Here is a 56,034-nt window from a genome sequence, read left to right as displayed (position 1 = left end):
GTGCCAGCGGTCAGGCCAGCAGCGAACTGCGCCACGGGCTGGTGACCTTAACGCCCGGCGATCGGGTCGCGACGCTGGCGGGTGAGCCACTCATACTCAAGCCAAAAGAGTTCGCGCTGCTGGAGTTGCTGATGCGCAATGCCGGGCGCGTGTTGCCGCGCAAGCTCATCGAAGAGAAGCTGTATAACTGGGACGAAGAGGTCACCAGCAATGCCGTTGAAGTGCATGTTCACCATCTGCGGCGCAAACTGGGCAGCAATTTTATTCGGACCGTTCACGGTATTGGCTATACGCTTGGTGAGGCATCATCGTGACCCGGCAACTCAGCCTGCGCGTCAGGCTTACCCTCATCTTTCTGATTCTGGCAGCCATTACCTGGGCGGCATCGAGTTTTGTCGCCTGGAAGAAGACGACCGATAACGTCGATGAACTGTTTGATACTCAGTTGATGCTCTTCGCCAAGCGCCTGATTACGCTTGATATCAATGAACTGCACGCCACCGAACGGATGGCGCATACGCCGAAGAAATTCAAGCACGGCCACGTTGATGATGACGTGCTGACCTTTGCCGTCTATACCACGGACGGCAAGATGGTGCTGCACGATGGCGACAATGGTCAGAACATCCCCTATAGCTACCGTCGGGAAGGGTTTGATGACGGCCAACTCAACGGCGATGACGACAAATGGCGTTTTATCTGGCTGACCTCCGCCGATGGTAAGTACCGCATCGTGGTGGGCCAGGAGTGGGAATATCGTGAAGATATGGCGCTGGAGATTGTGACGGCGCAACTGGTCCCCTGGCTTATCGCCCTGCCGCTGATGCTGTTGATGCTGATTATGTTGTTGCATCGGGAGCTCATGCCGCTGAAAAAGCTGGCACAGGCGTTGCGACTGCGCGATCCGCAATCCAGCGAACCGCTCAGTTCACATGGCGTTCCGAGTGAGGTGCGCCCGCTGGTCGAATCGCTCAACCAGCTTTTTACCCGCACCCATAATATGATGGTGCGCGAGCGACGCTTTACGTCAGATGCCGCTCACGAACTGCGCAGTCCGTTAACGGCGCTGAAAGTCCAGACGGAGGTGGCGCAACTTTCTGATGACGATCCGCTGGCGCGGCAGAAAGCCCTGATGCAACTCCATACGGGTATCGATCGCGCCACGCGTCTGGTCGACCAACTCCTGACGCTTTCTCGTCTCGACTCGCTGGATAACCTACAGGATGTCGCCACGCTTTCTCTTGAAGAGCTCCTTCAGTCCGCGGTGATGGACATCTGGCAACCCGCGCAGCAGGCGCATATTGATGTGCGTTTGCAGATCAATGCTCACAATGTGACGCGCACTGGACAACCGCTGCTGCTCAGTCTGCTGGTGCGAAATCTGCTGGATAACGCCATCCGCTACAGCCCGAAAGGCAGCGTGGTTGATGTTACGCTTGACGCCAGACAGTTTACCGTCAGAGATAACGGCCCCGGCGTCACAGCGGAAGTCCTGCCCCATATTGGCGAGCGCTTTTATCGCCCGCCGGGCCAACACGCTACCGGCAGCGGCCTGGGCCTGTCGATTGTCCGCCGCATTGCCGCCCTGCACGCAATGACGGTGTCGTTTGGCAATGCGCCAGACGGTGGTTTTACCGCGACAGTACGGTGGTGATCGTCAATTATTGCGCCGAACGCAAAAGACTTTGCACATTTTGCTAATTTCACCGAATCGCCTGTTGACGTAAAATTAGCGTCAAACGCATTCCCGAGAGGCTAAAAAATGAGCAACATCCTGATTATCAATGGCGCAAAAAAATTCGCGCACTCTAACGGTCAACTGAATGACACGTTGACGGAAGTCGCTGACGGCACCCTGCGTGACCTCGGGCATAGCGTCAAAATCGTCCGTGCTGACAGCAATTACGACGTGAAAGAAGAAGTGCAGAACTTCGTCTGGGCTGACGTGGTTATCTGGCAGATGCCGGGTTGGTGGATGGGTGCGCCGTGGACTGTGAAAAAATACATTGATGACGTGTTCACCGAAGGTCACGGCACACTGTATGCCAGCGATGGTCGTACTCGCTCAGATGACTCAAAAAAATACGGTTCCGGCGGTCTGATTCAGGGGAAAAAATACATGCTCTCCCTGACCTGGAACGCGCCGATGGAAGCCTTCACCGATAAAGATCAGTTCTTCCACGGCGTGGGCGTCGATGGCGTTTATCTGCCATTCCATAAGGCGAATCAATTCCTTGGAATGGAAGCGCTGCCGACCTTTATTACCAATGACGTCATTAAAATGCCGGATGTACCACGTTATGTTGCAGAATATCGCGAGCATCTGCAGGCGATTTTTGGTTAACTAGTAACCTGGAATTAGAAGGAGTTAACCATGCTTACAGTTATTGCTGAAATCCGTACCCGTCCGGGACAACATCACCGTCAGGCCGTCCTGGATCAGTTTGCGAAAATCGTTCCTGTCGTACTGAAGGAAGAGGGCTGCCACGGCTACGCGCCGATGGTTGATCATGCGGCAAACGTGAGTTTCCAGACCACGGCGCCTGACTCAATCATCATGATTGAGCAGTGGGAAAGCATCGCGCATCTTGAAGCGCACCTGCAAACCCCGCACATGAAAGCCTACAGCGAAGCCGTTAAGGGCGACGTGCTGGATATGAATATTCGTATTCTGGAATCCGGTATTTAAACATACCGCGTTGTGCCGGGTCCGCCATCAATGTCAGACCCGGCAAAAGCGGCCTCAGGGCAGCGCTTTTTTCAGTCTCCGCACCGCTTCTTCCAGTTCATCCGCCGTTGGCGTAGCAAAAGACATACGTAACGTACGTTTATCCGGATTATTGCAGAAGAAAAACTCTCCCGGCACGAACACCACTTTTTCCTGCAAAGTGCGGGAAAGCCACGCCGTGGTATCGAAATCGTAACGGAACGTCCCCCACAGGAACATCCCCCCCTGCGGCATATGGAATGAGATATGCTCACCCAGTTCGCTGCGAATCGCATCCGCCAGCACATTGCACTTCTCACGATACGCCTGACGAATGATCTGGATTTGATCTTCCAGACGGCCTAACGTCAAATAGCTGGCCGCCATCGCCTGCGAATGCGCACTGGTATGCAGATCGGTTGCCTGTTTAACAATGGTCGCTTTTTGTCTGATCCATTCCGGCAGCACCACCCAACCCACGCGCAGGCCAGGGGCCAGAATCTTGGAAAAGGTCGAGGTATAAATCACCTGCTCAGAGCACCCGCTCTCCTGGGCATGCTGGAACAACGTTTTATAGATCTCATTGGTGAAATTGATTTCGCCGTAGGGATCATCCTCGATGATGGCAAAGTCATGCTGTTTCGCCAGTTGAACCAACTTCTGGCGACGGGAATCACTCAGAACCACGCCGCCGGGGTTACCGAACGTCGGCACGATATACACGAACTTGATCGTGTTGCTCTGTAGCAACACTTCCAGTTCGTCCACGATCATGCCGTCTTTATCGGTGCCAACAGACAGCATATCCGCCTGTGACAGTTGCAGAACCTGCAATGCGGCAAGATACGTCGGGCGTTCGAGCACCACTTTATCGCCCGGATTGATCAGCGTTCTCGCCAGAATATCCAGCGACTGTTGTGAACCATTGGTCACCAGAATCGCGTCAGGCGTCGCCTGAATACCGCGCTTCTGGCACAACTGAGCGATCGCTTCCCGCAGCGGCGGATAGCCTTCGCTCAGGCCGTACTGGAACGCATTCAGAAACTGGCTTTCCATCATGTTGCGTGTGGCCATTTCCAGCCCCGTTTTATCAAACAGTTCCGGGCTGGGAATGCCGCCGCCTAGCGAGATCAGGCCTGGCATTTTGCTATGTTTGAGTAATTCCCTGATAGCGGAGGGTTTAAGGGCGTCGACGCTCTTAGACAGATGTGTGTTGTTCATCCTGTTTCCTTATTATGTATTTTTGGCGTCCATCCCCGGTTGTTGCCTTATCCTAAATCCGCGTTCTCGCCTCGATTGAGCCTAATAGACCTCTCTGGCAAGATCAATCAGATATCATAATGACAAAAGGGTAAGCTCCCGTGGCTTACCCTTTTGATCGACAGTGAAATTCACGCTTACCAGTACAGCTTCCAGCACTGGGTAAATCGCACCAGCGCCTCCACGTAGAAGTAATCTCCCCAACTGGCACACTCATCCACCCCTTTATTGCTTGAGAGGTGATACACCGAGTGTTTCAGCAAACCGTTACCCTTTTCCTCTTTCGCCATCAAATAGTGTTTCGTCAGCGACGACATGATCGCCATCGCCCACTGCTGGTAACATTCGCGATCCGGGTCGGTAACGGGTAGATGTTTAATCAATTCCAACAGACCGCAGACCGCAATGGCCGCCGAGGAGGAATCACGCAGCGCATCGGTTCCGACCAGCGCCAGATCCCAATGGCAGACGGCGTCTTCCGGCAGGCGATTGAGGAAGTAGTTGGCCAGTTTTTTCGACAGCGCCACCTTCTGCGGGTCGCCGGTGTAGATATAGCTCAACAGGAAACCATAAATACCCCACGCCTGACCGCGCGACCAGCACGAGTCGTCGGCATAGCCTTGCTGTGTGTTTCCGTAGCGCGGCGCACCGCTGTGCACATCCATGTAGTAGGTATGGAAGGTGGACGCGTCTTCACGAATTAAATACGTCTGCGCCTGGGCGACGTGCGCCTTCGCCGCGTCCGCAAACCGCGGATCGCCAGTCTGCTCGCTCGCCCAGTACAACAGGGGCAAATTCATGTTGCAGTCAATGATCATCCGCCCGGCCTGTTCCGGGTCGCTCAGATCGCCCCACGCCTGAATGATCTGCGCTTTCTCGTGAAAACGTTCCAGCAGCGCTTCTGCTGCCAGCAGCGAAAACCCGCGCGCCTCGCGATTTCCCGTCAGGCGCCAGGCCGCCACGCAGGAAAGGGTGTACAGGAAGCCCAGGTCGTGGGTGTTGGTGTCGTGACGTCCGGCAATTCGCAGACCAAAAGAGCGGACGTGCTTTTCCGCCATGTCCCGGAACACCGCTTCGCCACTCATCTCCCAGGCCAGCCATAGCTGCCCGGTCCAGAAACTGGTCGTCCACTCGACATTATCCGTTAATGGGTAATATCCCTTCACACAGGTTTCGGCAGGAAAGTGGTCACCGAATTCCGTTAAATGACGACGAATCAGTTCGAGGACATGTTCACGCGCGCTGCGCATTTCATCCTGAAATGCCCCGGCATCGATCGGCCGGCCAGGAAAAGCGCACAGGCGTTCCTCAACGATGTGATTTAACATATTTCGGTTCCTTATGACGTAAATTATCTTGTCGCGTTATTTTCAGCGATATCAAGGGCAGTATTATTTTTTCGTTTACTCTGGCATGCCGATAAGGTAAATGCCGAAATAAGCGTAAAGGCCAGGGCGATAATCCCCATGATGATGTAGGTTTTCTCAAAACCAATACGGTCATACATTAATCCGGCAGGTGAAGAGACCACCACATTGCCGACATACAGCATCGCCTGATATCCCAGTAAATACATGGTTGCATTGACGCGTTTATCAAAATGCTCTGCGATATATTTAAAGACCGAGACCAGTAATAAACAGATCTCCAGGCCATATAACGGTTTGAGCACAGAAATTAACAGGTGAGAATCGCAGAGACCGGAAATCACCAGTCGCGCGCCTACCAGTGCGCCGACAATCAGCAGTCCGCGTTTGGCACCGATAGCATTAACAAATAAAGGGATCACCATGTACATGACGAATTCCATACCCGACTGCACGGTGCCCAGATAGCCAAAGACCGCATTGCCTTCGTGGATGTCAGAGAAGAAAGTCACAAAGTAGCGGGAGAACTGCTGCTCGGCGATAAACATCATCCACGCAACGCCCGCCACATACAGGCAGAATGCCCAGAACTTACGGTTTCGCAGCAGAGCGTAGACATCTGCCGGGACGATTTTCTCTTTGGTCAGCACATCAGCGGCATTGGCGGCATTGACGTTCACCTTCAGACTCAGCAGAACCATCAGCATCACCACCGACGTCACGCTGCCCATAATGAAGTTATAAGCCGGAGAAAGGTTAAACAGCAGTCCCGAGAACGATGATGCCACCGCCCAACCGAGTGAACCCCACATCCGAATCTGCCCAAATTCCATACCGTTAAGGCGGCTGTAGCGATCGGAATACGATTCACAGGCCGCCACGCCGGCATACCAGGCAAAACTCAGGTAAATCGCGCCAACAATAATCCCCAACAAAGTTTGAGAAAGTAATAATGGCTGGTAAACATAAATAAAGAAGGGTGCCATTAATGCCGACATGCCCACGACAAAATAGAGCAGATATTTACTCATCCCAATTTTATCGAGAATATAGCCGTAAATAGGTTTCAGGATAACCGAGAAAATACCATTCACGGCAAAGACAGTGCCTATTACCGTACCGCTAAGCTGTGCTTTCTGCCCCAGCCAGATCGCTAACAAACCGATACTTGCCGACCAGGTAAAGAAATAGAGAAAGATAAAACTACTGATTTTATAGTATTCCGTTCTGTAACCCGGTGAACGTATATTCATACCACCCTCGCTATAAAGAGAACGACAACTGGCGTGCAGATTCAGGTTCGCGAATCACGACCCGGTGAGTATTAATGTGCAATTGCGGAATGGCGGCGTATTCTTTGTGTTGCCCGGATGCACTGACCGCACAGCAGAGCCAGCTTTCTCCGGGCGCAATCTCTGTTGAGAGCACCGGGATCGCGGCACATTCGGCAAACATAATGCTGCTGTTTGGCGGCGTGATGATGCTGTCCGGTCGACGCGACATCACCGGTGACAGATCCACAATCGTGCTGCTGCCGTTGCTGGCGGCAATCACACATCCACGCCCGTTCAACTGGTGCTCCGCTTTCATCACCGCAAAGCCCCCTTCCACCGTTTGCAGTACCCGCGCGCTGTTGATGCGGTGCAAACGGATGTGCCATTCACCGAACGGCACCAGCCAGGTCTCTATCGTCACGTCATGCCAGGGCGACCAGCGCGAGAAAATGAAGCGCTCATCGACGCGGACTTCGTCGCAGTCGCGGCGACCCCGGAAGTAGTTATCGCCGTCGGCCAACAGCAGCATGGAATCGCACGCCGCATGCTTGATACCAAAACGCCCGCGCTCAATGGTAAAACCAAAACGGCTGGAATAGGCAAACTTCGTGTATTTCGCCTCGGTATTAACGTAGTTATTCAACTCCAGCTGGCCGGATGTCAGCATGGTGACAAGCCCGGAATGCTCACTGTGCTGAAGAATTTGTCCAGCGTGCGGGATCGCGCGCGTTTGCGCCAGTGGTGGCAGGGGTTGCTCCTCTGCCAGCCAGAACGGGTGACTTTCCGGCAGCGCGAGGATCAGAAAGACCTTCAGCGCCCAGTAAGGAGAACCGGGCGAATTGTAGTCCTCGCACATCGCCAGATTCGGGTAAGCGAAGCCTAACGTCAGGATCCCGTCACGATCAAAAATAGGCCGTTGCTGCCACCAGCGTAAATGTCGCAGGATCACCCCTTTAATGACGCCCGGCGAGAGGACATCCAGCTCAGCAAACGCCACCGCACTCCAGAACACGACCATCGCAAATCGATAGGTCAGGCTGCGGCCGAAAGGCACCGAAGCCCCGTCGGCCGCCGACATATAGATAAAGTCTTCGGCAAACCGCCGGGCACGTTCGCGCAACGTGGCGGCGCGAGCGGTATCTTCCGGATTCAGCGTGGCATACAGCAAGCCATAAAAATGGAAGGCCATCGAGATGTAGTAATCCTGGGGTCGTCCGGGACCATCGGAATACCAGCCGTCACCCAGATAGTAGGTCTCCATCAGCGCAAAGCGACGATCGATAGCCGTCTGATCGAACGGCAGTCCGGCACGTTTAAAACCGAGCTGAACGATGATGGCAAAGTAGTTCCAGTTGCTGTCCGGCATCTGGGCATCGGTTATCTGATTCAGCCAGCGATGCAGGTTTTCTTGTTCCGAGGGGCTGAACGCCGCCGTTAACCGGGTCTGTAGTAGCGCCAGACCCAGCCCATACGCTGCCATCTCCACCAGACGCTGATCGTAAGGCCCGGTGTCGCCCCAGTAGTGTGGACTCTGCGGATCGGTCCCCAGCCTGATCGCCTGAATGTACTTGTCGGCAAACGGGGCCTCAGCACCTCCTGCCATCAGCGGGAAGAGCCCCCACAGCGCTCTCGAAAGCCCTTCCATACAGGCAATATCCGCACTGTAATGCGCACAGGTATCGCCCAGCGAAAACTGGGCCTGCCCTGCGGGAAACTGCTTATCCAGCGCCCCCAAAATGACGTTAACCGCACGCGTAACCTCTTCACGGGATGACAATGGATTTGATTTTTCTTCAGTTGCCGACCACATACTCTGCCCCTCTGAATAAAGTGGCTAAAGCATAGTGAATCGCGCATTGGCAGAAATGTTACCTCAATCACACCCGACACATTCTTTTGAAACGGCGATTGAGAAAATTTAAAAATAGAGTTTATAAAGGTAATCAGCCGGGTAAAAATTTAATTCTGTTGCACTATGAGCATGAACGCACCGCTGTATTCAGAACGTCTGGAGCTTATCACCCTAAACGATGCTATCGCGTCGTTTAGTCGCCTGTTTGCCAACACGGTCCGCTACCACCACTGGCATCAATGTCTGGAAATGCTGTACGTGGAAGAAGGTTTCGGCGTGGTCACGGTCGATCATAAGCAGTACACCATGCGGCCAGGGCGGATGTTCTTTTTCCCACCGTTTACCCTGCACAAAATCATGGTTGATGAGCAGGCGCAGAATAGCTACCGACGCACCATTATTCATCTCGACCCGCATGCGGTATTGAAGGTGCTGCGTGATTTCCCGCTCAATCAGCAACGCCTGCAAAACCTGACGATTCGCGGCGGTGAAGCCTGGGTGATCGACGCTAGTGAGATCCATGCGCACATCGATTTCCTCTTTAGTCGTTACGAGAAAATAGCGGCGTTGAAGCCGCTCAACACCGAGCACGTTGCCTGCCTGTTATTAAGCTTATTCAGCCTGTTACCTGAAGATAAGTGCAGTATGCAGGAAATCGCCACCGGCATCGCCAGCCAGGTGATGTTCTGGCTCGATGAAAATTACACGCACAAATTCAGCCTGAGCGTGCTGGCAGATGAACTGGGAAAATCGAAAAGCTACGTGTCGCGGCGCTTCCATGTTGAGACCGGGGAAAGCATTCTCGACTATCTCAATACATTACGTTTGAGAAAAGCCTGCGAAGCGCTACTTCACAGTGAAGCGAGCGTGCGGGAGATTGCGAACAAGGTAGGATTTTCAGAGGTGACGTACTTTATCAGCGCGTTTGGTAAGGGAATCGGTGAAACGCCGTTGCAGTACCGTAAACGGCATAAATGACAGTGCCGGAGGGCGCGCGAATGACGCCACCCGGCACAACAACACCATTAGCCGTCAAGATCCGCAAGGTCGCCTTTTTCCTGCAACCAGTTACGGCGGTCTTCGGAGCGTTTCTTCGCCAGCAGCATATCCATCATGGCGTTGGTGCGCTGATCGTCCTCATCATCAATGATGAGCTGGACCAGACGCCGGGTGTTGGGATCCAGCGTGGTTTCGCGCAACTGCATCGGGTTCATTTCACCCAGCCCTTTAAAGCGCTGTACGTTCGGCTTGCCTTTCTTGCGCTTCAACTGCTCCAGTACGCCCGCTTTTTCTTCTTCCGTCAGCGCGTAATAGACCTCTTTGCCGAGGTCGATACGGTACAACGGCGGCAGCGCGACATAGACATGTCCGTGTTTCACCAGCGTACGGAAATGCCGCACAAACAGCGCGCAGAGCAGCGTGGCGATGTGCAGCCCATCGGAGTCCGCATCTGCCAGGATACAGATCTTGCCGTAACGTAATTGGCTCAGATCGTCGCTGTCCGGATCGATACCGATCGCGACAGAAATATCGTGTACTTCCTGCGAGGCCAGCACTTCATCAGAAGAGACTTCCCAGGTGTTCAGGATCTTACCCTTAAGCGGCATGATCGCCTGATATTCACGATCGCGCGCCTGCTTGGCGGAACCGCCCGCCGAGTCCCCTTCCACCAGGAACAGCTCAGTACGATTCAGATCCTGCGCGGTGCAGTCCGCCAGTTTCCCCGGCAGTGCCGGACCGCTGGTCAGTTTTTTACGCACCACTTTCTTCGCCGCGCGCAGTCGACGCTGGGCGCTGGAAATAACCATCTCCGCCAGCAGTTCGGCTGACTGGACGTTCTGGTTCAGCCACAGGCTGAAGGCATCTTTCACCACGCCGGAAACAAATGCCGCGCACTGACGCGACGACAGACGCTCTTTGGTCTGTCCGGCAAACTGCGGATCCTGCATTTTCACCGACAGCACGTAGGCGCAGCGATCCCAGATATCTTCTGCCGAAAGCTTCACGCCGCGCGGCAGAATGTTGCGGTATTCGCAGAACTCACGCATCGCATCGAGCAACCCCTGGCGCAGACCGTTCACGTGCGTCCCGCCCTGCATGGTCGGGATCAGGTTCACGTAGCTTTCGGTCAACAGTTCGCCGCCTTCCGGTAGCCACAGCAGCGCCCAGTCGACCGTTTCCGTGTCACCGGAAAAATTGCCGATGAACGGTTTTTCCGGCAGCGTAGGCAGGCCGTTTACCGCTTCGCCCAGATAGTCGTTCAGACCATCCTGATAGCACCAGCGCTGTTCGCTGTTATTGACTTCATCTTTAAAGGTGATTTCAACGCCAGGGCACAGCACGGCTTTGGCTTTCAGTACGTGCGTTAAGCGAGAGACGGAAAAGCGCGGACTGTCGAAAAAGGTTTCGTCAGGCCAAAAGTGGACGCTGGTGCCGGTATTGCGCTTACCGCAAGTGCCAACGACCTGCAAATCCTGAACCTTATCACCGTTCTCAAACGCAATGTTATACACCTGGCCATCACGACGCACGTTCACTTCCACGCGCTTCGACAGGGCGTTAACCACGGAGATCCCTACGCCGTGCAGGCCGCCGGAGAACTGGTAGTTCTTGTTCGAGAACTTCCCACCTGCGTGTAGCCGACAGAGGATCAGTTCAACGGCCGGAACGCCCTCTTCCGGATGAATGTCCACGGGCATGCCGCGACCGTCATCGATAACTTCCAGAGATTGATCGGCATGTAAAATCACATCCACGCGTTTCGCGTGGCCCGCCAGTGCTTCATCCACACTGTTATCAATCACTTCCTGCCCAAGATGGTTGGGGCGGGTCGTATCGGTATACATCCCTGGGCGACGGCGTACCGGCTCAAGCCCAGTGAGTACCTCAATGGCATCAGCGTTATAAGTTTGCGTCATGGTTTTAATAGCAATTCGAAATGATTGTCAGCAACTGTGCAGTCCAAGGAAATCGACAATCGGGTTGAAATAATCTTCGAAGCCCGTGAATGCATGGTTTCCACCTTCAATAACAGTCTGGCGGCAAGAGGCGTAATACGCCACTGCCTGGCGGTAGTCCAGCACTTCATCTCCCGTCTGTTGCAGCAGCCAGATTAAGTCCGACGCTTCCAGCGGGTCGATCTGCATGACTTTAAGATCGTAAATATGGCGTGACTCTAGCACATATTGCTGCCCCGTGTAGGGGTTCTCGTTCTGACCGAGGTAGTCGATCAACAGTTCAAATGGCCGGACCGCCGGGTTGACGACAACCGCGGGCAACATAAAACACTGCGATAGCCAGGTGGCGTAATAACCGCCTAACGACGATCCCACCACGCCCAATGCCTCACCGCCGTGTTCCAGCACGATAGATTCCAGCATCTCTGCGGCATCAGCCGGATACGGCGGCAACTGAGGCACAATCATCTCAACATGGGGATACTGTTCACGCAGCCAGTTTTTCAGCAGGCAGGCCTTCGCGGAACGGGGCGAGCTATTGAAGCCGTGCAGATAAAGAAGCGTAGACATCAGTAGCCTTCAGAAGCGGTATCAGGTCGGAACTCAGCACCCTGCAAACGACAGACGTCCGTTTTCAACGTACCGTCGGCAAAGAGCTCCAGCGTACGCCAGCCCGGAGCGATGTTATCAAGGGTAAAGTTCGCGCAATGAGGTTTAAACTGGACGCAGGTAGAAGGCGTCGCCAGCAGACGGCGGCCATTCCAGTCGAGATCCAGTTCCTGATGAATATGCCCACACAGCAGATACTTCACGCGCGGGTAATTCACCAGCACGTTGTCCAGTTCTGCCGCGTTACGCAGGCTGTGTTGATCCAGCCAACTGCATCCCGCAGGCAATGGATGATGATGCAGAAGCAGCAGAGTGTGGCGCTCAGGAGCCTCAGCCAGTTTGCGCTCCAGCCACTCGAGCTGAAATTCACTCAGTTCGCCGTGAGGCACGCCAAAAACCTGACTGTCCAGCAGCAGGATTTGCCACTGGTCGCCAATCATGACGCACTTTGCCGGGGAGATCCCCGCCTCTTGTAACGCGCTGTACATCGCGGGCTGAAAGTCATGGTTACCGGGCAACCAAACGCAAGGCGCGCGAAAGCTTGCGATGCCTTCAGCAAAATGCTGATAGGCCGCAGCGGTTTGATCCTGAGCTAAATCACCTGTTGCCACAATCAGATCGTATTCCTGCCTGTCGGCATGGATGGCATCCAACACGGCCTGGTAGCTTTCCCAGGTGTTTACGCCCAACAGCGTTTCGTGCTTTTCGGCAAACAGGTGAGTATCAGTAATTTGTAAGATCCTGACCCTGGCCTCACCAGCCAGAGAAAGGTTTAACAGGCTTTCCAAATGGTGTCCTTAGGTTTCACGACGCTAGTAAACCGGAATCGCCATCGCTCCATGTGCTAAACAGTATCGCAGCCAGTCGGCCAGAAACTGATTAATTTGATGCTTTTCGTCGCGTTGATGCAACTTTTTATTTGGATAATCATACCGTGCTTTGAAGCGAAAGATCTGCTGACTTGAACACACTTCGGCGACCATGGCGTCATGGTAAAGCCGCACTGTCAGTGACGGCAGGCTCCAGTAAGTGATGGTCGGCGCCGTCTGCTCGATGGTCACCAGCGTGGTGTATCGGGTCGATTCAACAATCGTTAACCGATATTGTGCGTTGCCCACCTGGTAACTTACCGTTTCGCCAGGCGCATCATTGCGCGGCAGCAGGCGTCGCAGCTGCGAAAAGTTCGTTTCGCAAAGACGCATCATTTCAGGGAAGTCAGGTGTATAGCGCTTCATTTTTTCCACTCGTTTATTAACTCTTTATAGTGCAGTTGCAGCCATTGCAGGGCGATGACCGCAGACGCGTTATCAATTTTCCCCTCTTCAACCCAACGGTAGGCCTGTTCCCGGCTTACCACATGAACCCGAATGTCTTCGTTTTCATCAGCCAGACCGTGAATCCCGTTTGCGGTCGTGGCGTCCACTTCACCCACTATAATTGACGAGCGCTCACTGGTGCCACCAGGGCTTGCCAGAAAACTGAGTACCGGTTTCGTCCGTTTCACCTCGATGCCAGCCTCTTCCATCGCTTCACGGCGGGCCACATCGTCAACGCTTTCACCCTCTTCGATCATCCCTGCCACCATTTCCAGTAGCCACGGCGTTTCACTGGTGTCATACGCCGCGATGCGCACCTGTTCGACCAGCACTACTTCGTCCCGCTCAGGGTCAAAGGGTAGCAAGACCGCCGCATGACCGCGCTCAAAAATTTCTCTACGCACTTCCTGGCTCATTTCACCGTTGAACAAGCGGTGGCGGAAGCGATAAAGATCCAGCGAAAAAAAACCGCGATATAGCGTTTCTCGTGCAATAATTTCTACATCGTTTTTGGAGAAAGTTACTGGCGAGTTGCCTGATTTACGCATTGTGCCGTCCTGTACCAATAATGATTTAAATGTGAATATCATAGGCGTTTGACTGCCGTTTCATCGACCTTGTGGTAAATTGGTGCAAATTAACGCCTGATGGCACATAACGCCAACTTTTTGCAGTGGCGGATTCTGCTAGAATCAGCAATTATTTTTTAAAATTTGATCAGCGCTAAATACTGCTTCACAACAAGGAATGCAAATGAAGAAATTGCTCCCCATCCTTATCGGCCTGAGCCTGTCGGGGTTCAGCACACTGAGCCAGGCAGAGAACCTGATGCAAGTTTATCAGCAAGCACGCCTGAGCAACCCGGAATTGCGTAAGTCCGCCGCCGATCGCGATGCTGCATTCGAAAAAATTAACGAAGCACGTAGTCCCTTACTGCCTCAACTGGGCTTAGGTGCCGATTACACCTACAGCAACGGCTACCGCGATGCTAATGGCGTGAACTCGAACGCCACCAGCGCGTCCCTGCAATTAACGCAGACCCTTTTCGATATGTCGAAATGGCGTGCGCTGACCCAGCAAGAAAAATCAGCGGGTATTCAGGACGTGACCTTCCAGACGGACCAGCAAACGCTGATCCTCAACACCGCGAGCGCCTATTTTAAAGTGCTGAACGCCATTGACGTTCTCTCTTACACCCAGGCGCAGAAAGAGGCGATTTATCGTCAGTTGGATCAAACCACCCAGCGTTTCAACGTGGGTCTGGTGGCAATCACCGACGTGCAAAACGCCCGTTCGCAATACGATACCGTGCTGGCGAACGAAGTGACTGCCCGTAACGATCTCGACAATGCGGTAGAAGAACTGCGTCAGGTCACCGGCAACTACTACCCGGAACTGGCATCGCTGAACGTTGACAGCTTCAAGACCGACAAACCGCAGGCGGTGAACGCCCTGCTGAAAGAAGCAGAAAACCGCAACCTGACGCTGTTGCAGGCCCGTCTGAGCCAGGATCTGGCGCGTGAGCAGATTCGCCAGGCGCAGGATGGCCACCTGCCAACGCTGGATTTAACCGCCTCTACCGGCGTGTCTGACACCTCGTACAGCGGCTCTAAAACGCGTGGCGCGACAGGCTCCCAGTATGACGACAGCAACATGGGCCAGAACAAAATCGGCCTGAGCTTCTCGCTGCCGATTTATCAGGGTGGAATGGTTAACTCGCAGGTGAAACAGGCGCAATACAACTTCGTTGGTGCCAGCGAGCAACTGGAAAGCGCCCACCGCAGCGTGGTGCAGACCGTACGTTCATCCTTCAATAACATCAATGCGTCAATCAGCAGTATTAACGCGTACAAACAAGCGGTTGTTTCCGCCCAGAGCTCATTGGATGCGATGGAAGCGGGCTACTCCGTGGGTACACGTACCATCGTTGATGTGCTGGATGCGACCACCACGCTGTACAACGCTAAGCAACAACTGGCGAATGCGCGTTATAACTACCTGATCAACCAGCTGAATATTAAGTCAGCGCTGGGTACGTTGAACGAGCAGGATCTGGTGGCGCTGAACAACACGCTGGGCAAACCGATTTCCACCTCGCCGGAACACGTCGCGCCCGAAACCCCGCAGATGGACGCTAACGCCGACGGCTATGCCGCTAACGCAGCAGCGCCCGCCGCGCAACCGGCGTCAGCACGTTCTTCCAGCAGCAACGGTAGCAATCCGTTCCGTAATTAAACGCGATGACGGGGCTTCGGCCCCGTCTGAACGTAAGGCAACGTAAAGATCTCACCATTGAGCCGCATTCCAGCCTCTTCTCGCTTCATTTTCAACCACTCATCCTCTATCCTGAGCAGTATTAACCACTGGGTCCAGGAAAGACGAAAATGAAACGGACAAAATCCATCCATCACGCCTCGTTCCGCAAAAGCTGGAGCGCGCGCCATCTGACGCCTGTCGCGTTAGCCGTTACCGCTGTGTTTATGCTGGCGGGTTGTGAGAAAAGCGATGAAACCGTGTCGCTGTATCAGAATGCGGATGACTGCTCGGCAGCCAATCCGGGCAAAAGCGCGGAATGTACCACGGCGTTCAATAACGCACTGAAAGAAGCGGAACGTACCGCACCGAAATATGCCACTCGCGAAGATTGTGTCGCCGAGTTCGGTGAGGGCCAGTGCCAGCAAGCCCCTGCTCAGGCAGGCATGGCGCCAGAAGCGCAGGCCCAGCAGTCCAGCGGTAGTTTCTGGATGCCGCTGATGGCGGGCTATATGATGGGCCGCATGATGGGCGGCGGCGCGGGCTTTGCGCAGCAGCCGCTGTTCAGCTCGAAAAACCCGGCCAGCCCGGCTTACGGTAAATACACCGATGCAGGCGGTAAAAACTACGGCGCAGCGCAGCCTGGCCGTACGATGACGGTGCCTAAAACCGCCATGGCACCGAAACCTGCGACCACCTCTACCGTGACGCGCGGCGGCTTTGGCGAATCGGTTGCCAAACAGAGCACCATGCAACGTAGCGCAAGCGGCACCTCCACGCGTTCAATGGGTGGCTGATACGCATGGAAAGAGTGAGTATTACCGAGCGTCCGGACTGGCGCGATAAAGCCACTGAATACGGTTTCAATTTTCACACCATGTACGGCGAACCGTACTGGTGTGAGGACGCCTATTACAAGCTAACGCTGGCCCAGGTTGAAAAGCTGGAAGATGTGACCGCCGAGTTGCACCAGATGTGTCTCAAGGTGGTCGAGAAAGTGATTGCCAGCGACGAGCTGATGACCAAATTCCGTATTCCTAAGCACACCTGGGGCTTTGTTCGTCAGTCCTGGCAAACGCATCAGCCGTCACTCTACTCGCGTCTCGATCTGGCGTGGGATGGCACTGGTGAACCGAAGCTGCTGGAGAACAACGCCGATACCCCGACCTCGCTGTATGAAGCGGCGTTTTTCCAGTGGATCTGGCTTGAAGATCAGATCAATGCGGGCAATCTGGCGGAAGGTAGCGACCAGTTTAACAGCCTGCAGGAAAAGCTCATCGAGCGCTTCGCCGAATTGCGTGAGCAGTACGGCTTCCAGCTTCTGCATCTAACCTGCTGTCGCGATACCGTTGAGGATCGCGGTACCATTCAGTATCTGCAGGATTGCGCAGCAGAGGCGGAGATAGCCACTGAATTCCTCTATATCGAAGATATTGGACTCGGTGAAAAAGGTCAGTTCACGGATCTACAGGATCAGGTGATTGCCAACCTGTTCAAGCTCTATCCGTGGGAGTTTATGCTGCGCGAGATGTTCTCCACCAAGCTCGAAGACGCTGGCGTGCGCTGGCTGGAGCCGGCCTGGAAGAGCCTTATCTCCAATAAGGCGCTGTTGCCGCTGCTGTGGGAAATGTTTCCAAACCATCCGAACCTGCTTCCCGCGTATTTCGCCGAAGACGACTATCCGCAGATGGAAAAATTCGTCGTGAAACCGATCTTCTCGCGTGAAGGCGCAAACGTCTCCATCATCGAGAACGGTAAAACGATCGAAGCGGTGGAAGGGCCGTATGGTGAAGAAGGCATGATCGTGCAGCAGTTCCATCAGCTGCCGAAGTTTGGCGACAGCTATGTGCTGATCGGCAGTTGGTTAGTCAACGATCAGCCTGCCGGGATCGGCATCCGCGAAGACAGAGCGCTGATCACCCAGGATCTGTCCCGCTTCTACCCGCATATTTTTGTTGAGTGATCGCTGAGGCCCGGTTGTGACCGGGCCTGCATTGCTATCCTATCTGTACCGACAGCATACTCAGGCTGCCCATCTCTATACCATCAACGGGGATCGTCACCGGCTCTTTGCCATCCCACGCGCCAAGCGTATACAGTAGCGGCAGATAGTGATCCGGCATCGGGTTCGACAGTGAACCGCCTTCGTGATCGAGGTAATTCACCAGTGGATGCTGCTCAACCGGTCCTTGCCAGCTCAGGTTCGCTTTGACAAAATCATTGAACGAGGTTGCCCACGGATACGGAGTATTATCGCCGTGCCAGCGCGCCGTACGAAGGTTATGCACTACGTTACCACTGGCCACCAGCATGATGCCTTCATCACGCAGCGTCGCCAGTTTGCGTCCAATCTCAAAATGCCAGGCCGCCGGTTTGGTACTGTCGATGCTCAACTGCACCATCGGAATATCAGCATCCGGGTACATCTTGATCAACACGCCCCAGGAACCGTGGTCAAACCCCCAGGCCTCTTTGTCGAGCGCGACCGGCACCGGGGAAAGCAAATCAACCAGCTGCTGTGCCAGCTCAGGGGAGCCAGGCGCCGGGTAATGCGTGTCGTACAAGGCCTGCGGGAAACCGCCAAAATCATGAATGGTCTTTGGTGCTTCCATTGCAGTGACGCCCGTACCACGGGTGTACCAGTGAGCAGACACCACCACAATCGCTTTTGGACGCGGCAATGTCTCCCCAAGCCGCTGCCAGGCACGGGTATACAGGTTATCTTCCAGAACGTTCATCGGGCTGCCGTGTCCCAAAAACAATGCTGGCATACGAATTGAAGACATGATGATATCCTTACTCAGGGAGTCATTTTGATGGTCTTACCATACCCTCTTTCGGTGAATGAAGAACTCTGATAACCATGATGATCATCATCAGTTATTTTGAAGGTCAGTGAGATGTATAAGGAGTCATTGATGTCGGTACCTTTAATTCTGACCTTACTGGCGGGGGCCGCCACGTTTATTGGCGCGTTTCTTGGCGTACTGGGGCAAAAGCCCTCCAATCGCCTGCTGGCGTTTTCACTCGGGTTTGCCGCCGGAATCATGTTGCTGATCTCCTTAATGGAGATGCTGCCCGCCGCGCTGGGTACAAAGGGAATGCCACCGGTTCTGGGCTACGGCATGTTTATCATCGGCTTGCTGGGTTACTTTGGGCTGGATCGTCTTCTTCCGCACGCTCACCCGCAGGATCTGGTGCAAAAAAGGACGCAGCCAATTCCGGGATCGATCAAACGCACGGCCATTCTGCTCACGCTCGGGATCAGTTTGCACAACTTCCCGGAAGGGATTGCCACCTACGTGACCGCAAGCAGCAACCTGGAGTTGGGATTCGGCATCGCGCTGGCGGTTGCCCTGCATAATATCCCGGAAGGTCTGGCCGTCGCCGGGCCAGTCTATGCAGCCACCGGTTCTAAACGCACCGCTATTTTCTGGGCGGGCATTTCCGGGATGGCGGAAATACTGGGCGGCGTGCTGGCATGGCTGATTCTTGGCAACCTGGTATCGCCCGTCGTCATGGCCGCCATAATGGCCGCCGTCGCGGGCATCATGGTTGCGTTGTCGGTGGATGAACTGATGCCGCTGGCAAAAGAGATCGACCCCAATAACAACCCCAGCTATGGCGTTCTGTGTGGAATGTCAGTCATGGGGCTGAGTCTGGTCGTACTTCAGGCGATGGGGATCGGGTAACGGAGAAGGCAGGAAGCGATTATTCCTGCTCTTTCGTCATAACGCGTTTTTCATCATCATGACGCAGTAATTTATTGCGGATTTCCAGTAGCGCATCGCGATCCTGCCGAAACGCTTTACAGTAGCGCTTCATGTGGCAAAAATACCCCACGACCACCAGAACAATTAAGACAATCCAGTACCAGGCGATAAACATCCTTTTACCCTTTAAATTTAACATTAACAAATATTTAGCGTTAAAATTTAACATACCTATTAGTAGGTAGGATTATATACTGGCACAGTATGAAATCGAAAAGATGATTTCGATCATAGAGAAAAAGATTGGATGTTTATTAACCGGCAGGATGTTTGAAAAAGCGAAATTTGCCGGATAAGGTGCTTGCACCGCTATCCGGCAAGGCTGAATTAACTGGCTTTGCGTTCGTGCGCCTGACGGTAAGCCACCAGGTCTTCGATCGTCACTACAGCCATATTGTGTTTGCCCGCAAATTCGATGCATTCCGGCGCACGCGCCATGCTGCCATCATCATTGGTCAGTTCACACAGTACACCTGCAGGTTTGTAGCCAGCCAGCGTCACCAGATCGATGGTCGCTTCGGTGTGGCCACCGCGAGTCAATACGCCGCCCGGCTGAGCGCGCAGCGGGAAGACGTGTCCCGGACGGTTCAGATCGGAAGGTTTTGCGCCATCGGCAATTGCCGCGCGAACGGTGGTCACGCGATCGGCCGCCGAAACGCCGGTCGTGACACCGGTCGCTGCTTCAATGGTCACGGTAAAACCGGTGCCATAAGCGCTGGTGTTATTTTCCACCATCATCGGCAGATCGAGTTGTTTACGACGATCTTCGGTGATGCACAGGCACACAATACCGCTACCGTGACGGATGGTCAGCGCCATCTGCTCAACGGTCATGGTCTCTGCCGGGAAAATCATATCGCCTTCGTTTTCACGATCTTCGTCGTCCAGCACCATCACACCGCGGCCTTCGCGCAGCGCAGACAGAGCGTGTTCGACACGTTCAAAAGGCGTACCAAAAGAGGAAAGTAGCGTCTGATTCATGGTAAAAAAACCTCACTAAAATTATGGTTACCAGAATCAGGGCAGTCTTAGGAGTACCGACAAGCGGCAAAAAAATAACGTGAGCGGGTCCATGCCCGACTGGATCGTTACTCTCTCCCATCCGGACTCTAACCGTCGGCCCCGGAATTACACCGGATCTGCTGACCTTTTCACCGTGGTGAAAAGCGCTCGCGGGCTTTCAACCTGTCCTTCATCTTTCACGCTGCTGCTGCGTTGGCTGTCTTCGCTCATCCCAGTCACATAGTTATCTATGTTCGTGGGAATTCGCTCAGTTGCCGCCTTGCCGCAACGCGAAATCTTTTGGATACTGTTGATTTACCGCCGGTGGGGAATTTCGCCCCGCCCTGAGAATAAGCGGGTTAACTATAACGCTATTGATTACCTTCATCAACGCCTTTACCCGCATTAACATCACACAATTCTGGTTTATGCCTCACGCAGATCGCACTACAATGGGCGGTAACACTTACCAGTTCAGGGAAACCACTATGATTGACCCGAAAAAAATTGAGCAGATTGCTCGCCAGGTTCACGAATCGATGCCAAAAGGGATCCGGGAGTTCGGGGACGATGTCGAGAAGAAGATCCGTCAAGCACTGCAATCTCAGCTGACGCGTCTCGATCTGGTGAGCCGAGAAGAGTTTGATGTTCAGACTCAGGTGCTGTTGCGCACCCGTGAAAAGCTGGCGCTGCTGGAGCAACGTTTGAGTGAGCTGGAAGCGCGTCAGACCACTGAAGAAGTCAAACCTGCGCCCGCCATCCCGCCGGTAGAACCGCAAGCGTAAAAACAGCAACGGGCCGCAAGGCCCGTTGACATATCAATGTTCCACTTCTAACTTTCTGGCGTTCATGGCCTGCTGACAGTAGTGCGCGTAGCGTTTGCAAAACCAGCTGCGGTGCTCCTCATCCATATTGCCGGTAACGGCCTGGATATCAACAGGGCGACCTTCAGCCTGCATTCTGGCAAAACTCCGCGCCAGGAAATCGAAATTGTTCATCGAATAAACACTGTTGTTCATTAGCATATCCTCCAGTCGGTGAATCTCTGTTAAGGTCATATGCTTTTTTCTGATACCAGTATTTACCGGGAAGCGTAGCAGGTTTGTACATATTGTGCGCAAATCAGTTGCCTGAGTTCACACTTTAGGAACACAGGTGATGCCGAATTTCCAGGCATCACCTTCAGCCATTATTTATCGCTGTCTTTCTGGATTTTCTTGATGATATTGGTGGTTGAGCAACCGTCTTCAAAGTTGAGCACCAGCACTTCACCGCCGTTGGCCCACACCTCTTTACTGCCCGCAATGTCTTCCGGCTTATAGTCACCGCCTTTGACCAGCAGATCCGGCAATACGCCCGCGATCAGGCGCTGCGGCGTGTCTTCTTCAAAAGAGACCACCCAGTCAACGGCTTCCAGCGCGCCCAGCACGATCATCCGCTGCTCAAGCGGATTCACCGGACGCGTTTCCCCTTTCAGGCGTTTCGTCGAGGCATCGCTATTGACCGCGACGATTAACCGATCGCCCAGCTTACGCGCGTTTGCGAGATAGGAGACGTGGCCTGCGTGCAGAATGTCAAACACCCCGTTAGTCATCACCACTTTCTCACCGCGCTTACGCGCGCTGGCAACGGCCTGTTTCAGTTCTTCTTCGGTCATCACGCCAAAGCCGGTTTCCGCACGGCCGCGTACCGCGTTTTCCAGTTCGATAGGCGAAACGGTGGACGTTCCCAGTTTGCCAACCACCACCCCCGCCGCCGCATTGGCAAAGAAGCAGGCTTCTTCCAGCGAATTGCCCGCCGCCAGCGTCGCCGCCAGCACGCCAATGACGGTGTCGCCCGCACCGGTCACGTCATACACTTCCTGCGCCTGCGTCGGCATATGCAGCGGGGCTTTCCCCGGTTGCAGCAGCGTCATTCCCTGCTCAGAACGGGTGACCAGCAAAGCGGAAAGCTCGAAATCGGCAATCAGCTTCATGCCGCGTTCAACAATCTCTTCTTCGCTTTTGCATTTTCCCGCTACCGCCTCGAATTCAGACAAGTTAGGCGTCAGCAGCGTCGCACCGCGATAACGCGCAAAATCGGTCCCTTTCGGGTCGATCAGCACCGGCACACCGGCTTTACGCGCCAGGGCAATCATCTGCTGTACGCTGGCCAGTGCGCCTTTCGCGTAGTCAGACAGCACCAGCGCCCCAATTGAGCTGAGTGCCTGATTGATGCGCTCATGCAGCGGCTGCGGATCCACGCCTTCGAAGCCTTCTTCGAAATCCAGGCGAATCAGCTGCTGGTTACGCGAAAGCACACGCAGTTTGGTGATGGTCGGATGGGTCGGCACAGAAACGAAGTCGCATTTCACGTTCACGTCCGCCAGCGTTTTGCTGAGCGCACGCGCGGCATCGTCGATACCGGTCAGTCCGACCAGACGCGAATTCGCTCCCAGAGAGGCAATGTTCATCGCCACGTTCGCCGCACCGCCCGGACGTTCTTCGATGGTATCCACTTTCACCACCGGTACCGGCGCTTCGGGTGAAATACGGCTGGTGGGACCGTACCAGTAGCGATCCAGCATCACATCACCGACAACCAAGACTCCTGCACGTTCAAACTCTGGCAGCGTTACTTTCATTCCTGTCTCCTGAGAGATTCAAAATTTTGCGCGCGATAATAGCACACTTCGTCAGGCAACCAGCCACTTCTGCCAGCTTGCCCGTACCAGTGAACGTTCCGCCTCAAAACACGTTTGCGCCACATGGCCCGGCTGTTCCTGTAAAGCCAGATGATGCAGTTCATCGCGCAGCGTGGTATAGGCGTGGGTCAATGCCATCGCCTCCTGCTCGTCCATGATGTCGTTTTGCGCTAACAGCTCCAGAATGCGCACATTATCCGACCAGCGGGTGAGTTTGGGTTTGTCATGGGCATAACGTAGCACCAGATATTGCGTGATAAATTCGATATCCGTAATACCGCCTTCATCGGCTTTAATATCAAAGCGATCGCGATGCTTATTGCCCAGATGTGCGCGCATTTTTTCGCGCATCTCACGCACCTCGGTCTGCAACGTTTTACCGTCGCGAGGCAGCGTCATGATATCGCGGCGCACCGTGTCAAACTGCGAGGTCAGTTGCGGGTCGCCATAAACAACACGTGCGCGCACCAGCGCCTGATGCTCCCACGTCCAGGCCTCATTCTTCTGATAATCCGCAAAGGATTCGGCGGAGGTCACCAGCATCCCCGCCGCCCCTGACGGCCGTAGTCGGGCATCGACTTCATACAGGATGCCTGAAGAGGTGCGGGTACTGAAGAGGTGCATAATGCGCTGCGCCAGCCGCAGGTAGAACTGCCGTCCGTCAATTTCGCGCTCGCCGTCGGTCATCACGTCAATGGGGCAGTCATGCAGGAAGATCAAATCGAGATCGGAGCTGTAGCCCAGCTCCCAGCCGCCCAGTTTGCCGTAGCCCACCACCGCAAAGCCGCGCCCTTCCCGCTCGGCAAGATGCGTCGGTTGCCCGTAGCGCGACACCATTTGCAGCCACGCCTGCTGCACAACGGCATCAATCATCGCTTCCGCCAGCCAGGTCAAGTGATCGCTGACTTTCATCACCGGCAGCGTACCGGCGATATCCGCGGCGGCAATACGCAACAATTGCGTTTGCTTGAACTGACGCAACGCTTCCAGCTGTTGCTCTTCGTCATCCTCCGGGACGCGCAGTAAATACTGGCGCAGCTCGTCGCGATAAGCGTCGGTTGCCGTTGGCTGATAGAGCGTATTCGGGTCGAGTAGTTCATCGAGCAGCAGCGGATAACGCGCAAGTTGGCTGGCGACCATCGGCGACGCCGCGCAGAGCGAAATCAGATGCTTCAGTGCGCCGGGGAATTCACTCAGCAACTCGAGATAGGTGGTGCGGGTAACAATCCCCACCAGCAGCGGCGTAATGCGCGACAGCGGGAGGGAAGCATCCTGGCGCGTGCAGACATCGCTAAGCAGGTGCGGCATCAGGTGGTCGAGCACCTGACGCCCACGTGGGCCAATGGTGCGTTTATCCAGCTCTTTACGAAAATCGGCAATCAACGCCAGCACGCGCATACGATCGTCATCCGTGAGATGCGACAGCACCGGTGGCGTATCATCCTCCTGCAAGGCGTCCTGCCACAGCTCGCGCCACTGTTCCGAGAGCGCGTCTTCCTGCGTTTCGGTTTCGTCATCGCCGATCAGCTCGTTAAACACGCGGCGGACGTTCGCCATATGCCCCTCAAGCGTTTCGGTCAGTTGCTGCCAGTCATCAGCATTCATTCCCCAGGCCAGTCGCGCCCGGTTAAGTTCATCGCCCGGCAGCGTCTGGGTTTGTTCATCGTTAATGCTTTGCAGCAGGTTTTCCAGACGACGCAGGAAGAGATAGGCCTGTCGCAGTTGCTCAGCATCGTTCTCCGACAGCAGATGCAGTGCGGCGATCGCGCTTAAAGTCGGCAGCAGTGAACGGGATTGCAGCGACGGCTCGCGCCCGCCGCGAATCAACTGGAACACCTGCACGATAAACTCGATTTCGCGAATGCCGCCCGCGCCGAGCTTGATGTTATCTTTCAACCCCCGGCGACGGACTTCACGTGCAATCATCCCCTTCATATTGCGCAGCGACTGAATCACGCTGAAGTCGATGTAGCGACGGAAGACGAACGGGCGCAGCATAGCGCGCAGTTCCTCGACATAGCGCCCATCGGTATCGCCCATAATCCGCGCCTTGACCATTGCGTAGCGCTCCCAGTCGCGCCCCTGCTCCTGGTAGTAATCTTCCAGCGCCGCAAAGCTCAACACCAGCGGGCCGCTGTCGCCAAACGGACGCAGCCGCATATCTACCCGATAGACAAAGCCATCCTGGGTGGGCTGATCCAGCACCTTGATCAGCCGCTGCCCCATACGGGTAAAAAACTGCGCGTTATCCAGTTCACGGCGTCCGCCCTGGGTGGAGCCGTGCTCTGGCCAGGCAAAGATCAGATCGATATCCGAAGAAAAATTCAGCTCGCCACCGCCCAGTTTGCCCATGCCTAATATCAGCAGCGGTTGCGGGATGCCTTCCTGACTGCATGGCGTTCCCCATTCGCGACAGCAAGCGTCGTACAGCCAGTCGCGCGCACTGACAATCAGCGTTTCGGCAAGATGGCTTAGCTGTTGCAGAATGTCGGTATCATCCACCAGCGACAGCGCCTGTACCCAGGCAATGCGCACCATCACACGGCGGCGAAACAGACGCAGCTCATGCATCAACGCCGCTTCATCGTTCACCGTTGCCAGCGCCGCCTGTAACCATTCGCCGTACCGTTGCCATTCATCGGACTGCGGCGGGGCGCTTTCCAGCTCCGCCAGCCAGTGTGGATGCGCAATCACGCTGTCCTGCACAAAATCACTCAATGTAAGTACTGACTTCGCCTGAGCGCTAAGCTCAGTCTCAGGTAAGGACGCTGGCAGCCGCTCGACAACGGTCGGCCAGTACTGCTGTAACGGGGAAGAAAGCGGCTTCATTTAAGGGGTATCCTTTGAATGATGCCGGATAGCGGCATTTTGCCTTATCCGGCCTACAAAACATGTCGATCCGTAGGCCTGATAAGCGCAGCGCCATCAGGCACTCCAGTTATCGTTTTCCGCTGTGCAGCCAGAACGGTTCCTGGTTGTTCGCCTCATTGCGGAAATGTTCAATTTCAATATGTTGACCGGTGGCAATCGCGTGAAGCAATCCTTGCCAGTTCTCCAGCCAGGCCTGAACCACCGCCGCGTCGTAATACCCCGCCAGCAGCAAAACGGTATCAATATCGCGGCGTAAACGCGGCAACTGATCGCGATACTGGTCGCCCAGCGGTTGCCCAAATACGCTTTTCAGCTCAGCGGCGGTACGCGAAAGATGGATATCCGCGAAGCGCTTGAAAGAGTCCGCCATTTTAGCCTGCGCCTTTGCGTCCAGAAACGGCTGCCAGGCTTTGGTCACCAGCCACTCGGTTAGCGCCAGTTTCGCCATTGCCGTTTCGGTGGTGTAAACCGCCGTCACAGCAGAAACGGCCGACGCGATAGTAGCTTCCGACTGGGTTAACAGATCACGTAAGTGAGCGCTCGCTTTACGCGGAACCATACCGCCAAATAGCATCAGGGTGTGACGAACCAGGCCCATCGCGGCCAACACGTCCGCCTTCGCCGCCTTATTGCCGCGAACCCAGAGTTCTTCATGGTACTGCCATTGTGCCAGCGCCAGCTCCAGAGAGGCTTCCAGCCCGTGTTCCACGCTGGCTTTCGCGGGCACTTTCAGCACCGCTGTCGGTTTACTCTCGCGTGGGGGATTCCCCTGCGCCAGATGATAACCGCGCGCCGCTTTACTCAGGCTACCCTGGCGCAGGCCCGTCTGGCTCACCAGCTGATTTGCCAGCTTCAGCACCGCTCGGGTGTCGCCGCTCAGTAGTTCAAGCTCCAGCTCGCAAATCGGCTCAGCCAGTTCACCCGCTTTCACTTCGCCTAAATCGAGGGCAATTTCAATCTGGCTGCCATCCACCGTCAGCAGCCATTTTTCACGTTCAAAATCGGTGCTGAACAGCGGCTGCACGCGGGAGACGAGATCGACAGGTAGCTCACCGTTTGGCCACACTTGCGGCGGAAATTGCGTTAAATCCAGCGCAGGTTCGTTCAGGGGGACATTGTATTCCGGTCGCTGGTGTAAACCGCCGGTCACTCGCCCGGCAATTTTCATGGTCATCTCGTAGCGCCCCTTCTCCCCACGAATACGCAGCCCCATGTCGTGACCGCGCAGCCACTTATCCTCGGTCTCATAGTAAATATTCAACAATGGGCTGGGAGCATGATGCTCGCCTCCGAGCGTATTCAGATGGTCACGCAGCGCGTTCACTGCCTCGTGATTAACGATAAATTTTAATTCAATTTCCTGAGCCATGGCCTTGTACTTACCGGTTATGTCACATAAGAGAGAATCACGACGAACTTACGGTGATCTTTTTTGTCAGTAGATAGTATTTTGCGCCAAATTGCCATGCAACGGGCAATTTGACGGGCGTAAAAGTTTTGAAGTAGCGGTAAAGCGGACACAGATGATTCCGATTGATGTCGAATGCTTTGCGTAGAGACACTGATACCACTACTATCGTTCCACTTTCTATGACAATAACGACAGCCTGATGCCAAAATTACGCCTGATTGGATTTATGTTACTCGCACTTAGCGCTACTGCCGTGTCACACGCCGAAGAAAAGCGCTATGTCTCTGATGAACTGAACACCTGGGTCCGCAGTGGTCCGGGGGATAATTATCGCCTCGTCGGCACGGTCAATGCGGGCGAAGAAGTCATACTGTTACAAACTGACGCCAGCACGAACTACGCACAGGTCAAAGACAGCACCGGGCGGACAGCCTGGATCCCGATGAAAGAGCTGAACAGTACGCCAAGCCTGCGCACCCGCGTGCCGGATCTGGAAAATCAGGTCAAAACGCTGACCGATAAGCTCAACAATATCGACACCACCTGGAATCAACGCACGGCTGACATGCAGCAGAAGGTGTCGCAGAGCGACAGCGTGATCAACGGACTGAAAGAAGAGAACCAGAAGCTGAAGAACGAGCTGATTGTGGCGCAGAAGAAGGTCAGCGCCGCAAATCTGCAGCTTGATGATAAGCAACGTACCATCATCATGCAGTGGTTTATGTATGGCGGCGGCGTGCTGGGGCTCGGCCTGCTTCTTGGTTTGATCCTGCCGCACATGATCCCAAGCCGGAAACGCAAAGACCGCTGGATGAACTAAATCGCCTTCTCCGCCGCACTGTCATATGATTAAGGGATTGTATTTCCCTGGAGAGGTGGTGTGGCGTGAAGATTTATCTGGTCGGTGGTGCGGTTCGGGATACGCTGTTAGGGCTACCGGTTAAAGATAAAGATTGGGTGGTGGTTGGCGCTACACCGCAACAAATGCTCGACGCGGGCTACCAGCAGGTAGGTCGCGATTTTCCTGTTTTTCTCCATCCGCAAACCCACGAAGAGTATGCCCTTGCGCGTACCGAGCGTAAGTCCGGCTCGGGGTATACCGGATTCACCTGTTATGCCGCACCCGACGTCACACTGGAAGACGACCTCCAGCGACGTGACCTGACGATTAACGCCCTGGCGCAAGATGATGACGGCCAGATTGTCGATCCCTATCAGGGGCGTCGCGATCTGGATAAACGCCTGTTGCGCCATGTCTCACCCGCCTTTAGTGAAGATCCGCTGCGCGTACTGCGCGTGGCGCGCTTTGCCGCTCGCTATGCACATCTTAGCTTCCGTATTGCTGACGAAACCATGGCGCTGATGCGCGAAATGACGCACGCCGGTGAGCTGGAGCAGCTGACGGCAGAACGCGTCTGGAAAGAGACTGAAAACGCGTTAACCACGCGCAACCCACAGGTCTATTTCCAGGTCTTACGCGACTGCGGCGCGCTGCGTGTGTTGTTCCCGGAAGTCGATGCGCTGTTTGGCGTCCCGGCCCCGGCGAAGTGGCATCCGGAAATCGATACCGGAATTCATACTCTGATGACGCTGTCGATGGCGGCGCTGCTCAGCCCAGCGGTTGACGTGCGTTTCGCTACGCTGTGTCACGACCTCGGTAAAGGTCTGACGCCGCCGGAGCTCTGGCCGCGTCACCACGGACACGGCCCGGCGGGCGTCAGGCTGGTCGAGCAGTTGTGCCAGCGCCTGCGCGTACCGAATGAAATTCGTGATTTAGCCAAACTGGTGGCGGAGTTCCACGATCTCATCCACACCTTCCCGATACTGCAACCTAAAATCATCGTGAAGCTGTTTGATTCGATCGACGCCTGGCGTAAACCGCAGCGCGTGGAACAGATTGCGCTCACCAGCGAAGCCGACGTACGCGGACGGACGGGGTTTGAAGCCGCGGATTATCCGCAGGGACGTTTACTGCGCGAAGCGTGGGAAGTCGCGCAGTCTGTCCCCACCAAAGACGTTGTCGAGGCCGGATTTAAAGGCATTGAGATTCGTGAAGAGCTGACCCGACGTCGGATTGCGGCGCTGGCCCACTGGAAAGAGACCCGTTTCCCGAAGGCGGTCAGTTAAGGCGTGAATGCCGGATGGCGATGCGCTTATCCGGCCTACGGTATCGCATCTCAACGCGTAGGCCGGAAAAGGCGTTTACGCCGTCATCCGGCATGAGAGATCCGTCAGAAGAACACTACGTAAACCGCCGCGGCGACGATAAAGCGGTAGATAGCAAATGGAATGAACGAGATCCGCTTAATCAGTTGCAGGAAGGTCTTGATGGCAACCAGTGCGACCACAAAGGCGGTAACAAAACCGACGGCAAACATTGGGATATCGGCCGCCGTCAGGAACGACCAGCTTTTGTAGAGATCCAATACGGTGGCGCCCATCATCATCGGTACTGCCAGCAGGAATGAAAACTCAGACGCCGCGTAACGGCTCACGCCCATCAGCATCCCGCCGGAAATGGTCGCCCCGGAGCGGGAGAACCCCGGCCACAGCGCCAGACACTGGAAGCAGCCAATCATGAATGCCTGACGGTAAGTCATATCATCCAGACCCGGCGCGCGCGGTTCTTTCGGCTTCAGACACTCTGCGGCGATCAGCAGTAAACCGCCCACCACCAGCGCATACATCACATTCACCGGGTTAAACAGCGATTTGATCGTATCGTGGAAGACCAGTCCCAGCACCACGGCCGGGATCATCCCCAGCAGAATGTGGATCAGCGTTAAACGACCTTTACTTTCCCCTTCACGCTGTAGCGGACGACCAAAGTGAATGCCGATCAGGCCAAACAGACGCCGCCAGAACATCACCACCACCGCAAGAATGGATCCCAACTGGATCACCACCTCAAACGTCTTTGCCGTGTCGCCCTCAAATCCCAACAGATGGCCCACAATGATCATGTGCCCGGTACTGGAAACTGGCAAAAACTCCGTCAATCCTTCGACCACACCCAAAATTGCCGCAATCAGCAGCGAGTGCATATCGCTCATCAATAAACCCCTAAATAGAAAAATCTACTGCACAAAAAGATCGCGTTTTATACCTAAATAATTCGAGTTGCGGGACAAAGCCCAAAGGGCTTTGAACAGCGCTAGCGCTGGCCCCGAAGGGGCGAGTCTCAGGATGAGACGAGTAACTCAGTAGCCAACGCACATGCAACTTGATGTATGACGGGTATAGGACTCTTTTATATCCGTTTGGTTTAACAAATATGAAGATAATTATTTTTCTTTCAGATTATTGCTACGCTCAATGATTACGCCCACATTGGCCGCGCGCGCCACCGCGCCTGGCTTACTCAGCTTGATGCGCACCCACGGCGAGTTAAAGCGCGTAAGCAGTAGCTCGGCCACCTCTTCGGCAACACGTTCCACCAGCGCAAAACGCCCACCTTCAACATGGCTAACGATCGTCTCGGCGATATCCGCATAGCTCAGGCAGTCGGCGACGTCGTCACTTTTTGCTGATTTTCGGTTATCCCACGCCATTTCGATATCGAACACCAGTTTCTGTTCAATCGTCTGTTCCCAGTCGTAAACACCAATAGTGGTGATTACCGAAAGTTGCTCTATAAATACAATATCCATCACGACCTGCCTGCTTTTTGGCTAACCCGGATACCACTTCCGGCGAAATATGCGTATTATCCACAGAAGTAGCGTTTTACACGACATTTTCAAAACGGAACAGCTTATGAGTGCAATCGCGCCTGGAATGATCCTCTTCGCGTACCTCTGCGGCTCCATTTCCAGTGCCATTCTGGTCTGCCGCATTGCTGGCTTGCCCGACCCGCGTAGCAGCGGATCCGGTAACCCTGGCGCGACCAACGTGTTACGAATCGGTGGCAAGGGAGCAGCCGTAGCGGTCCTGATTTTCGACGTCCTGAAAGGGATGTTGCCCGTCTGGGGCGCGTATGCGCTGGGCGTCAGCCCGTTCTGGCTTGGCCTTATCGCCATCGCCGCCTGTCTGGGGCATATCTGGCCAGTATTCTTCGGTTTCAAAGGTGGGAAAGGCGTGGCGACGGCCTTTGGCGCTATCGCACCTATCGGTTGGGATCTCACCGGCGTGATGGCGGGCACCTGGTTGCTCACCGTTCTGTTGAGCGGCTATTCATCGCTGGGGGCAATTGTCAGCGCGCTGATTGCACCGTTCTATGTCTGGTGGTTCAAACCGCAGTTCACCTTCCCGGTCTCCATGCTGTCGTGCCTGATTTTGCTGCGTCATCATGACAACATCCAGCGTCTGTGGCGCCGCCAGGAGACAAAAATCTGGACCAAACTGCGCAAGAGACGCGAGAAAGATCCCGAATAAGGTTGGCCGGAAAATGGCGTTGTCCAGCCCGGCCTACAGCACCTGATAGCCTTCGTCCGGCTTGCCTAATCGCTGCTGGCACCATGCCGCCAGAAACTCCACGCAGACCCTGAGCTTCACGCTGCGATACAGCGGCTCCTGATAAACCGCCCAGATGTTGGCGCTCTGCGCGTACTCCGGCAACACTCGCACCAGTTTGCCGCTCGTCAGAAACGGTTGCACATCCCACTCTGAACGCAACATGATGCCCTTGCCTTCCAGCGCCCATTGCAGAACGACTTCACCGCTGTTGGAAGAGAGATGCCCGCTCACTTTGATCGATTTTTTCGTCGTGCCATTTCCCAGTTCCCATATTCCGTGAGTCATGTCACGCTCTTTTGTCACCAGACAATCGTGGTGACTTAATTCCTGCAAGGTTTTTGGCTCAGGATATTTCTGTAAATATCCGGGGGAGGCACACAATATTCTTTTATTCTTTGTTAACAAATGCGCAATATAATAATCAGGGATCTCATCGTTAATGCGAATATCAAGATCGATATTATCCTGAACCAAATCAATTTGCCGATCGAAGAGTTCAAAATGGACCTGTAACTCAGGATAATTGCGCATCAGTTCGGTAATGGCAGGCGCAATGTGACTGCGGCCAAACCCGAAGCTACAACCAATACGAATCATCCCTTCCGGGCGCGTTTTGATTTGCGTCACTTCATCTATCAGGCGCTGATATTGCGTGAGGATCGCCAGCGCCTGTTCATAACAGCGTTGACCACTTTCCGTCAGCGCCACACCGCGCGCAGAGCGGTTAAGCAGCGTGGTGTCGAGCGTGGTTTCCAGGATCTGAATCCGCTTCGTCACAAAGGCAGGCGTTTGTCCGAGGGTGCATGCCGCTGCGCTAAAGCTGCCCGTATGGACAATTTCCACCAGCACCTGAAGGTCTTTGGCTAAGGGCCAGTTTTTGAGCATTTTTCGGGTTATCCATGAAGTTGATACCTCAAGTGTAATTCGCAATCTACGGTTAATCTCTGCCTTTGCTCAATTTTCATCATCTTTCTTCAGCATCATTCACGAACTGTTAATTGCATATACACAGTGGCAAATAATATAAAACCACACATTTAATGGTAGTTTGTGAAAGAGAATTTATTTCCAGAAAAATAAAAGAACTGGAGTTGACATGATGAGCAATCAAAATAATCAAAATGCGGTTAATACGCTGACGGAAATAGTCGCCAACTTTACCGCCATGATATCCACCCGTATGCCCGACGATGTGGTGGACAAATTAAAACAGCTGCGGGACGCCGAAACATCAAAGATGGGGCAAATCATCTACCACACGATGTTCGACAACATGCAAAAAGCGATTGATCTTAACCGTCCTGCCTGCCAGGACACCGGTGAGATCATGTTCTTCGTGAAGGTCGGTTCCCGTTTCCCGCTGCTGGGTGAGTTGCAAAGCATTCTCAAGCAAGCGGTGGAAGATGCCACGGTGAAAGCGCCGCTGCGCCACAACGCCGTAGAAATTTTTGACGAAGTGAATACCGGTAAAAACACCGGTAGCGGCGTACCGTGGGTAACCTGGGATATTGTGCCCGACGGCGATGACGCGGAAATTGAAGTCTACATGGCCGGTGGTGGTTGCACGCTGCCGGGGCGCTCCAAAGTACTGATGCCTTCCGAAGGTTATGAAGGCGTCGTGAAATTCGTCTTTGAAAACATCTCGACGCTGGCCGTCAACGCCTGTCCGCCGGTACTGGTCGGCGTGGGTATCGCCACCTCCGTTGAAACCGCCGCCGTACTGTCGCGCAAAGCGGTACTGCGCCCAATCGGCTCCCGCCATCCGAATCCAAAGGCGGCAGAGCTTGAGCTGCGTCTGGAAGAGGGGCTGAACCGGCTGGGCATTGGTCCGCAAGGGCTCACCGGCAACAGTTCCGTGATGGGCGTACATATCGAATCCGCCGCGCGTCACCCGTCAACCATCGGCGTTGCCGTCTCCACCGGCTGCTGGGCGCACCGCCGCGGCACGCTGCTGGTCCATTCTGACCTCTCCTTCGAAAACCTGTCTCACACCCGGAGCGCGTTATGAAAAAGATCCTCACAACCCCGATCAAAGCCGAAGACCTGGAAGACATCCGCGTTGGCGATGTGATCTATCTGACCGGTACGCTGGTGACCTGCCGCGACGTCTGCCACCGCCGACTGATCGAACTGAAGCGCCCGATCCCCTACGACCTCAATGGCAAAGCGATTTTCCATGCCGGGCCCATCGTGCGTAAGAACGGTGAAAAATGGGAGATGGTCTCCGTCGGCCCGACCACCAGTATGCGTATGGAAGCCTTTGAAAAAGAGTTCATTGAGCAAACGGGCGTCAAACTGGTGGTGGGTAAAGGCGGCATGGGGCCGCTGACGGAAGAAGGCTGCCAGAAATTCAAGGCGCTGCACGTAATCTTCCCGGCAGGTTGTGCGGTGCTGGCCGCCACCCAGGTGGAAGAGATCGAAGAGGTGCACTGGATAGAGCTCGGTATGCCGGAATCGCTGTGGGTTTGTCGGGTGAAAGAGTTCGGTCCGCTGATTGTCTCTATCGACACCCACGGCAACAACCTGATCGCCGAAAACAAAAAACAGTTCGCCGAACGTCGCGGTCCCATCGTCGACGAAATCTGCGAACACGTGCATTACATCAAATAACCCTTCCGGAGAGGCCTGCGCCTCTCCCCCTTTCGCAGGGATACGACAATGGCACCTTTATCTGGTTGGTGGCGATATCTGGCTCCGCTGGTGGTCATCGCCATTATTGCTGTTTTGCCCGTCCCCACCGGTCTTGAGAGCCACACCTGGCTCTACTTTGCAGTCTTTACCGGCGTCATCGTGGGACTCATTCTGGAACCTGTACCCGGCGCAGTCGTGGCGATGATTGGGATATCGATTATCGCGGTCCTCTCGCCGTGGCTGTTGTTCAGCCCGGAACAGCTCGCCCAGGACGGCTTCAAATTTACCTCCAAAGCGCTCTCGTGGGCGGTTTCTGGTTTTTCTAACTCGGTTATCTGGCTGATTTTCGCCGCCTTTATGTTTGGCACCGGGTATGAAAAAACCGGTCTCGGTCGGCGTATCGCGCTGATGCTGGTGAAAAAAATGGGGCATCGCACGCTGTTTCTCGGCTATGCGGTGATGTTCTCAGAACTGATCCTTGCCCCTGTTACCCCCTCTAACTCCGCACGCGGCGCAGGGATCATCTACCCGATTATCCGCAACCTGCCGCCGCTCTATAACTCACAACCCAACGATCCCAGCGCCCGTTCCATTGGCTCTTACATTATGTGGATGGGGATCACCGCCGACTGTGTGACCAGCGCCATTTTCCTGACGGCAATGGCACCAAACCTGCTGCTGATTGGCCTGATGAAGACCGCTTCCCATACGGCACTCAGTTGGGGCGACTGGTTCTTAGGCATGCTGCCGCTGAGCATTTTGCTGGTTCTGCTGGTGCCGTGGCTCGCCTATGTGCTGTATCCGCCCGTGCTGAAGTCAGGCGATCAGGTACCGCGCTGGGCGGAATCGGAACTGAAGGAGATGGGGCCGCTCTGTTCGCGTGAGAAAAAGATGCTGGTGCTGATGGTCGGCGCACTGGTGCTGTGGATCTTCGGCGGAGACTATATCGACGCGGCAATGGTCGGTTACAGCGTCGTCGCTCTGATGCTGGTGCTGCGCATCATCTCCTGGGATGACATTGTCAGTAATAAATCGGCGTGGAACGTCTTCTTCTGGCTGGCCTCGCTCATCACCCTCGCAACCGGACTGAACAACACCGGCTTTATCACCTGGTTTGGCAAGCTGCTGGCCAGCGGGTTGAGCGGCTACTCACCGGTACTGGTGATGATCGCGCTGATCGTGGTGTTCTGGCTGTTACGTTACTTCTTTGCCAGTGCAACGGCCTACACTTCCGCGCTGGCGCCCATGATGATCGCTGCCGCGCTGGCGATGCCGGAAATTCCATTACCGGTATTCTGCCTGATGGTCGGTGCGGCTATTGGTCTGGGCAGCATTCTCACCCCGTATGCGACCGGTCCAAGCCCTATCTACTATGGTAGCGGTTATCTGCCGACGGTTGATTACTGGCGGCTGGGGGCAATTTTCGGCCTGATTTTCCTGGTGCTGCTGCTGGCGACCGGGTTGCTCTGGATGCCTCTCGTTTTGCTTTAACCTCGTTGGGGCGGCAGGGCTGTCGCCCCCTTTTTCCATAAGCGTCTCATATGACCGTTTTCCCCCTCTGCTGAGGCATACTTTTTACTATGCAAACACCCTCACGCTGATAAGGGAAACGCTCTGGATACCGTTGCGCACAAGACACCAACACGGGGCTGGCAGGCCGAACTCGACCTGCGGTTTAGCCATACCGCGCATAAAACGGTGCTCACTCGCGCACACCACGTCGGTCCCCTGACGGTTCAACGGCCGTTTTATCCGCAAGACGATGTTTGCCATCTCTATTTACTCCATCCTCCCGGCGGAATTGTCGGCGGTGATGAACTCCAGATTTCCGTCACGCTGGACGAAAACAGCCATGTATTAATCACCATGCCCGGTGCGGGCAAGTTTTATCGCAGCGCAGGTCCGCTGGCACGACTGCACCAGACGTTTACGCTGGCCCCGAACGCGACGCTGGAATGGCTGCCGCAGGATACGATCCTGTTCCCGGGCGCTAACGCCAGCCTCTGCTCCATATTTCATCTCACCGCCGAAAGCCGCCTGCTGGGCTGGGATCTGCTCTGCTTCGGACGACCGGTCATGCAAGAGACGTTCAGCCACGGCGCATTGCACAACCGCCTGGAAGTCTGGCGTGACGGGCAGCCGCTGCTCATTGAGCGCCTGACGCTGCGTGATGGGGATCTCGCGGCCATCGCCAGTCAACCGTGGTGCGGCACCCTGCTCTGTTATCCGGCCACGGAACAGATGCTGGACGGCGTGCGCGAACGTCTGGCTCCGCTCGGTGATTATGCCGGGGCAACGCTCGCCGACCGGCTGCTGACGGTCCGTTTTCTGGCAGACGACAACCTGATCGTTCAGCGCGTCATGCGTGAAATCTGGCAGTTTTTGCGCCCGCTGTTAACCCAAAAGCCACCGCACCCGCCGCGCATCTGGCAAACCTAAGAGACTCCCTATGGAACTGACTCCCAGAGAAAAAGACAAGCTGTTGCTCTTTACCGCTGCGCTGGTCGCGGAGCGCCGACTGGCGCGCGGGCTGAAGCTGAATTACCCGGAATCGGTGGCGCTCATCAGCGCATTCATCATGGAAGGGGCGCGCGACGGCAAAAGCGTCGCTGCGCTGATGGAGGATGGCCGCCACGTTCTTAACCGTGAACAGGTGATGGAAGGCGTTCCGGAGATGATCCCGGACATCCAGGTTGAAGCGACCTTTCCGGACGGTTCGAAGCTGGTCACCGTTCACAGTCCGATCGTCTAAGGAGCAATCATGATTCCAGGTGAATACCGGATCGCGACAGGAAACATTGCGATCAACGCAGGGCGTGAAACGCGCACGATCGTGGTGGAGAATCATGGCGATCGTCCTATTCAGGTGGGATCGCACTACCACTTTTACGAGGTCAACCCGGCGCTCCGCTTTGCCCGTGAATCCGCGCTGGGTTTTCGTCTGAATATTCCGGCGGGGACAGCGGTACGTTTTGAGCCGGGGCAAAAGCGAGAGGTCGAGCTGGTACGCGTGGCGGGCGCACAGCGTATTTTTGGCTTTCGCGGCGACGTCATGGGTGCACTGGAGGTGAAACATGGCTGAAATTTCCCGACAGGCTTACGCCGACATGTTCGGCCCAACCACCGGCGATAAAGTACGTCTGGCGGACACCGATCTGTGGATCGAAGTGGAAAACGATCTCACCACCTATGGCGAAGAGGTGAAATTCGGGGGCGGCAAAGTGATCCGCGACGGCATGGGCCAGGGGCAGATGCCGTCTCAGGATTGCGTGGATTTGGTGATCACCAATGCGCTGATCGTCGATCACTGGGGGATCGTCAAAGCGGATATCGGCATTAAAGACGGCAGGATCTTTGCGATTGGCAAAGCCGGAAATCCGGATATTCAGCCTGACGTGACGATCCCAATCGGCGTCGCCACCGAAGCGATCGCCGGCGAAGGCAAGATCGTGACGGCGGGTGGCGTGGATACCCATATTCACTGGATCTGTCCGCAGCAGGCGGAAGAAGCGCTGGTCTCCGGTGTGACGACAATGATTGGTGGCGGCACCGGACCGGCTGCCGGCACCAATGCCACCACCTGCACGCCGGGGCCGTGGTATATCGCCCGAATGCTACAGGCGGCGGACACGCTGCCCGTCAATATCGGCCTGCTGGGCAAAGGCAATGGTTCCCATCCCGATGCGCTGCGCGAGCAGGTTGCCGCTGGCGCCATCGGCCTGAAAATCCACGAAGACTGGGGTGCGACGCCTGCGGCTATCGACTGCGCGCTGACCGTAGCCGATGAGATGGACATTCAGGTGGCCCTGCACAGCGATACATTAAACGAGTCGGGCTTTGTCGAAGATACGCTGGCAGCGATTGGCGATCGCACCATCCACACGTTTCACACCGAAGGGGCCGGCGGCGGGCATGCTCCGGATATCATCACTGCCTGCGCGCATGCCAACATTCTTCCCTCTTCCACCAACCCGACACTGCCCTACACCGTCAACACCATTGATGAGCATCTCGACATGCTGATGGTTTGTCACCACCTGGATCCGGATATCGCCGAGGATGTCGCCTTTGCCGAATCCCGGATCCGTCGGGAGACCATTGCCGCCGAAGACGTGTTGCATGACATTGGCGCGTTTTCGCTGACCTCATCGGATTCTCAGGCAATGGGACGCGTGGGGGAAGTGATCCTGCGCACCTGGCAAGTGGCGCACCGGATGAAAGTGCAACGTGGCCCGTTAGCAGAAGAAACGGGTGATAACGATAATCTGCGCGTGAAGCGCTACATTGCCAAGTACACCATTAACCCGGCGCTGACGCACGGCATCGCCCACGAAGTCGGTTCGATTGAGGCCGGGAAGCTGGCGGACCTAGTGCTCTGGTCCCCTGCCTTTTTCGGCGTGAAGCCAGCCACCATCGTGAAGGGCGGCATGATCGCCTGCGCGCCGATGGGTGACATCAATGCCTCCATCCCCACGCCGCAACCGGTGCATTACCGCATGATGTTTGGCGCGCTCGGCGCGGCACGTCATCATTCCCGGCTGACCTTTCTGTCACAGGCGGCGGTGGAAAACGGCGTCGCGCAGCAACTCAATTTGCAAAGCCAAACCGCCGTGGTGAAAGGCTGCCGGACGGTGAAAAAAGCCGACATGATCCACAACAGCCTGCAACCCAATATCACCGTGGATGCCCAGACCTATGAGGTTCGTATCGACGGTGAACTCATCACCAGCGAACCCGCTGACGTTCTGCCAATGGCGCAGCGTTACTTTTTATTTTGAGGAGCCGAGATGCTGTTATTGACGCAACGCGTTGACACCCCAGCGCACGTCACCGCCACGCTGACGCTGCCGATTGATATCCGCGTGAAGAGTCGGGCGAAAGTACAACTCAATGACGGGCGCGAAGCGGGGCTGATGCTGCCCCGTGGCCTGCTGCTGCGCGGCGGCGACTGCCTGAGCACTGAAGACGGCACGGAAGTGGTGGAAATCATCGCCGCCAGCGAGGCGGTGTCGGTGGTGCGCTGTGCCGATCCGTTCCTGCTTGCGAAAGCCTGTTATCACCTCGGTAACCGCCACGTCCCATTACAAATTCTGCCGGACGAACTGCGCTATCACCACGATCACGTGCTGGATACGATGCTGCGCCAGTTCAAACTGCAGGTGACGTTTGCGCACTTGCCGTTTGAACCTGAGGCCGGGGCGTATGCCAGTGAATCTCATGGTCATCACCACAGCCATGCGCACTGATGCGTGATGCACTGCAGCAGTTGCGTCTACTGCAACTCGCCAGCAGCAGTCTGCCGGTGGGATCGTTTACCTGGTCACAGGGGTTGGAGTGGGTAGTTGAGACCGGCTGGGTGAACAGCGTGGACACCTTCGCGCACTGGCAAACCCGGCAGATGGAAAACAGCGTTTTCACCGTCGACCTGCCGCTGTTCGCCCGGCTGTATCGGGCTTGCGAGCAGGATGATATTGACGCTGCACGACGCTGGACGGCGTATCTGCTGGCCTGTCGGGAAACCCGCGAGCTACAGGAAGAAGAGCGCAGCCGGGGCGCGGCGTTCACCCGACTGGTCGTCGACTGGCAGCCAGAATGCCCGCAGCCATGGCGCACGCTATTTGCCGACAGTCAGCTCTGCGGTATGGCCTGGCTGGGCGTGCAGTGGCGCATTCCACTGCCCGACCTGGCCTTAACGTTCGGATACAGTTGGATTGAGAGTGCGGTGATGGCCGGTGTCAAACTGGTGCCGTTTGGTCAGCAGGCGGCCCAGCGGCTGATTATTACGCTTTGCTCGCAGTATGCCGAGGGCATGGCGCAGGCGCTGGCGTGTCCGGATGACGGTCTGGGTTCCGCCACGCCGCTGGCAGCCATCGCCTCTGCACGCCATGAAACGCAATATTGCCGTTTATTTCGCTCCTGAGGAGAGACAATGAGTGAGTACAAACATCCCCTGCGCGTTGGCGTAGGCGGCCCGGTGGGTTCCGGTAAAACCGCCCTGCTGGAAGCGTTATGCAAAGCGATGCGCGACCGCTGGCAACTGGCGGTGGTCACCAACGATATCTATACCAAAGAGGATCAGCGCATTCTCACCGAAGCTGGCGCGCTGGCACCGGAACGCATTGTCGGTGTGGAAACCGGCGGCTGTCCGCACACCGCCATCCGCGAAGATGCCTCGATGAATCTGGCCGCGGTGGACGCGTTAAGCGAAAAATTCGGCAATCTGGATCTGATTTTTGTTGAGAGCGGCGGCGACAACCTGAGCGCCACCTTCAGCCCGGAACTGGCGGATCTCACTATCTACGTGATCGATGTGGCCGAAGGGGAAAAGATCCCGCGAAAAGGCGGACCGGGGATCACCAAATCGGATTTTCTGGTGATCAACAAAACCGATCTCGCTCCCTATGTAGGCGCGTCGCTGGAGGTCATGGAACGCGACACGCTGCGCATGCGTGGCGAGCGCCCATGGACGTTTACCAATTTAAAATCGGGTGACGGTCTGGCGACAATTATTGCGTTTCTGGAAGACAGAGGAATGCTGCGGGTGTAGTGCGGGTGTATGCGGTGTATTGCCGGGTGGCGGCTTCGCCTGACCCGGCCTACGGTCTTGTCGAGCCGGTAAACGCAGAGAATAGATTCGTAGGCCCGGTAAGCGCAGCGCCACCGGGCAGGACAGAAAGCGCTTATGCCGCAGGCAGTTCCGCCAGCGGCCAGCGCGGACGTACAGTCACGCCGAGATCCGCCGTGGCACCCGCTTTAAAGCGCACCATACCGGCATAGGCAATCATCGCCCCGTTATCGGTACAAAATTCCGGGCGGGCATAGAACACGTCGCCACGACGTTTTTGCATCATCTCCGCCAGCTTCGCCCGCAGCGTACGGTTGGCGCTGACGCCGCCTGCCATCACCAGACGCGTAAAGCCGGTCTGATCCAGCGCCCGCTTGCACTTGATCATTAGCGTATCCACCACCGCGTCTTCAAACGCCCGGGCGATATCGGCACGAGTTTGATCATCATCGCCGTTATTGCGAATCGTATTCGCCGCAAAGGTTTTCAACCCGGAGAAGCTGAAATCCAGCCCCGGACGATCGGTCATGGGCCGCGGGAAAACAAAACGTCCGGCGGTGCCCTGCGACGCCATTTTCGACAGCATCGGGCCGCCAGGGTAGTCGAGTCCCAGCAGCTTGGCGGTTTTATCGAACGCTTCACCGGCAGCGTCGTCAATCGATTCACCGAGCAACGCATACTGCCCAACGCCCGTCACGCTGATAAGCTGGGTATGCCCTCCCGAGACCAACAGCGCCACAAAGGGGAATTCTGGCGGGTTATCTTCCAGCATGGGTGCCAGCAGATGTCCTTCCATATGGTGTACAGGGATGGCGGGCACATTCCATGCAAACGCCAGCGAACGTCCGACGGTTGCGCCGACCAGCAGCGCGCCAACCAGACCCGGTCCTGCGGTATACGCCACCGCATCAATCTCTTTCGCATTCAGTCCCGCCTCTTTCAGCGCCGCCTGAATCAGCGGCACCGTTTTGCGGACATGATCGCGGGAGGCCAGTTCAGGCACGACCCCGCCGTAGTCAGCATGTAATTTCACCTGACTATACAATTGGTTGGCTAACAGACCTTTTTCGTCGTCGTAAATGGCGATGCCGGTTTCATCGCAGGATGTTTCAATTCCCAGTACACGCATGACTTGTTTCTACCTCACGTTATTACCGCGCAGTGTAGGTCGAATGCGGGTAGATGTATACCCTCACTCCCGATTTCGTGTATACTCTTCCCCCTTATAAAAGTCCCTTTCAAAATCGCATCGGTGCTTTACAAAGCAGCAGCAATTGCAGTAAAATTCCGCACCATTTTGAAATAAGCTGGCGCTGATGCCAGCGGCAAACCGAATTTATCAAAGGTGAGAGTTACATGCCGGTAATTAAAGTACGTGAAAACGAGCCGTTCGACGTAGCACTGCGTCGCTTCAAGCGTTCCTGCGAGAAAGCAGGCGTTCTGGCGGAAGTTCGTCGTCGTGAGTTCTATGAAAAACCGACTACCGAACGCAAACGCGCCAAAGCTTCTGCTGTGAAACGTCACGCGAAGAAACTGGCTCGCGAAAACGCACGCCGCACTCGTCTGTACTAATCTCTGTCGGGGGCTGAGGCTCTCGATTCAGACCGAGTTGTAGTTGTAAGGCCGTGCTTCCGAAAGGAATGCGCGGCTTATTTTCGTTTATGCATTAGCATATACACAAAATCATTCATGATGCGTCAAGGCGGCAAGGGAGTGAATCCCCGGAGCTTACTTAAGTAAGTGACAGGGGTGAACGAGCGTAGCCAACGCCGAGGCAGCTTGAAGGATGAAGTGTATAAAAGGGGCATATGGCTGGACGAATCCCACGTGTATTCATCAATGACCTGCTGGCAAGAACCGACATCGTCGATCTCATCGACGCGCGGGTAAAGCTGAAAAAACAGGGCAAAAATTATCACGCGTGTTGTCCGTTCCATAACGAAAAGACCCCCTCTTTCACCGTAAACGGTGAAAAACAGTTTTATCACTGCTTTGGATGCGGCGCGCACGGCAACGCTATCGACTTCCTGATGAACTACGACAAGCTCGAGTTCGTGGAAACCGTCGAAGAACTGGCGGCTATGCATAACCTTGACGTCCCGTTTGAAGCAGGCACAGGCCCCAGTCAGATAGAGCGCCATCAACGGCAAAGCCTGTATCAACTGATGGATGGCCTGAACACGTTTTATCAGCAATCTCTGATGCAACCCGCCGCTACCCCTGCGCGCCAGTATCTGGAAAAGCGAGGACTCAGTAGTGAAGTGATCGCGCGTTTTGCTATTGGCTTTGCGCCCCCCGGTTGGGACAACGTCCTGAAACGGTTTGGCGGCAATAGCGAAAATCGCCAGTCACTGGTGGATGCGGGTATGTTGGTCACCAACGATCAGGGACGCAGTTACGATCGCTTCCGCGAACGGGTGATGTTCCCCATCCGCGATAAGCGTGGTCGGGTGATAGGTTTTGGCGGTCGTGTGCTGGGTGATGCGCTACCGAAGTACCTCAACTCCCCGGAAACCGATATTTTCCATAAGGGCCGCCAACTGTATGGCCTTTATGAAGCGCAGCAGGATAACGCCGATCCGCAACGTTTGTTAGTGGTGGAAGGCTATATGGATGTGGTGGCGCTGGCGCAGTATGGTATTAACTATGCCGTGGCTTCGCTGGGCACCTCAACCACCGCCGATCATATTCAGCTCCTGTTCCGCGCCACGAACAACGTTATTTGCTGTTATGACGGTGACCGTGCAGGACGAGACGCCGCCTGGCGCGCGCTGGAAACCGCACTGCCGTACATGACGGATGGTCGTCAGCTACGCTTTATGTTTTTACCTGATGGCGAAGACCCCGATACGCTGGTGCGTAAAGAGGGAAAAGCGGCATTCGAAGCCCGGATGGAGCAGGCCCTGCCGCTCTCCGCGTTTTTGTTTAATAGCCTGCTGCCGCAGGTGGACCTGAGCACGCCGGACGGTCGAGCGCAGTTGAGTACGCTGGCGCTACCGCTTATCACTCAGGTACCGGGTGAAACGTTACGCATTTATCTGCGACAGGAATTGGGCAACAAGCTTGGCATTCTGGATGACAGCCAGCTTGAACGATTAATGCCAAAATTGTCCGAAAGTGGGACTTCCCGACCCGCTCCGCAGCTAAAACGCACGACCATGCGTATACTGATAGGACTGCTGGTGCAAAATCCGGAACTGGCGCCGCTGGTGCCACCGTTAAGCGGTCTGGACCAGAATAAGCTGCCTGGGCTTGGCTTATTCGCAGAACTGGTCAACACTTGTTTGTCCCAGCCAGGGCTAACCACCGGACAGCTTTTAGAACACTATCGTGGCACAAATGATGCGGCCACCCTTGAAAAATTGTCGATGTGGGACGATATAGCAGATAAGGATATTGCTGAAAAAACCTTCACCGACTCACTCAACCATATGTTTGATTCGATGCTTGAGCTGCGCCAGGAAGAGCTAATCGCCCGCGAGCGCACACACGGTTTAAGCAGCGAAGAACGCCGGGAGCTCTGGACACTGAACCAGGAACTGGCGAAGAAATGAATTGAAACAGACAAAAGTATTTAACGGCTTAAGTGCCGAATAGCGATCGGGAAGCCCCCGACAGCCGCACTGAGAGGCAGCGGCCACAAATATAAGTACGCCCTCGCTTTAAATGTTGGCAGCAACGGCTTGCTGACTCTAATCAAACGAATTAAGTGTGGATACCGTCTTATGGAGCAAAACCCGCAGTCACAGCTGAAGCTTCTTGTCACCCGTGGTAAGGAGCAAGGCTATCTGACCTATGCCGAGGTCAATGACCATCTGCCGGAAGATATCGTCGATTCAGATCAAATTGAAGATATCATCCAAATGATCAACGACATGGGTATTCAGGTGATGGAAGAAGCACCGGATGCCGATGATCTGCTGCTTGCTGAAAATACCACCAGTACCGACGAAGACGCGGAAGAAGCGGCTGCGCAAGTTCTGTCCAGCGTAGAGTCTGAAATCGGTCGTACCACTGACCCGGTTCGCATGTACATGCGTGAAATGGGTACCGTTGAACTGTTGACCCGCGAAGGCGAAATCGATATTGCGAAACGCATCGAAGACGGGATCAACCAGGTTCAGTGCTCCGTTGCCGAATATCCAGAAGCTATTACCTATCTGCTTGAGCAGTACGATCGCGTTGAAGCTGAAGAAGCCCGTCTGTCCGATCTGATCACCGGCTTTGTCGATCCAAACGCGGAAGAAGATCTGGCCCCTACCGCCACTCACGTCGGATCTGAGTTATCTCAGGAAGACATGGATGACGATGAGGACGAAGACGAAGAAGACAGCGACGACGACAGCAGCGATGACGACAACAGCATCGATCCTGAGCTGGCGCGCGAGAAGTTCGGCGAACTGCGTACGCAGTACGAAGTCACGCGTGACACCATCAAAGCGAAAGGTCGTAGCCACGCCGATGCCCAGACTGAGATCCTGAAGCTGTCTGAAGTATTCAAGCAGTTCCGTCTGGTACCAAAGCAGTTTGACTACCTCGTGAACAGCATGCGCGTCATGATGGACAGGGTTCGTACCCAGGAACGTCTGATCATGAAGCTCTGCGTTGAGCAGTGCAAAATGCCGAAGAAGAACTTCATCACCCTGTTCACCGGCAATGAAACCAGCGAAACCTGGTTCAATGCGGCTATCGCGATGAACAAGCCGTGGTCCGAAAAACTGCACGATGTGGCCGATGACGTTCATCGTGGTCTGCAGAAACTGCGTCAGATTGAAGAAGAAACCGGCCTGACCATCGAGCAGGTCAAAGACATCAACCGTCGCATGTCCATTGGCGAAGCGAAAGCGCGTCGTGCGAAGAAAGAGATGGTTGAAGCAAACTTACGTCTGGTTATCTCTATCGCCAAGAAATACACCAACCGTGGTCTGCAGTTCCTGGATCTGATTCAGGAAGGCAACATCGGTCTGATGAAAGCGGTCGATAAGTTTGAATACCGTCGTGGTTACAAGTTCTCCACCTATGCAACCTGGTGGATCCGTCAGGCGATCACCCGCTCTATCGCGGATCAGGCGCGCACCATCCGTATTCCGGTGCACATGATTGAGACCATCAACAAACTCAACCGTATCTCCCGCCAGATGCTGCAAGAGATGGGTCGCGAGCCGACGCCGGAAGAGCTGGCTGAACGTATGCTGATGCCGGAAGACAAGATCCGTAAAGTGCTGAAGATCGCCAAAGAGCCGATCTCCATGGAAACCCCTATCGGTGACGATGAAGATTCGCATCTGGGTGATTTCATCGAGGATACCACCCTCGAGCTGCCGCTGGATTCTGCCACAACCGAGAGCCTGCGTGCGGCAACGCATGACGTGCTGGCTGGCCTGACCGCGCGTGAAGCGAAAGTCCTGCGTATGCGTTTTGGTATCGATATGAACACCGACCACACGCTGGAAGAAGTGGGTAAACAGTTTGACGTTACCCGCGAACGTATTCGTCAGATCGAAGCGAAGGCGCTGCGTAAACTGCGTCACCCGAGCCGTTCTGAAGTGCTGCGTAGCTTCCTGGACGACTAATCGTTCATCGCGCTGGATTAATATTTAAGGCCACAGCTTGCTGTGGCCTTTTTTTTGCCTATGGAAAACCCCCTGCCAGGCTGGGGGTTCCGGAAAGCTTTCAGCTTTAAGTCAGTTATTAAAACCCCTTTTGATTTGTTAAAACATCTTGCGGTCTGGCAACTGCAAAAGTTCAACAAGGAATCAAAAGGGGGTCCCAATGAGGGACGAAAAGAGCTTAGCGCACACCCGATGGAACTGTAAATATCACATAGTTTTTGCGCCAAAATACCGAAGACAAGCGTTCTACGGAGAGAAACGCAGGGCGATAGGCGGCATCTTAAGAAAGCTGTGCGAGTGGAAAAACGTACGGACCCTGGAAGCTGAATGTTGCGCAGATCACATCCATATACTTGTGGAAATCCCGCCCAAAATGAGCGTATCTGGCTTCATAGGATATCTTAAAGGGAAAAGCAGTCTGATGCTTTATGAGCAGTTATCGCTCCCTTATCCGGGCAGCCCGTTTACGGGCCGTAAGTAACGAAGTCTGATGCAAATGTCAGATCGTATACGCCTGTTAGGACGCGGCTGGTAACAGAGTCTTATAGGCGCATCAGAAAAACCCCCGACTATGCCGGAGGATATTTATTTATCCTCTGAATTCCAGCGTGTGAAAATCATCCCAATCCCAACAGTAATAAACTCGCATTGCTATTGTTCCGTTTCCTCTTATAATCAATACCTAAGATAATTCTCAAGCAAATAAATGAGTATGCCCTACTCTTCTGCAGGAACTGATAATAAAATGAAAAACACATGGCTTCTGATGGTATGCATCGTGCTGACTGCTTGTGTCAATAAACAGCAAAACGCGCCTAAATCGCTGGTCACTCCCGTAGCAGAGCCGGTTGTACAACAACCTCAGGCTACGGCGAATGAAGACAGGATGAAAAGCAGTTCTTTGACAGCCAACGAAACCTGCATACGCTCATTAAACGCCCTTCGCTCCTACAGCCCGAAAAACTGGGATAAATACAGCGGCGCGATGGCGGAGCTGAACAAGAAAAATAGTCTGTTCCTTTCAGTGAAGGAGGACCTGAACCCTCAGTTGAATGATCTTGTCATTAACGCCTACGAATCCAGAATGAAAACACTGTGCTACCGCATTGAGAGCGCGCTGGGTCAGGCGATGATTGCCCAGGTTGACCCGATGTAATGGAATAGAGGATCCGGACAGCCACTGTCGGGATCATCTCCCCCGCACGATCAGCGCTTCATCCAGTTCCCTGAATGCTTCCACCAGTTTATCCAGCGTAATGCGGCTCAACCCGCTGGTATTCGGCAACACCCACACCTGCGTTGCGCCAATGGTTATGCTCTGTTTTCCCCACTGTACGCCACGCTGGCTGAAGCCTTGCTCAAATGCCTGCTTACCCAGAATCGCCAGGGCATGCGGTTGGTACTGCTCAATTTTGGCAATCAGGCTACGTCCACCGTCGTGCAACTCCTGACGCGAGACTTCATTGGCCTGCACCGTTGGTCTGTCAACCAGTTTGGTGACACCGCAGCGAAAATCCAGCAGGTGTTCTGCCTCTTCGGGTTTGAGCTGGCGCTCGGTAAAACCGGCCTGATGAATCACCTTCCAGAAACGGTTCGCCGGATGTGCAAACGGAAATCCCGTCCCGGCAGAAGAAAGCCCCGGATTGATGCCGCAGAACACGACCCGCAACCCCGGCGCTAAAATGTCCTTAACCATAACGACTCCACTACATAACATCGTAAGAAAAGTATAACGGATTGAAAATACGTTGTTTAATAAAACAGCATACGTACGGTTATGGCTGGATTGCACGCCGGAGTTACTTTATAATTCACCGCCACGGCCCCTTAGCTCAGTGGTTAGAGCAGGCGACTCATAATCGCTTGGTCGCTGGTTCAAGTCCAGCAGGGGCCACCAAATTTTAGCTTTTAAATCATATAATTAAGCCACTCAAAAGAGTGGCTTTTTTGTTACCTCATTTTTGAGTGGCGATAGAATGGCGGTGAATTTTTTACCGTCACTTTACTGAAGGCATAAAAAAACCCGCACGCGGCGGGCATTTAGCGAAAATTTATCAGAGCCACAATGGCCGCTGACCACCGACAGCCGGGTGCGGCGGTGCCGGGTCGATGGATCCCGGAGTAACAATAAAGCGTTCTATCGTTTCCATTGTCATAAATGTACAACTACAGTTGATGTTCTGGCACTGGTGGTAGCGCTCTTTCGTATTTTCAGTTAGATAGCGGCTTGTTCGCGCATGTGCAGCATGATGGCACTTCGGACAATGAAACATAACCCACCTCTCATTCTCAATTAGTGAATCAATGATAATCATCAATTCACTTTTTGTGAATATATTTTATTCATCATTTGATTCTGCACTGTACTCCACATCAGATAGCTTAACCTCAAGCTCTAAGCCCGTCGTGAAGCCGCTATTATTTAGATTGTGAGTTACCTTACTGATTAACCATGATTGCTCGTCTATGACACGCTTAAAGCCCGACACGCGCACCGGTGTTTCAGGGAATAAATCAGCCCTACCAAGCGCCAGCGTAATTGAAAACTCCGCGACGCCTCGCTGCAGCTTATCCCACTTAGCCTGAGCGGCACGCATAGCCTGCGCCTTTGAAGCGTAGACCGTCGTCAATGCCAGCACGTTATCGGCCTCACCGGCCATGTACTCACCCTCGCGCGCTTCCTGCTCTTTTTTGGCCTTTGTCTTTTTGCTGACCGGTTTTGCTTTCGGGTGTTCCAGTGCTCGCAGGTGTTTCTCTTTTGGCTGGCGTTTCAGCGTTACTTTCTGCTTTTGCGGCTTCGGGTCTTTTGTGTGCAACCATTTCGCTGTTACGCCGGTATAAGCCCCGCGGTCGGCAATGGCAAACTGATGACGGTCACCATCGTTGCGGGTAAGGGTCATTTGCGGGACGGGTTTACCGCTGGCCGTCATCGCACTACCGGCTTTAAGGAAGAGCAGTTTCCCCGCTTTCACTGACACCGTCGCCCCGTTGCGGTCAGCCAGTCGGGTCAGGAATACCGCGTCGGATTCCTGCGACTGGTCGATATGCGGTACCGGGATTTTTTTCAGCGAATCTGCGACGTTGGCCGTCAGTTTATTGCGCTTTGCGATGGTACTGACCAGCTCACCGAGGGTGGTGTCGTGCCATGATTCTTCACGCCGTGAATTGAGCGTTCCGCGAAAGTCTGCACTACGCGCGCGAATGGTCAGGGTATCAGGCGCGCCCCGGTGCTCAATCTCATCGACCGTGAAATCGCCCTTATTCAGAAGCGCCGAATCCTGCCAGCCAAGCCACAGCGTCAGCACCGCCCCGCGCAGGGGTAGCTCGACTTTTCCATCGGAGTCGTCGAGCTCAATGTCGAGCTGGTCAGCCTCAAAACCCCGGTTGTCGGTCATGGTGAGAGAAATCAGCCGATCACTAAAATTGCTGGTAATGTCCTGGCTGTTCAGTGTCAGCATAAACGCCGGTGAAAGGCTGGTACCGGCATCAATAGTCATACCCGTAATCATGCTGTCAGCCCCCCGAGCGCACCCTGCAGCTTATCAGTGAGATTACCGGCAGAGCCTAGAAGCTCGCTGGCCTGCTTATTCAGGTCGCCAAACATTGCGGTCAGTGATTCGTCGACCCGTTTCAGCGAAAGGGTGAAATCAATCTTTCTGGCCGCGCCGTCGCTGAAAAACTCGGTATGCGTAGTCGACACCTTATCGACGATATACATCCCGAAGATATTGCCGGTTCCCTCAATCAGCGGCCACGCTCTGCCCTCGTCGGCCATCAACTCAACAGCCAGCAGTGATATACGACCGCCGGTAATAGCAGGGTAAAGCGTACCGGCAAGCTGGATCGCGTTTTCGCCCTCGCCGAGAAACTGATACGCAGGCGGTTTACCTACCCGGTCATTGGACGCCCAGCGGTAATCCTTCGAGTGTTGCATCGACTGATAAGGCATGGTGCGGCGTTCAAACACGAACATTCCAAGCGCAAGCATCATCGTTTTATTCCTCCTCAGTAGTCGTGGGTCATACTGGCACGCTGACGGGCGCGTTTATCACGCTCAACCTGTTCGAGCGTGTCACGTAACTGTCGGTCGAGTTGATGCCCCGGCGCAACGCCACCCGGCAGATTGATGTTGTATTCGCTTTTACTCTGGTCGATATAAGAGCGTCCCGCCGGTGCGGTAACGGGCTGGTAAGCCTGATAACCGCCATAGGTGCTGGTAGCCGGAATGTAGGAATTACCCTGCGTGGCGGCGTTGGTTTTGGCGGCGGTCTGGTCGAGACTGTCCGACTCTTTGTTGATGATGCCGAGCTTTTCGAGAAGCCAGTTGACACCGCTGCGCAGCTTGTTAAAAACATTGAGCGGAGCCATCAAGGCCGAGGCCAGTGCCTGACCAAAAATAACGCCGACATTTTTGCAGCTATCAAGCGTCTCCTGCGTGGCCTTGACCGGTGCAATCAGGTCTTTAAACCATTGCCAGACTCCGCGCAGCTTCTCACCGATGCCGTCAAAAATGGGTGCCAGTGGAGCGAACATTTCCCCGACAGGTGCAAAGGCACTCATGATGCCCTCAATCACCCCTGAGAAAAATGCGCTAATGGGTTCCCAGTATTTGCGGATGAGTAGCGCCCCAGCCACAATCGCCGCACCGACGGCCAGAATCGGCCAGGTAATCGCGCCCAGTGCCGTCACAATGGCACCACCTGTGACAGTAAAGACCGTCCCCAACAAGCCAGCAGCGGCAATAATGGCATTAATACCCATAACAACCGGCCACGCAACGAGGCCAATGCCGCCGATGACACCAATCAGTGCCAGCGCGCCACCGGCAATAATGCCGATAGTTGTCGCCAGACCTTTGTTTTTCTGGATCCAGCCGTCGAGCTTTAACACGTATTGTGTGGCGGTTTGGGTGAGTTTACGCAGCGAGCCCTCTTGCTGGTCAAAAAGGTCGGTACCGACTGCCTCATAAGCAGACTGGAACTCTTTAAAGTCGCCGCCGAGGTTATCCTGCATAACCTTAACCAGCTCCCCGGTTTTGCCGTCTGACGCTTTCAGCGCGGCGGTTAGCTGGTCGAGCTTGCCGCTGGCCGCTGCAGCCATCAGCACATTAGCTGATGAGCTGGCTTCCTCGCCGAATATCGTTTTCATATATTCGGCTTGCTGTCCGGTTCCAAGATTGTTGCGCTTAAAGCTGGCCTGCATTTCTTTCAGGATGGTAAATATCGGGCGCGTATTGCCTTTGCTGTCTGAGGTTTTGACACCCAGCTCTTTGAGGGCGTCCCATGCCTTGCCGGTCGGAGCCTGCAGGCGACTTAATACTGCACGGCTCCCGGTACCAGCCATCGAGCCTGTGATTTTTGCATCATGCAGAGCACCCACCATTGCGGCGGTTTCTTCAATGCTGACACCGGCATTTTTTGCCACCGGCGCGGCATATGTCATCGCATCACTGAGGCCGTCAAAGTCGGCGGCTGTTTTGTTCATCACCGTAGACAGTACATCGCCAATATGCGAAACCTTGTCATTGGAAAGCTGAAACGCGGAGCGCATCCCCATCAGTAACGCGGCGTTTTCTTCCATTGTACGACGGTTAGCAAGCGCCATATTCAGAGTAACTGGCGTTGTTGCCTGAATCGCGGCGGCATCACCACCACCTTTTGCGATAATAATCTGCGCACTGGCAGCATCGTCGGCAGAGGCTGCAGTATTGTCGCCGAGCTGGCGAGCCTGTTTGCGTAGCGCCTCCATTTCTGGCGATTGCTTATCGACCCCGAGCACGGCCTGCAGTTCGGAATTTTTCTGCGCAAAGTCATAACCGGGCATCAGTAATTTAACCCCGGCCATCGTTCCCGCTGTCGCGATACCGACCCCGGCAGCACCTGCTGCGGCCATGTTACCGGCAAGCTCTTTACCTGATTTATATCGCTCTTTCACCCGGCTTAATTTCGCCTGCTGCGCACTGACGCGCGCCAGTGCCTCGCGCTGGCGGTTAAGCTGCGCCGTCGTTTCGCTGATGGAGGTTTTGAGCCGACGCTCATCGGCAGACAGGGTGCGGGTATTTATACCGGCCTGCATCAGCTCGGAGCGCTGGCGCTGTACCGACGTTCTCAGGCTGTTGTATTTCGTCTGCAGCTCAGAAGCGGCACGCTTTGCCGCTTCGAGTGCCTGTGCCTGCGCGCGGGTCGGACTGGTGGTGTTTTTAAACTGCACGGCCAGCTCACCGGCCTCGCGTTTCGCTTTCTCAAGCGACTGACTGGTCACGGCCAGTTGCGCGCTTGCCTTACGAAAGCCGTCGATTTTTGACGCCTGCCCATTCAGGTCACGCAGCCCTTTTTGCGTGTCGCGAATATCACCCGACAGGGATTTACTCGCGGTCTGGATGGATTTAAGCGGTCGGGTCGCCTGGTCGACCGCTTTCAGCAATACCTCAAGCCTCAGGTTATTACTCATTGTGGTTTCCGCTACGCTGCAGCGCCTTTTCGCGCCATGTGATGAGCTCGGTCAGGCTCAGGGAATAGAGCTCTGATGGCGACCAGTGAAATATCACTGCAATATCCGCCATCAGGTCATCGGTCGACAGGTCGGGTGGAAAATCTATTCCGCCGAAGCCGGTGACAAAAAACCAATCACCTTAGCGGCCAGCGACAGCATATCGGGCAGGTTCATTGCGGTAAGCTCCTGCGCGGTGAGCGCGGGATAGGTCATGCGGGGCAGTACCTTAATCAGCGCATCGACTTCGGACTGCGCCACCGCTGCCAGACTGACACCGCGCAGGGTACCGGCGTTCGGCTCAATCAGGGTGACTTTATCAATCGTCTGACCGGCGCGCTTAATCGGCTTGTCGAGGGTCACGACGTTCGGGTTTACGGTGTCAATTTCATTGCCAGCCGTATCAACAAATTCAGCGGTTTTGCGTGGTGCTTTTGCCATGATGTTTTTCTCTGCTCTGAAAGGGAGTTAATAACCGGCCAGCAATGCTGACCGGTCAGGGAATTACAGCCCGATTGCGCGGCGGTGCTGTTCCAGACGGTCGACGCCGTTCACCTTCTCGACCATGTTGACGGTGTCGATTTCGATGATGTCGCTACCATCAATCGTGAGGCGGTAATAGGTGCAAACGGTCGACAGTTTGGTCGAGGTGTTTTCACCCTGCTTATTCTCGCCGCCGTCGATTTCTTTATGACGGCCACGCATGACCACCTCGACCGCCACGATTTCGCCGGTGTCGTCGCGCTGGTAAGAGCCAGCAAAGCGCAGCGGCACGGCATCAGCACCCGGCGCGGCGTACTGCGCCCACAGCGCCACATCAGGCAGACCACCGACAGCCCACTCGACGGTTAGTGCATCGTCGTCGAGGCCGAGGTCAATCGGTGCCGCGCCATTCATGCCGCCACCGCGATAGTTTTCGAGCTTGCGGGTCAGCTTCGGCAGCGTCACGGATTCAACAACGCCCATGTAGCTGAGGCCATCGTTGAACATGTTCAGATATTTGAGTTTGCGGGGTAGTGCCATGTTGTTTCAGGCTCCTTAGCTGTTGACCGATTCGGCCAGATTCACCAGATATTTATCGGTGATACGCTGGCGCAGGGTCAGGCTTTCCAGTGGTGGAACCGGCGTATAGTCGTAGTCGATATACAGTTTCCCGGCCTTAAGGGTTTCCTTATCGTTCGATTCCTCGTCGAACCAGCATTCACCGTCCACGATGTAGCCATTTGATTTCAGCTCGCGGAATTTGGCGTTAATGCCGTCGACAATGTCACGAATGAGCGTGGGGGTGATGGGCTTATCGACCGCCCACATGTGCGCCTCAGCCATTGTGTCGGCCAGCACCTGCGCGGTGCGGGTGTAGTTCTCAAACAGAAAAAGCGGGTCATCAGAGCAGGTGCGGTTACCCCAGAAGCGGAAACCATCCTTACGCACCAGAGTTGTGACCCCTGCCTCGTTGAGCAGGTCAGCATCGGTGCCGGATGCCTGCAAATCCCAGAAGACTGACGCACTGATGCCGGTGACACCCTGCACGCCGACGTTAGACAGCGTTTTGTGCCAGCCGATAGTCTGGTCGATGTAAGCACGCAGACCGAGTGCGCGAGCGGTGGCATATGCCGTCGCGGTGGCGTTCGCGGTGGTATCCCATGCGAGGAAGTCAGGCCAGATGACCATCAGTTCGCGCTGGCTGAAATTCTCGCGATAGGCCATCGCCTCGGAAATGGTTTTACAACCCCACGCACTGACATAGCAAAATGCGCGTAGTTTGATAGCGACTGACACAAGTGCGACCGCCACCTCTTGCGTATCGAGACCCGGCACACCGAGAATGCGCGGCTTAACGCCGGTAACCGCTTCGGCAGTCAACAGCGCTTTAATGCCAGTGTATTTACCATTCTCATCCGTACCGCCGATGATGTTGGAAATGGTCTGCGCTTCCGCGTCTTCTCCGGTACCTTCGGCAACGCGTACGACAACAGTGACGGGTTTTGACTGGTCGGCGATAGCCTGCAGGGAAGCAGACAGCGTGCCTTTTTTACCGGCTTTCGCAATGGCGCTCTGCACATTGGTAATCAGTACCGGCTCATTGAGGGGAAATGTCGCGGCATCCGCATCGCTGGCCGTACAAACCATGCCGACAATTGCGGTTGCAACAGTGGAAATGACGCGGGTGCCGTCGTTAATTTCGAGCACCTGCACGCCGTGGTGAAAATCACTCATCCGGTTAACTCCGTGGTTAGTGGGCGAGTGTTATTGTCCTGGCTGGTCTGGTGATGGGCTATTTGTCATCGTTCGCTAAGGGTTGGCACAACGACAGTCAGTTCGTCGACGCGGGAAATTTCTTGTACAGCGTAGATACGCCAACATCAAAAATCAGTGCTACACGTTTGCGTGATTCTCCGGCAGCAATCAACCGACCAGCCTGAGCCCACTCATCCATCGTTAACTTTGGTCGTCTTCCTCCAATTCGCCCCTGAGCGCGAGCTGCAGCCAGCCCGGCGCGAGTCCTCTCGACAATCAGTTCGCGTTCCATTTCTGCGAGAGCCCCCATGATATGAAAGAAAAAACGCCCCATCGGTGTCGAAGTGTCAATACTGTCGGTAAGGCTTCGAAAATTAACACCTCGCTGGCGAAGCTCCTCAGTCATTGAAACAAGGTGCCGCATGCTACGTCCAAGCCTGTCGAGCTTCCATACAACGAGTGTGTCGCCCTGATTAAGTCGCCTGAGCGCCCGGTTCAGTCCTGGTCTGTTTGTTGATTTTCCGCTGATTTTATCTTCAAAAATAAGCTCACATCCTGAGCGCTCAAGCGCATCACGTTGCAAAGCCGTGTTCTGGTCATTTGTTGATACGCGCACATACCCAATAAGCATGGTTTTTCATTCCGTTAAAATGAGAAATCATGCCATCAGACTGATAAATATGCATTTTCAAAAACGTTGGTTTGGGAG

57 protein-coding genes, 1 tRNA gene and 1 pseudogene (1 of these 59 only partly in view) are annotated in these 56,034 nt (G+C 54.9%); 29 read left to right on the top strand and 30 right to left on the bottom strand.

Annotation, left to right across the window (positions count from 1 at the left end; all coding sequences use genetic code 11):
- The 4 genes from qseB to ACERJC_RS22755 form a co-directional block, all read left to right on the top strand.
- Positions 1 to 314, top strand: the end of a protein-coding gene (gene qseB / locus ACERJC_RS22770) for a quorum sensing response regulator transcription factor QseB (RefSeq protein ID WP_152406043.1). It extends 352 nt beyond the left edge of the window; only the last 314 of its 666 coding nucleotides appear in the window; the start codon falls outside the window, past its left edge; it ends in the stop codon at positions 312 to 314.
- Positions 305 to 1,654 (top strand): quorum sensing histidine kinase QseC, encoded by a 1,350-nt coding sequence (gene qseC, locus ACERJC_RS22765; protein ID WP_373672557.1) that lies wholly within the window; start codon positions 305 to 307, stop codon positions 1,652 to 1,654. Before qseB ends, qseC begins: the two co-directional genes overlap by 10 nt.
- A gap of 108 nt (positions 1,655 to 1,762) precedes the next feature.
- Positions 1,763 to 2,344, top strand: a complete 582-nt coding sequence (locus tag ACERJC_RS22760) for an NAD(P)H-dependent oxidoreductase (protein ID WP_373672526.1) — start codon at positions 1,763 to 1,765, stop codon at positions 2,342 to 2,344.
- A 30-nt stretch (positions 2,345 to 2,374) separates the two neighbouring features.
- Complete coding sequence (locus ACERJC_RS22755) at positions 2,375 to 2,689, top strand: putative quinol monooxygenase (protein WP_046496927.1); 315 nt, start codon at positions 2,375 to 2,377, stop codon at positions 2,687 to 2,689.
- A 54-nt stretch (positions 2,690 to 2,743) separates the two neighbouring features.
- Here ACERJC_RS22755 and ACERJC_RS22750 read toward each other — a convergent pair whose 3' ends face one another.
- From ACERJC_RS22750 to ACERJC_RS22735, 4 genes are all read right to left on the bottom strand, one after another.
- Complete coding sequence (locus tag ACERJC_RS22750; RefSeq protein WP_373672525.1) at positions 2,744 to 3,928, bottom strand: aminotransferase-like domain-containing protein; 1,185 nt, start codon at positions 3,926 to 3,928, stop codon at positions 2,744 to 2,746.
- A 176-nt stretch (positions 3,929 to 4,104) separates the two neighbouring features.
- Positions 4,105 to 5,295 (bottom strand): glycoside hydrolase family 88 protein, encoded by a 1,191-nt coding sequence (locus ACERJC_RS22745; protein ID WP_373672524.1) that lies wholly within the window; start codon positions 5,293 to 5,295, stop codon positions 4,105 to 4,107.
- A gap of 23 nt (positions 5,296 to 5,318) precedes the next feature.
- The gene (locus ACERJC_RS22740; RefSeq protein WP_178823318.1) at positions 5,319 to 6,587 is read right to left on the bottom strand and encodes an oligosaccharide MFS transporter; all 1,269 of its coding nucleotides are present in this window, start codon (positions 6,585 to 6,587) and stop codon (positions 5,319 to 5,321) included.
- A gap of 10 nt (positions 6,588 to 6,597) precedes the next feature.
- On the bottom strand, positions 6,598 to 8,418 hold the full coding sequence (locus tag ACERJC_RS22735; protein WP_373672523.1) for a DUF2264 domain-containing protein: 1,821 nt from the start codon (positions 8,416 to 8,418) through the stop codon (positions 6,598 to 6,600).
- A gap of 171 nt (positions 8,419 to 8,589) precedes the next feature.
- On the opposite strand from ACERJC_RS22735, the gene ACERJC_RS22730 reads away from it, so the two are divergent.
- On the top strand, positions 8,590 to 9,438 hold the full coding sequence (locus ACERJC_RS22730; protein WP_371895856.1) for a helix-turn-helix transcriptional regulator: 849 nt from the start codon (positions 8,590 to 8,592) through the stop codon (positions 9,436 to 9,438).
- Between the two features lie 47 nt (positions 9,439 to 9,485).
- On the opposite strand, the gene parE is transcribed toward ACERJC_RS22730, so the two are convergent.
- Genes parE through nudF form a run of 5 tightly spaced genes read right to left on the bottom strand, consistent with a single transcriptional unit; the run spans position 9,486 to position 13,890 of the window.
- Positions 9,486 to 11,378, bottom strand: a complete 1,893-nt coding sequence (gene parE, locus ACERJC_RS22725; protein WP_152406051.1) for a DNA topoisomerase IV subunit B — start codon at positions 11,376 to 11,378, stop codon at positions 9,486 to 9,488.
- 27 nt (positions 11,379 to 11,405) lie between these two features.
- The gene (gene yqiA / locus ACERJC_RS22720; RefSeq protein ID WP_042324257.1) at positions 11,406 to 11,987 is read right to left on the bottom strand and encodes an esterase YqiA; all 582 of its coding nucleotides are present in this window, start codon (positions 11,985 to 11,987) and stop codon (positions 11,406 to 11,408) included.
- Positions 11,987 to 12,814, bottom strand: coding sequence for a 3',5'-cyclic-AMP phosphodiesterase (gene cpdA / locus ACERJC_RS22715; protein ID WP_152406052.1), 828 nt, complete (start codon positions 12,812 to 12,814; stop codon positions 11,987 to 11,989). Before cpdA ends, yqiA begins: the two co-directional genes overlap by 1 nt.
- A 24-nt stretch (positions 12,815 to 12,838) precedes the next feature.
- Positions 12,839 to 13,261, bottom strand: a complete 423-nt coding sequence (locus ACERJC_RS22710) for a DUF1249 family protein (protein ID WP_042324260.1) — start codon at positions 13,259 to 13,261, stop codon at positions 12,839 to 12,841.
- Complete coding sequence (gene nudF, locus ACERJC_RS22705) at positions 13,258 to 13,890, bottom strand: ADP-ribose diphosphatase (protein ID WP_046496890.1); 633 nt, start codon at positions 13,888 to 13,890, stop codon at positions 13,258 to 13,260. The genes ACERJC_RS22710 and nudF overlap by 4 nt, the downstream gene beginning before the upstream one ends.
- Positions 13,891 to 14,095: 205 nt before the next feature.
- On the opposite strand from nudF, the gene tolC reads away from it, so the two are divergent.
- From tolC to ACERJC_RS22690, 3 genes are all read left to right on the top strand, one after another.
- Positions 14,096 to 15,577: an outer membrane channel protein TolC gene (tolC, locus tag ACERJC_RS22700; RefSeq protein WP_373672522.1), complete on the top strand. Its 1,482-nt coding sequence runs from the start codon at positions 14,096 to 14,098 to the stop codon at positions 15,575 to 15,577.
- Between the two features lie 149 nt (positions 15,578 to 15,726).
- The gene (locus tag ACERJC_RS22695; protein ID WP_046496880.1) at positions 15,727 to 16,392 is read left to right on the top strand and encodes a DUF1190 family protein; all 666 of its coding nucleotides are present in this window, start codon (positions 15,727 to 15,729) and stop codon (positions 16,390 to 16,392) included.
- Positions 16,393 to 16,397: 5 nt separating this feature from the next.
- Entirely contained in the window at positions 16,398 to 17,558 is a 1,161-nt protein-coding gene (locus tag ACERJC_RS22690) for a glutathionylspermidine synthase family protein (protein WP_373672521.1), read from the top strand.
- 34 nt (positions 17,559 to 17,592) lie between these two features.
- Here the strand turns inward: ACERJC_RS22690 and ygiD are convergent, their stop codons facing one another.
- Positions 17,593 to 18,381, bottom strand: coding sequence for a 4,5-DOPA-extradiol-dioxygenase (ygiD, locus tag ACERJC_RS22685; protein WP_373672520.1), 789 nt, complete (start codon positions 18,379 to 18,381; stop codon positions 17,593 to 17,595).
- A 132-nt stretch (positions 18,382 to 18,513) separates the two neighbouring features.
- Here ygiD and zupT point away from each other — a divergent pair, with 132 nt between their 5' ends.
- A complete protein-coding gene (gene zupT, locus ACERJC_RS22680) occupies positions 18,514 to 19,287 on the top strand; it encodes a zinc transporter ZupT (RefSeq protein WP_152406057.1) in 774 nt (257 codons plus the stop codon).
- A 19-nt stretch (positions 19,288 to 19,306) separates the two neighbouring features.
- On the opposite strand, the gene ACERJC_RS22675 is transcribed toward zupT, so the two are convergent.
- Positions 19,307 to 19,483, bottom strand: a complete 177-nt coding sequence (locus ACERJC_RS22675; RefSeq protein ID WP_178824522.1) for a hypothetical protein — start codon at positions 19,481 to 19,483, stop codon at positions 19,307 to 19,309.
- 212 nt (positions 19,484 to 19,695) lie between these two features.
- Positions 19,696 to 20,349 carry a 3,4-dihydroxy-2-butanone-4-phosphate synthase gene (gene ribB / locus ACERJC_RS22670; RefSeq protein ID WP_046496857.1) on the bottom strand — a complete coding sequence of 218 codons (654 nt, stop codon included), beginning with the start codon at positions 20,347 to 20,349 and terminating at the stop codon, positions 19,696 to 19,698.
- A gap of 509 nt (positions 20,350 to 20,858) precedes the next feature.
- On the opposite strand from ribB, the gene ubiK reads away from it, so the two are divergent.
- Positions 20,859 to 21,155: a ubiquinone biosynthesis accessory factor UbiK gene (gene ubiK, locus ACERJC_RS22665; protein ID WP_152406058.1), complete on the top strand. Its 297-nt coding sequence runs from the start codon at positions 20,859 to 20,861 to the stop codon at positions 21,153 to 21,155.
- Between the two features lie 33 nt (positions 21,156 to 21,188).
- Here ubiK and glgS read toward each other — a convergent pair whose 3' ends face one another.
- From glgS to ACERJC_RS22645, 4 genes are all read right to left on the bottom strand, one after another.
- Complete coding sequence (gene glgS, locus ACERJC_RS22660) at positions 21,189 to 21,395, bottom strand: cell surface composition regulator GlgS (RefSeq protein ID WP_080343280.1); 207 nt, start codon at positions 21,393 to 21,395, stop codon at positions 21,189 to 21,191.
- A 164-nt stretch (positions 21,396 to 21,559) separates the two neighbouring features.
- Entirely contained in the window at positions 21,560 to 22,993 is a 1,434-nt protein-coding gene (hldE, locus tag ACERJC_RS22655; protein ID WP_152406059.1) for a bifunctional D-glycero-beta-D-manno-heptose-7-phosphate kinase/D-glycero-beta-D-manno-heptose 1-phosphate adenylyltransferase HldE, read from the bottom strand.
- 51 nt (positions 22,994 to 23,044) lie between these two features.
- Entirely contained in the window at positions 23,045 to 25,882 is a 2,838-nt protein-coding gene (gene glnE, locus ACERJC_RS22650; RefSeq protein ID WP_373672519.1) for a bifunctional [glutamate--ammonia ligase]-adenylyl-L-tyrosine phosphorylase/[glutamate--ammonia-ligase] adenylyltransferase, read from the bottom strand.
- Between the two features lie 109 nt (positions 25,883 to 25,991).
- On the bottom strand, positions 25,992 to 27,293 hold the full coding sequence (locus ACERJC_RS22645) for a CYTH domain-containing protein (protein ID WP_286631604.1): 1,302 nt from the start codon (positions 27,291 to 27,293) through the stop codon (positions 25,992 to 25,994).
- Positions 27,294 to 27,534: 241 nt separating this feature from the next.
- Between ACERJC_RS22645 and ACERJC_RS22640 the strand changes: the two genes are divergently transcribed.
- Positions 27,535 to 28,155: a TIGR04211 family SH3 domain-containing protein gene (locus ACERJC_RS22640; RefSeq protein ID WP_152406062.1), complete on the top strand. Its 621-nt coding sequence runs from the start codon at positions 27,535 to 27,537 to the stop codon at positions 28,153 to 28,155.
- A 65-nt stretch (positions 28,156 to 28,220) separates the two neighbouring features.
- Entirely contained in the window at positions 28,221 to 29,462 is a 1,242-nt protein-coding gene (locus ACERJC_RS22635; RefSeq protein WP_373672518.1) for a multifunctional CCA addition/repair protein, read from the top strand.
- 104 nt (positions 29,463 to 29,566) lie between these two features.
- On the opposite strand, the gene bacA is transcribed toward ACERJC_RS22635, so the two are convergent.
- Both bacA and folB read right to left on the bottom strand, forming a co-directional pair.
- Positions 29,567 to 30,388, bottom strand: coding sequence for an undecaprenyl-diphosphate phosphatase (gene bacA / locus ACERJC_RS22630; RefSeq protein WP_373672517.1), 822 nt, complete (start codon positions 30,386 to 30,388; stop codon positions 29,567 to 29,569).
- Positions 30,389 to 30,619: 231 nt separating this feature from the next.
- A complete protein-coding gene (gene folB / locus ACERJC_RS22625) occupies positions 30,620 to 30,985 on the bottom strand; it encodes a bifunctional dihydroneopterin aldolase/7,8-dihydroneopterin epimerase (protein ID WP_042324296.1) in 366 nt (121 codons plus the stop codon).
- Positions 30,986 to 31,091: 106 nt separating this feature from the next.
- Here folB and plsY point away from each other — a divergent pair, with 106 nt between their 5' ends.
- On the top strand, positions 31,092 to 31,709 hold the full coding sequence (plsY, locus tag ACERJC_RS22620; protein ID WP_042324298.1) for a glycerol-3-phosphate 1-O-acyltransferase PlsY: 618 nt from the start codon (positions 31,092 to 31,094) through the stop codon (positions 31,707 to 31,709).
- A gap of 33 nt (positions 31,710 to 31,742) precedes the next feature.
- Here plsY and ttdR read toward each other — a convergent pair whose 3' ends face one another.
- Complete coding sequence (gene ttdR, locus ACERJC_RS22615) at positions 31,743 to 32,675, bottom strand: L-tartrate utilization transcriptional activator TtdR (protein WP_373672516.1); 933 nt, start codon at positions 32,673 to 32,675, stop codon at positions 31,743 to 31,745.
- A 211-nt stretch (positions 32,676 to 32,886) separates the two neighbouring features.
- Between ttdR and ttdA the strand changes: the two genes are divergently transcribed.
- The 10 genes from ttdA to ureG all read left to right on the top strand — a co-directional run bounded on the left by ttdA (position 32,887) and on the right by ureG (position 40,968).
- Complete coding sequence (ttdA, locus tag ACERJC_RS22610; protein ID WP_094464815.1) at positions 32,887 to 33,798, top strand: L(+)-tartrate dehydratase subunit alpha; 912 nt, start codon at positions 32,887 to 32,889, stop codon at positions 33,796 to 33,798.
- Positions 33,795 to 34,400, top strand: a complete 606-nt coding sequence (ttdB, locus tag ACERJC_RS22605; protein WP_206163062.1) for a L(+)-tartrate dehydratase subunit beta — start codon at positions 33,795 to 33,797, stop codon at positions 34,398 to 34,400. Before ttdA ends, ttdB begins: the two co-directional genes overlap by 4 nt.
- A 48-nt stretch (positions 34,401 to 34,448) precedes the next feature.
- On the top strand, positions 34,449 to 35,912 hold the full coding sequence (locus ACERJC_RS22600) for an anion permease (protein ID WP_371895850.1): 1,464 nt from the start codon (positions 34,449 to 34,451) through the stop codon (positions 35,910 to 35,912).
- 123 nt (positions 35,913 to 36,035) lie between these two features.
- Positions 36,036 to 36,860, top strand: a complete 825-nt coding sequence (locus tag ACERJC_RS22595; RefSeq protein WP_373672556.1) for an urease accessory protein UreD — start codon at positions 36,036 to 36,038, stop codon at positions 36,858 to 36,860.
- A gap of 10 nt (positions 36,861 to 36,870) precedes the next feature.
- Entirely contained in the window at positions 36,871 to 37,173 is a 303-nt protein-coding gene (locus ACERJC_RS22590; protein ID WP_152406067.1) for an urease subunit gamma, read from the top strand.
- Between the two features lie 9 nt (positions 37,174 to 37,182).
- Positions 37,183 to 37,503, top strand: a complete 321-nt coding sequence (locus tag ACERJC_RS22585) for an urease subunit beta (protein WP_152406068.1) — start codon at positions 37,183 to 37,185, stop codon at positions 37,501 to 37,503.
- Positions 37,496 to 39,199 carry an urease subunit alpha gene (ureC, locus tag ACERJC_RS22580; protein WP_371895848.1) on the top strand — a complete coding sequence of 568 codons (1,704 nt, stop codon included), beginning with the start codon at positions 37,496 to 37,498 and terminating at the stop codon, positions 39,197 to 39,199. Before ACERJC_RS22585 ends, ureC begins: the two co-directional genes overlap by 8 nt.
- A gap of 9 nt (positions 39,200 to 39,208) precedes the next feature.
- Positions 39,209 to 39,667, top strand: coding sequence for an urease accessory protein UreE (ureE, locus tag ACERJC_RS22575; protein ID WP_152406070.1), 459 nt, complete (start codon positions 39,209 to 39,211; stop codon positions 39,665 to 39,667).
- A complete protein-coding gene (locus ACERJC_RS22570) occupies positions 39,667 to 40,341 on the top strand; it encodes an urease accessory protein UreF (protein WP_373672515.1) in 675 nt (224 codons plus the stop codon). The genes ureE and ACERJC_RS22570 overlap by 1 nt, the downstream gene beginning before the upstream one ends.
- Before the next feature lie 9 nt (positions 40,342 to 40,350).
- The gene (gene ureG, locus ACERJC_RS22565; RefSeq protein WP_152406072.1) at positions 40,351 to 40,968 is read left to right on the top strand and encodes an urease accessory protein UreG; all 618 of its coding nucleotides are present in this window, start codon (positions 40,351 to 40,353) and stop codon (positions 40,966 to 40,968) included.
- Between the two features lie 133 nt (positions 40,969 to 41,101).
- On the opposite strand, the gene tsaD is transcribed toward ureG, so the two are convergent.
- A complete protein-coding gene (gene tsaD / locus ACERJC_RS22560) occupies positions 41,102 to 42,115 on the bottom strand; it encodes a tRNA (adenosine(37)-N6)-threonylcarbamoyltransferase complex transferase subunit TsaD (RefSeq protein WP_373672514.1) in 1,014 nt (337 codons plus the stop codon).
- 227 nt (positions 42,116 to 42,342) lie between these two features.
- On the opposite strand from tsaD, the gene rpsU reads away from it, so the two are divergent.
- The 5 genes and pseudogenes from rpsU to ACERJC_RS22535 all read left to right on the top strand — a co-directional run bounded on the left by rpsU (position 42,343) and on the right by ACERJC_RS22535 (position 47,754).
- Positions 42,343 to 42,558, top strand: coding sequence for a 30S ribosomal protein S21 (gene rpsU, locus ACERJC_RS22555; protein ID WP_001144069.1), 216 nt, complete (start codon positions 42,343 to 42,345; stop codon positions 42,556 to 42,558).
- Between the two features lie 236 nt (positions 42,559 to 42,794).
- Positions 42,795 to 44,540, top strand: coding sequence for a DNA primase (gene dnaG, locus ACERJC_RS22550; RefSeq protein WP_286631612.1), 1,746 nt, complete (start codon positions 42,795 to 42,797; stop codon positions 44,538 to 44,540).
- A 171-nt stretch (positions 44,541 to 44,711) separates the two neighbouring features.
- Positions 44,712 to 46,559 carry an RNA polymerase sigma factor RpoD gene (gene rpoD / locus ACERJC_RS22545; RefSeq protein ID WP_046495899.1) on the top strand — a complete coding sequence of 616 codons (1,848 nt, stop codon included), beginning with the start codon at positions 44,712 to 44,714 and terminating at the stop codon, positions 46,557 to 46,559.
- A 199-nt stretch (positions 46,560 to 46,758) separates the two neighbouring features.
- Positions 46,759 to 47,034, top strand: a pseudogene (tnpA, locus tag ACERJC_RS22540) (IS200/IS605 family transposase); the annotation flags it as partial.
- Positions 47,035 to 47,304: 270 nt separating this feature from the next.
- Positions 47,305 to 47,754, top strand: a complete 450-nt coding sequence (locus tag ACERJC_RS22535; protein ID WP_286631614.1) for a YuaE family lipoprotein — start codon at positions 47,305 to 47,307, stop codon at positions 47,752 to 47,754.
- A gap of 33 nt (positions 47,755 to 47,787) precedes the next feature.
- Here ACERJC_RS22535 and mug read toward each other — a convergent pair whose 3' ends face one another.
- On the bottom strand, positions 47,788 to 48,294 hold the full coding sequence (mug, locus tag ACERJC_RS22530) for a G/U mismatch-specific DNA glycosylase (RefSeq protein ID WP_371895845.1): 507 nt from the start codon (positions 48,292 to 48,294) through the stop codon (positions 47,788 to 47,790).
- 125 nt (positions 48,295 to 48,419) lie between these two features.
- Between mug and ACERJC_RS22525 the strand changes: the two genes are divergently transcribed.
- Positions 48,420 to 48,495: transfer RNA gene (locus ACERJC_RS22525), tRNA-Ile, on the top strand.
- Positions 48,496 to 48,652: 157 nt separating this feature from the next.
- Here the strand turns inward: ACERJC_RS22525 and ACERJC_RS22520 are convergent.
- The 9 genes from ACERJC_RS22520 to ACERJC_RS22480 form a co-directional block, all read right to left on the bottom strand.
- The gene (locus ACERJC_RS22520) at positions 48,653 to 48,871 is read right to left on the bottom strand and encodes a DNA-binding transcriptional regulator (protein WP_042324329.1); all 219 of its coding nucleotides are present in this window, start codon (positions 48,869 to 48,871) and stop codon (positions 48,653 to 48,655) included.
- Positions 48,872 to 48,937: 66 nt separating this feature from the next.
- Positions 48,938 to 50,107 (bottom strand): phage late control D family protein, encoded by a 1,170-nt coding sequence (locus tag ACERJC_RS22515; RefSeq protein WP_373672512.1) that lies wholly within the window; start codon positions 50,105 to 50,107, stop codon positions 48,938 to 48,940.
- Positions 50,104 to 50,589, bottom strand: coding sequence for a phage tail protein (locus ACERJC_RS22510; RefSeq protein ID WP_373672511.1), 486 nt, complete (start codon positions 50,587 to 50,589; stop codon positions 50,104 to 50,106). Before ACERJC_RS22510 ends, ACERJC_RS22515 begins: the two co-directional genes overlap by 4 nt.
- Before the next feature lie 14 nt (positions 50,590 to 50,603).
- Entirely contained in the window at positions 50,604 to 53,048 is a 2,445-nt protein-coding gene (locus ACERJC_RS22505) for a phage tail tape measure protein (protein WP_373672510.1), read from the bottom strand.
- Complete coding sequence (locus ACERJC_RS22500) at positions 53,041 to 53,160, bottom strand: GpE family phage tail protein (protein ID WP_001630833.1); 120 nt, start codon at positions 53,158 to 53,160, stop codon at positions 53,041 to 53,043. The genes ACERJC_RS22505 and ACERJC_RS22500 overlap by 8 nt, the downstream gene beginning before the upstream one ends.
- Positions 53,161 to 53,192: 32 nt before the next feature.
- On the bottom strand, positions 53,193 to 53,528 hold the full coding sequence (locus tag ACERJC_RS22495) for a phage tail assembly protein (RefSeq protein ID WP_032448432.1): 336 nt from the start codon (positions 53,526 to 53,528) through the stop codon (positions 53,193 to 53,195).
- A 63-nt stretch (positions 53,529 to 53,591) separates the two neighbouring features.
- The gene (locus ACERJC_RS22490) at positions 53,592 to 54,110 is read right to left on the bottom strand and encodes a phage major tail tube protein (protein WP_373672509.1); all 519 of its coding nucleotides are present in this window, start codon (positions 54,108 to 54,110) and stop codon (positions 53,592 to 53,594) included.
- Positions 54,111 to 54,125: 15 nt separating this feature from the next.
- Entirely contained in the window at positions 54,126 to 55,304 is a 1,179-nt protein-coding gene (locus tag ACERJC_RS22485; RefSeq protein ID WP_373672508.1) for a phage tail sheath protein, read from the bottom strand.
- A 97-nt stretch (positions 55,305 to 55,401) separates the two neighbouring features.
- Positions 55,402 to 55,956, bottom strand: a complete 555-nt coding sequence (locus ACERJC_RS22480) for a recombinase family protein (RefSeq protein WP_042324340.1) — start codon at positions 55,954 to 55,956, stop codon at positions 55,402 to 55,404.
- Positions 55,957 to 56,034 lie beyond the last annotated feature (78 nt).

Origin of the sequence: Citrobacter telavivensis, from assembly GCF_041807075.1 — a bacterium.
In the GTDB taxonomy this organism is placed as follows: domain Bacteria; phylum Pseudomonadota; class Gammaproteobacteria; order Enterobacterales; family Enterobacteriaceae; genus Citrobacter_A; species Citrobacter_A telavivensis.
Note: the sequence above shows the minus strand (reverse complement) of the source record. Positions and strands in the feature narration are given on the sequence as shown.

Coding starts and splice junctions, on each gene's coding strand:
- ACERJC_RS22740 (WP_178823318.1), bottom strand. CDS start 6,587: ATGAATATACGTTCACCGGGTTACAGAACGGAATACTATAAAATCAGT.
- ACERJC_RS22535 (WP_286631614.1), top strand. CDS start 47,305: ATGAGTATGCCCTACTCTTCTGCAGGAACTGATAATAAAATGAAAAAC.
- ACERJC_RS22690 (WP_373672521.1), top strand. CDS start 16,398: ATGGAAAGAGTGAGTATTACCGAGCGTCCGGACTGGCGCGATAAAGCC.
- glnE (WP_373672519.1), bottom strand. CDS start 25,882: ATGAAGCCGCTTTCTTCCCCGTTACAGCAGTACTGGCCGACCGTTGTC.
- ACERJC_RS22585 (WP_152406068.1), top strand. CDS start 37,183: ATGATTCCAGGTGAATACCGGATCGCGACAGGAAACATTGCGATCAAC.
- ACERJC_RS22645 (WP_286631604.1), bottom strand. CDS start 27,293: ATGGCTCAGGAAATTGAATTAAAATTTATCGTTAATCACGAGGCAGTG.
- ACERJC_RS22510 (WP_373672511.1), bottom strand. CDS start 50,589: ATGATGCTTGCGCTTGGAATGTTCGTGTTTGAACGCCGCACCATGCCT.
- ACERJC_RS22730 (WP_371895856.1), top strand. CDS start 8,590: ATGAACGCACCGCTGTATTCAGAACGTCTGGAGCTTATCACCCTAAAC.
- ACERJC_RS22710 (WP_042324260.1), bottom strand. CDS start 13,261: ATGAAGCGCTATACACCTGACTTCCCTGAAATGATGCGTCTTTGCGAA.
- ttdR (WP_373672516.1), bottom strand. CDS start 32,675: ATGCTCAAAAACTGGCCCTTAGCCAAAGACCTTCAGGTGCTGGTGGAA.
- ACERJC_RS22500 (WP_001630833.1), bottom strand. CDS start 53,160: ATGGCGGATATTGCAGTGATATTTCACTGGTCGCCATCAGAGCTCTAT.
- ACERJC_RS22515 (WP_373672512.1), bottom strand. CDS start 50,107: ATGATTACGGGTATGACTATTGATGCCGGTACCAGCCTTTCACCGGCG.
- parE (WP_152406051.1), bottom strand. CDS start 11,378: ATGACGCAAACTTATAACGCTGATGCCATTGAGGTACTCACTGGGCTT.
- ACERJC_RS22495 (WP_032448432.1), bottom strand. CDS start 53,528: ATGGCAAAAGCACCACGCAAAACCGCTGAATTTGTTGATACGGCTGGC.
- ACERJC_RS22570 (WP_373672515.1), top strand. CDS start 39,667: ATGCGTGATGCACTGCAGCAGTTGCGTCTACTGCAACTCGCCAGCAGC.
- ureC (WP_371895848.1), top strand. CDS start 37,496: ATGGCTGAAATTTCCCGACAGGCTTACGCCGACATGTTCGGCCCAACC.
- ACERJC_RS22600 (WP_371895850.1), top strand. CDS start 34,449: ATGGCACCTTTATCTGGTTGGTGGCGATATCTGGCTCCGCTGGTGGTC.
- dnaG (WP_286631612.1), top strand. CDS start 42,795: ATGGCTGGACGAATCCCACGTGTATTCATCAATGACCTGCTGGCAAGA.
- folB (WP_042324296.1), bottom strand. CDS start 30,985: ATGGATATTGTATTTATAGAGCAACTTTCGGTAATCACCACTATTGGT.
- rpoD (WP_046495899.1), top strand. CDS start 44,712: ATGGAGCAAAACCCGCAGTCACAGCTGAAGCTTCTTGTCACCCGTGGT.
- ACERJC_RS22505 (WP_373672510.1), bottom strand. CDS start 53,048: ATGAGTAATAACCTGAGGCTTGAGGTATTGCTGAAAGCGGTCGACCAG.
- mug (WP_371895845.1), bottom strand. CDS start 48,294: ATGGTTAAGGACATTTTAGCGCCGGGGTTGCGGGTCGTGTTCTGCGGC.
- ACERJC_RS22695 (WP_046496880.1), top strand. CDS start 15,727: ATGAAACGGACAAAATCCATCCATCACGCCTCGTTCCGCAAAAGCTGG.
- ureE (WP_152406070.1), top strand. CDS start 39,209: ATGCTGTTATTGACGCAACGCGTTGACACCCCAGCGCACGTCACCGCC.
- ygiD (WP_373672520.1), bottom strand. CDS start 18,381: ATGTCTTCAATTCGTATGCCAGCATTGTTTTTGGGACACGGCAGCCCG.
- ACERJC_RS22520 (WP_042324329.1), bottom strand. CDS start 48,871: ATGTTTCATTGTCCGAAGTGCCATCATGCTGCACATGCGCGAACAAGC.
- nudF (WP_046496890.1), bottom strand. CDS start 13,890: ATGCGTAAATCAGGCAACTCGCCAGTAACTTTCTCCAAAAACGATGTA.
- ACERJC_RS22745 (WP_373672524.1), bottom strand. CDS start 5,295: ATGTTAAATCACATCGTTGAGGAACGCCTGTGCGCTTTTCCTGGCCGG.
- ACERJC_RS22755 (WP_046496927.1), top strand. CDS start 2,375: ATGCTTACAGTTATTGCTGAAATCCGTACCCGTCCGGGACAACATCAC.
- ureG (WP_152406072.1), top strand. CDS start 40,351: ATGAGTGAGTACAAACATCCCCTGCGCGTTGGCGTAGGCGGCCCGGTG.
- ACERJC_RS22480 (WP_042324340.1), bottom strand. CDS start 55,956: ATGCTTATTGGGTATGTGCGCGTATCAACAAATGACCAGAACACGGCT.
- ACERJC_RS22640 (WP_152406062.1), top strand. CDS start 27,535: ATGCCAAAATTACGCCTGATTGGATTTATGTTACTCGCACTTAGCGCT.
- hldE (WP_152406059.1), bottom strand. CDS start 22,993: ATGAAAGTAACGCTGCCAGAGTTTGAACGTGCAGGAGTCTTGGTTGTC.
- ribB (WP_046496857.1), bottom strand. CDS start 20,349: ATGAATCAGACGCTACTTTCCTCTTTTGGTACGCCTTTTGAACGTGTC.
- ACERJC_RS22490 (WP_373672509.1), bottom strand. CDS start 54,110: ATGGCACTACCCCGCAAACTCAAATATCTGAACATGTTCAACGATGGC.
- plsY (WP_042324298.1), top strand. CDS start 31,092: ATGAGTGCAATCGCGCCTGGAATGATCCTCTTCGCGTACCTCTGCGGC.
- bacA (WP_373672517.1), bottom strand. CDS start 30,388: ATGAGCGATATGCACTCGCTGCTGATTGCGGCAATTTTGGGTGTGGTC.
- ACERJC_RS22485 (WP_373672508.1), bottom strand. CDS start 55,304: ATGAGTGATTTTCACCACGGCGTGCAGGTGCTCGAAATTAACGACGGC.
- tsaD (WP_373672514.1), bottom strand. CDS start 42,115: ATGCGTGTACTGGGAATTGAAACATCCTGCGATGAAACCGGCATCGCC.
- ACERJC_RS22750 (WP_373672525.1), bottom strand. CDS start 3,928: ATGAACAACACACATCTGTCTAAGAGCGTCGACGCCCTTAAACCCTCC.
- ACERJC_RS22675 (WP_178824522.1), bottom strand. CDS start 19,483: ATGTTTATCGCCTGGTACTGGATTGTCTTAATTGTTCTGGTGGTCGTG.
- ubiK (WP_152406058.1), top strand. CDS start 20,859: ATGATTGACCCGAAAAAAATTGAGCAGATTGCTCGCCAGGTTCACGAA.
- ACERJC_RS22590 (WP_152406067.1), top strand. CDS start 36,871: ATGGAACTGACTCCCAGAGAAAAAGACAAGCTGTTGCTCTTTACCGCT.
- ACERJC_RS22735 (WP_373672523.1), bottom strand. CDS start 8,418: ATGTGGTCGGCAACTGAAGAAAAATCAAATCCATTGTCATCCCGTGAA.
- ACERJC_RS22760 (WP_373672526.1), top strand. CDS start 1,763: ATGAGCAACATCCTGATTATCAATGGCGCAAAAAAATTCGCGCACTCT.
- glgS (WP_080343280.1), bottom strand. CDS start 21,395: ATGCTAATGAACAACAGTGTTTATTCGATGAACAATTTCGATTTCCTG.
- zupT (WP_152406057.1), top strand. CDS start 18,514: ATGTCGGTACCTTTAATTCTGACCTTACTGGCGGGGGCCGCCACGTTT.
- rpsU (WP_001144069.1), top strand. CDS start 42,343: ATGCCGGTAATTAAAGTACGTGAAAACGAGCCGTTCGACGTAGCACTG.
- ttdB (WP_206163062.1), top strand. CDS start 33,795: ATGAAAAAGATCCTCACAACCCCGATCAAAGCCGAAGACCTGGAAGAC.
- yqiA (WP_042324257.1), bottom strand. CDS start 11,987: ATGTCTACGCTTCTTTATCTGCACGGCTTCAATAGCTCGCCCCGTTCC.
- ttdA (WP_094464815.1), top strand. CDS start 32,887: ATGATGAGCAATCAAAATAATCAAAATGCGGTTAATACGCTGACGGAA.
- tolC (WP_373672522.1), top strand. CDS start 14,096: ATGAAGAAATTGCTCCCCATCCTTATCGGCCTGAGCCTGTCGGGGTTC.